36 protein-coding genes are annotated in these 41,163 nt (G+C 60.3%); 21 read left to right on the top strand and 15 right to left on the bottom strand.

The genetic code is table 11. The features are described 5' to 3' along the window. Positions 1 to 121 precede the first annotated feature (121 nt). Together guaB and HCK86_RS22985 are read right to left on the bottom strand one after the other, a co-directional pair. A complete protein-coding gene (guaB, locus tag HCK86_RS22990) occupies positions 122 to 1,627 on the bottom strand; it encodes an IMP dehydrogenase (protein ID WP_176086830.1) in 1,506 nt (501 codons plus the stop codon). A gap of 190 nt (positions 1,628 to 1,817) precedes the next feature. Continuing rightward, entirely contained in the window at positions 1,818 to 2,807 is a 990-nt protein-coding gene (locus tag HCK86_RS22985) for an MBL fold metallo-hydrolase (protein ID WP_176086829.1), read from the bottom strand. A 260-nt stretch (positions 2,808 to 3,067) separates the two neighbouring features. Between HCK86_RS22985 and HCK86_RS22980 the strand changes: the two genes are divergently transcribed. Next, on the top strand, positions 3,068 to 4,468 hold the full coding sequence (locus HCK86_RS22980; protein WP_176086828.1) for an MFS transporter: 1,401 nt from the start codon (positions 3,068 to 3,070) through the stop codon (positions 4,466 to 4,468). 8 nt (positions 4,469 to 4,476) lie between these two features. Here HCK86_RS22980 and HCK86_RS22975 read toward each other — a convergent pair whose 3' ends face one another. Both HCK86_RS22975 and HCK86_RS22970 read right to left on the bottom strand, forming a co-directional pair. Next, entirely contained in the window at positions 4,477 to 5,355 is an 879-nt protein-coding gene (locus HCK86_RS22975) for an alpha/beta hydrolase (RefSeq protein WP_176086827.1), read from the bottom strand. A gap of 242 nt (positions 5,356 to 5,597) precedes the next feature. Next, entirely contained in the window at positions 5,598 to 6,764 is a 1,167-nt protein-coding gene (locus HCK86_RS22970; RefSeq protein ID WP_176086826.1) for an alpha/beta fold hydrolase, read from the bottom strand. 400 nt (positions 6,765 to 7,164) lie between these two features. Between HCK86_RS22970 and glpD the strand changes: the two genes are divergently transcribed. Continuing rightward, complete coding sequence (gene glpD, locus HCK86_RS22965) at positions 7,165 to 8,697, top strand: glycerol-3-phosphate dehydrogenase (RefSeq protein ID WP_176086825.1); 1,533 nt, start codon at positions 7,165 to 7,167, stop codon at positions 8,695 to 8,697. A gap of 93 nt (positions 8,698 to 8,790) precedes the next feature. Further along, complete coding sequence (glpK, locus tag HCK86_RS22960) at positions 8,791 to 10,287, top strand: glycerol kinase GlpK (protein ID WP_176086824.1); 1,497 nt, start codon at positions 8,791 to 8,793, stop codon at positions 10,285 to 10,287. 109 nt (positions 10,288 to 10,396) lie between these two features. Here glpK and HCK86_RS22955 read toward each other — a convergent pair whose 3' ends face one another. The 6 genes from HCK86_RS22955 to HCK86_RS22930 all read right to left on the bottom strand — a co-directional run bounded on the left by HCK86_RS22955 (position 10,397) and on the right by HCK86_RS22930 (position 13,728). Beyond that, positions 10,397 to 11,041 (bottom strand): ThuA domain-containing protein, encoded by a 645-nt coding sequence (locus tag HCK86_RS22955; RefSeq protein WP_176086823.1) that lies wholly within the window; start codon positions 11,039 to 11,041, stop codon positions 10,397 to 10,399. Between the two features lie 8 nt (positions 11,042 to 11,049). Next, positions 11,050 to 11,541, bottom strand: coding sequence for a GNAT family N-acetyltransferase (locus tag HCK86_RS22950; RefSeq protein ID WP_176086822.1), 492 nt, complete (start codon positions 11,539 to 11,541; stop codon positions 11,050 to 11,052). A gap of 89 nt (positions 11,542 to 11,630) precedes the next feature. Beyond that, on the bottom strand, positions 11,631 to 12,143 hold the full coding sequence (locus HCK86_RS22945; RefSeq protein ID WP_176086821.1) for a lysozyme inhibitor LprI family protein: 513 nt from the start codon (positions 12,141 to 12,143) through the stop codon (positions 11,631 to 11,633). Between the two features lie 3 nt (positions 12,144 to 12,146). Continuing rightward, positions 12,147 to 12,821, bottom strand: coding sequence for a hemolysin III family protein (locus tag HCK86_RS22940; protein WP_176086820.1), 675 nt, complete (start codon positions 12,819 to 12,821; stop codon positions 12,147 to 12,149). A gap of 131 nt (positions 12,822 to 12,952) precedes the next feature. Further along, complete coding sequence (locus HCK86_RS22935) at positions 12,953 to 13,276, bottom strand: TraR/DksA C4-type zinc finger protein (RefSeq protein WP_176086836.1); 324 nt, start codon at positions 13,274 to 13,276, stop codon at positions 12,953 to 12,955. A gap of 41 nt (positions 13,277 to 13,317) precedes the next feature. Next, complete coding sequence (locus HCK86_RS22930) at positions 13,318 to 13,728, bottom strand: universal stress protein (protein WP_176086819.1); 411 nt, start codon at positions 13,726 to 13,728, stop codon at positions 13,318 to 13,320. Positions 13,729 to 14,136: 408 nt separating this feature from the next. On the opposite strand from HCK86_RS22930, the gene HCK86_RS22925 reads away from it, so the two are divergent. Further along, on the top strand, positions 14,137 to 15,423 hold the full coding sequence (locus tag HCK86_RS22925; protein ID WP_176086818.1) for an FAD/NAD(P)-binding oxidoreductase: 1,287 nt from the start codon (positions 14,137 to 14,139) through the stop codon (positions 15,421 to 15,423). Between the two features lie 63 nt (positions 15,424 to 15,486). Here the strand turns inward: HCK86_RS22925 and HCK86_RS22920 are convergent, their stop codons facing one another. Next, positions 15,487 to 15,879, bottom strand: a complete 393-nt coding sequence (locus HCK86_RS22920; RefSeq protein ID WP_176086817.1) for a DUF930 domain-containing protein — start codon at positions 15,877 to 15,879, stop codon at positions 15,487 to 15,489. Between the two features lie 161 nt (positions 15,880 to 16,040). Between HCK86_RS22920 and HCK86_RS22915 the strand changes: the two genes are divergently transcribed. The 3 genes from HCK86_RS22915 to HCK86_RS22905 are packed head-to-tail and all read left to right on the top strand — an operon-like array spanning position 16,041 to position 19,984. Beyond that, positions 16,041 to 18,155, top strand: coding sequence for a S9 family peptidase (locus HCK86_RS22915; protein WP_176086816.1), 2,115 nt, complete (start codon positions 16,041 to 16,043; stop codon positions 18,153 to 18,155). A gap of 18 nt (positions 18,156 to 18,173) precedes the next feature. Next, the gene (locus HCK86_RS22910) at positions 18,174 to 18,698 is read left to right on the top strand and encodes a DUF1697 domain-containing protein (RefSeq protein WP_176086815.1); all 525 of its coding nucleotides are present in this window, start codon (positions 18,174 to 18,176) and stop codon (positions 18,696 to 18,698) included. Beyond that, positions 18,695 to 19,984 carry a DUF2254 domain-containing protein gene (locus tag HCK86_RS22905; protein WP_176086814.1) on the top strand — a complete coding sequence of 430 codons (1,290 nt, stop codon included), beginning with the start codon at positions 18,695 to 18,697 and terminating at the stop codon, positions 19,982 to 19,984. The genes HCK86_RS22910 and HCK86_RS22905 overlap by 4 nt, the downstream gene beginning before the upstream one ends. Here HCK86_RS22905 and ugpC read toward each other — a convergent pair whose 3' ends face one another. The 3 genes from ugpC to HCK86_RS22890 all read right to left on the bottom strand — a co-directional run bounded on the left by ugpC (position 19,985) and on the right by HCK86_RS22890 (position 22,802). Further along, positions 19,985 to 21,136 carry a sn-glycerol-3-phosphate ABC transporter ATP-binding protein UgpC gene (gene ugpC, locus HCK86_RS22900; protein ID WP_176086813.1) on the bottom strand — a complete coding sequence of 384 codons (1,152 nt, stop codon included), beginning with the start codon at positions 21,134 to 21,136 and terminating at the stop codon, positions 19,985 to 19,987. A 70-nt stretch (positions 21,137 to 21,206) separates the two neighbouring features. Beyond that, positions 21,207 to 22,304 (bottom strand): LacI family DNA-binding transcriptional regulator, encoded by a 1,098-nt coding sequence (locus HCK86_RS22895; RefSeq protein ID WP_176086812.1) that lies wholly within the window; start codon positions 22,302 to 22,304, stop codon positions 21,207 to 21,209. Between the two features lie 306 nt (positions 22,305 to 22,610). After that, the gene (locus HCK86_RS22890; protein WP_176086811.1) at positions 22,611 to 22,802 is read right to left on the bottom strand and encodes a hypothetical protein; all 192 of its coding nucleotides are present in this window, start codon (positions 22,800 to 22,802) and stop codon (positions 22,611 to 22,613) included. A 20-nt stretch (positions 22,803 to 22,822) separates the two neighbouring features. On the opposite strand from HCK86_RS22890, the gene HCK86_RS22885 reads away from it, so the two are divergent. The 4 genes from HCK86_RS22885 to HCK86_RS22870 all read left to right on the top strand — a co-directional run bounded on the left by HCK86_RS22885 (position 22,823) and on the right by HCK86_RS22870 (position 27,651). Then, the gene (locus HCK86_RS22885; protein ID WP_176086810.1) at positions 22,823 to 24,088 is read left to right on the top strand and encodes an extracellular solute-binding protein; all 1,266 of its coding nucleotides are present in this window, start codon (positions 22,823 to 22,825) and stop codon (positions 24,086 to 24,088) included. Positions 24,089 to 24,246: 158 nt separating this feature from the next. Beyond that, positions 24,247 to 25,188, top strand: coding sequence for a sugar ABC transporter permease (locus HCK86_RS22880; protein ID WP_246739743.1), 942 nt, complete (start codon positions 24,247 to 24,249; stop codon positions 25,186 to 25,188). Continuing rightward, positions 25,185 to 26,021, top strand: coding sequence for a carbohydrate ABC transporter permease (locus tag HCK86_RS22875; RefSeq protein WP_176086809.1), 837 nt, complete (start codon positions 25,185 to 25,187; stop codon positions 26,019 to 26,021). Before HCK86_RS22880 ends, HCK86_RS22875 begins: the two co-directional genes overlap by 4 nt. Before the next feature lie 37 nt (positions 26,022 to 26,058). Next, complete coding sequence (locus HCK86_RS22870) at positions 26,059 to 27,651, top strand: glycoside hydrolase family 43 protein (protein WP_176086834.1); 1,593 nt, start codon at positions 26,059 to 26,061, stop codon at positions 27,649 to 27,651. A 302-nt stretch (positions 27,652 to 27,953) separates the two neighbouring features. Here the strand turns inward: HCK86_RS22870 and HCK86_RS22865 are convergent, their stop codons facing one another. Then, positions 27,954 to 29,153, bottom strand: coding sequence for an MFS transporter (locus tag HCK86_RS22865; RefSeq protein WP_176086808.1), 1,200 nt, complete (start codon positions 29,151 to 29,153; stop codon positions 27,954 to 27,956). A 376-nt stretch (positions 29,154 to 29,529) separates the two neighbouring features. Between HCK86_RS22865 and HCK86_RS22860 the strand changes: the two genes are divergently transcribed. The 10 genes from HCK86_RS22860 to HCK86_RS22815 all read left to right on the top strand — a co-directional run bounded on the left by HCK86_RS22860 (position 29,530) and on the right by HCK86_RS22815 (position 41,046). Then, on the top strand, positions 29,530 to 30,921 hold the full coding sequence (locus HCK86_RS22860; RefSeq protein WP_176086833.1) for a UbiD family decarboxylase: 1,392 nt from the start codon (positions 29,530 to 29,532) through the stop codon (positions 30,919 to 30,921). 67 nt (positions 30,922 to 30,988) lie between these two features. After that, positions 30,989 to 31,570 carry a UbiX family flavin prenyltransferase gene (locus HCK86_RS22855; RefSeq protein ID WP_176086807.1) on the top strand — a complete coding sequence of 194 codons (582 nt, stop codon included), beginning with the start codon at positions 30,989 to 30,991 and terminating at the stop codon, positions 31,568 to 31,570. 105 nt (positions 31,571 to 31,675) lie between these two features. After that, positions 31,676 to 33,298, top strand: coding sequence for an ABC transporter substrate-binding protein (locus HCK86_RS22850; protein ID WP_176086806.1), 1,623 nt, complete (start codon positions 31,676 to 31,678; stop codon positions 33,296 to 33,298). A 116-nt stretch (positions 33,299 to 33,414) separates the two neighbouring features. Continuing rightward, on the top strand, positions 33,415 to 34,347 hold the full coding sequence (locus HCK86_RS22845; RefSeq protein ID WP_176086805.1) for an isocitrate lyase/PEP mutase family protein: 933 nt from the start codon (positions 33,415 to 33,417) through the stop codon (positions 34,345 to 34,347). A 101-nt stretch (positions 34,348 to 34,448) separates the two neighbouring features. Beyond that, positions 34,449 to 35,414 carry an ABC transporter permease gene (locus tag HCK86_RS22840; protein ID WP_246739742.1) on the top strand — a complete coding sequence of 322 codons (966 nt, stop codon included), beginning with the start codon at positions 34,449 to 34,451 and terminating at the stop codon, positions 35,412 to 35,414. After that, positions 35,411 to 36,337 (top strand): ABC transporter permease, encoded by a 927-nt coding sequence (locus tag HCK86_RS22835; RefSeq protein WP_176086804.1) that lies wholly within the window; start codon positions 35,411 to 35,413, stop codon positions 36,335 to 36,337. The genes HCK86_RS22840 and HCK86_RS22835 overlap by 4 nt, the downstream gene beginning before the upstream one ends. Before the next feature lies 1 nt (position 36,338). After that, a complete protein-coding gene (locus HCK86_RS22830) occupies positions 36,339 to 37,373 on the top strand; it encodes an ABC transporter ATP-binding protein (protein ID WP_176086803.1) in 1,035 nt (344 codons plus the stop codon). Continuing rightward, positions 37,374 to 38,393 (top strand): ABC transporter ATP-binding protein, encoded by a 1,020-nt coding sequence (locus HCK86_RS22825; protein ID WP_246739741.1) that lies wholly within the window; start codon positions 37,374 to 37,376, stop codon positions 38,391 to 38,393. A gap of 29 nt (positions 38,394 to 38,422) precedes the next feature. Then, positions 38,423 to 39,799, top strand: a complete 1,377-nt coding sequence (locus HCK86_RS22820; protein WP_176086802.1) for an amidohydrolase family protein — start codon at positions 38,423 to 38,425, stop codon at positions 39,797 to 39,799. Further along, complete coding sequence (locus tag HCK86_RS22815) at positions 39,796 to 41,046, top strand: Zn-dependent hydrolase (protein WP_176086801.1); 1,251 nt, start codon at positions 39,796 to 39,798, stop codon at positions 41,044 to 41,046. The genes HCK86_RS22820 and HCK86_RS22815 overlap by 4 nt, the downstream gene beginning before the upstream one ends. The last annotated feature ends 117 nt before the right edge of the window (positions 41,047 to 41,163 follow it).

Genomic DNA, 41,163 nt, shown 5'->3' with positions numbered 1-41,163 from the left:
ATTCACGCACCGATCACGAAATCAGCGTTGACGATCACCGCCACGTGAACAGCGCCCGGCCATAGAAAAACCCCGGCGCCAGGCACCGGGGTTTCCAGAATTCGTGATGGAGCAGATCAGCTCAGCCGACGCTGCCGGGGTAATTCGGGCTTTCACGGGTGATCGTGACATCATGGGCATGGCTTTCGCGCAGCCCCGCATTGGAGATCTGCACGAAGGTGGCGCGTTCCTGGAAGGACGGGATATCCTTGCCGCCGACATAGCCCATGGCGGCCCGCAGGCCACCGGCGAGCTGATGCAGAACGCCACTGGTCGGCCCCTTGTAGGGTACCTGGCCTTCGATGCCTTCCGGCACCAGCTTCAGCGTGTCGCGGACCTCAGCCTGGAAATAGCGGTCAGCGGAACCGCGCGCCATGGCGCCAACCGAGCCCATGCCGCGATAGGCCTTGAAGGAGCGGCCCTGATAGAGGAAGACCTCGCCCGGGCTTTCATCGGTACCGGCAAGAAGCGAGCCGATCATGACGGCGGATGCGCCTGCGGCAATGGCCTTGGCCATGTCGCCGGAGAATTTGATACCGCCATCGGCGATCACCGGAATGCCGGCATCCTTTGCGGCACCGACTGCCCCCATGATCGCGGCAAGCTGCGGCACGCCGACACCGGCGACAATGCGCGTGGTGCAGATCGAACCGGGGCCGATACCGACCTTGACCGAATCCGCACCGGCATCAATCAGCGCCTTGGTGCCATCCGCAGTCGCGACATTGCCCGCCATGATGCGGACCGAATTCGACAGCTGCTTGACCCGGCCAACCGCATCAAGAACCTTCTGCGAGTGGCCATGGGCCGTATCGATGACAATCAGATCGACGCCGGCATCCACCAGCATTTCAGCGCGCTGGAAGCCGTCATCGCCGACGGAAATGGCGGCGGCGGCGCGAAGACGACCCTGCGCATCCTTGGAGGCATTGGGGTTCAGCTGCGATTTCTCGATATCCTTGACGGTGATGAGACCGACGCAATTGCCGTCGCCATCAACCACCAGCAGCTTTTCGATGCGATGACGGTGCAGCAGGCGCTTGGCCTCCTGCTGGTCGACATTTTCACGCACCGTGATCAGATTTTCACGGGTCATCAGCTCATAGATGCGCTGATCGGGATTGGAGGCGAAACGCACATCGCGGTTGGTGAGGATACCGACCAGACGGCCGGCGGTATACTCGTTGCTGGTGCCATGCTCGACCACCGGAATGCCGGAAATCTTGTGCGCCTTCATCAGCGCCAGCGCCTCGGCCAGCGTCGCGTCCGGGCCGATCGTCACGGGATTGACGACCATGCCGCTCTCGAACTTCTTGACCTGACGGACCTGCTCGGCCTGCTCATGCGGGGTCAGGTTACGGTGGATCACGCCGATACCGCCGGCCTGCGCCATGGCAATTGCCAGTCTGGCTTCGGTCACGGTGTCCATCGCGGAGGAAAGGATCGGGAGATTGAGGTCAATGTCGCGGGCAATCGTGGTCGAAACATCGACCTGTCCGGGCATGACTTCCGAGTGTCCCGGCTGCAGCAGCACGTCGTCAAATGTGAGTGCCAGCATGCCGGTCGCGGCTTGAATAAGTTGAGCCATGGCCAATTTCCTTTTCATAAACGAAATGGCCCGGGCGATCGATTTTCGCTCGTCCGGTCCCTTGCAAGAATATCTTGGAAGTTGGCGAGTGCTCGTAACACGATCATGACGACTTGAAAATAGCCGATCCGGATTTTCTCACCCGGATCGGTCAGCCACATCTTTGGAAATGGCTTTCCAGAGGCGCGGATCAGAGCTCGAACTGGTAGCTTGCCGGCACGAAACGATAGCCATCGCCCTGTTTTTCGGCATATCCGACCGCCGGGAACGGCATGTGGTACCCCAGGAAGGGAATGCCGTCGGCAGCGACCATATCGAAGATCCTGCGGCGGGTGGCCGATGCCATTACCGGATCGGTATCAAAGCGAACCTGCCAGTCCGGACGCTGCAGCGACAAGACATAGTGATTCGCTGTATCAGCTGTCAGCAGCAGCTGGCGACCGGCTGATTCGACCATGAAGACCATGTGGCCGGGCGTGTGGCCGGGCGCGTCCATGGCGGTGATCCCCGGCGCGATGCTTGCCCCGTCGGCGATGAAGCTTGCCTTTTCCGCCAGCGGCACGATCATTGTCTTGACCGCATTATGACCGCCCTCAGCCGGCGTGCCGATCCGGGCCGGATCTGTCCAGAAATCATATTCCGTCTGCCCGAAAACATAGCGCGCATTGGGGAAAGCCGGCGCACCGGCTTCCATCAGCCCGTTTATGTGGTCGCCATGCATGTGGGTGATTACCACGACATCGATATCTTCCGGCCCATAGCCTTCAGCGGCAAGACCTTTCAGCAATTGCCCCGCGCCCCAGGAGCGGCCGGCCTCGCCCATGCCGGTATCGAACAGCATCACCTGTGAACCGGTGTCGATCAGCGTCGGCGAGAACATGTTGACCGAAACATCGCTGGGCAGGAAATTTTGCCGGAGCAGCGCCGCCACCGTTTCCGGCGGCTGATCCGCACCGAAGATCGTGCCCGGATTGTCCATCTTGCGAATTCCGTCGCGCACGACAACGAATTTGAGTTCCCCCATCGAAAACCGTTTCGTCTCGGGCATGTCTTTCGGCATTTCAGTCATCTGGTCTTCCTGCGCATGGGCGACGCCCGCAAGCAGGGCGGGAGCCGCTAAAGTGGTCAAGCCAACACCCTTCATCAGGCCGCGGCGTCCGAGTTTACCTGTCGTCTTCATCTCGCACTTTCCTCGCTGTTTCCGGCAACAAGACTGGCTGCCCAATATCAACAGTCTGAAACTTGTCTCTCAAAGACCAGTTTCAACGGGCGAGCCGGACAAAGTGGCTGTCCGCCGATCAAGAGTTCGTGAAAGCGGCGACAGACAATGCTGACAGCTGGAACCCTGATCGGAGCAGATGCATTTTCCGGATTGGCAAGCACCGAGAAGGCGGATAAGACGTTTGCTCTTGTCACATAAATCTGGCCAGAATCCAACCGATGAATCCGATCGTTCCGCTCATCCTTGCCGTCGCCCTGTTCATGGAACAGATGGATTCGACCGTGATCGCCACGGCCCTGCCGGCAATTGCTGCCGATCTTCATGTCGGGCCGATCACGCTGAAACTGGCGCTGACGGCCTATATGGTGGCGCTGGCGATCTTCATTCCCATCTCCGGCTGGATGGCAGACCGTTTTGGTGCCAAGCTGGTGTTTCGTACGGCGATTGCGGTGTTTCTGACCGGGTCGGCCATGTGCGCCTTTTCCGGAAGCCTGAGTGAATTCGTCATCTCGCGCTTTCTGCAGGGCATGGGCGGTGCGATGATGACACCGGTCGGCCGCCTTGTCATCTTGCGCACGACATCACGGACCGAGCTGGTACGCGCCATGGCGCTTTTGACCATTCCGGGGCTGGTCGGGCCTCTGGCGGGGCCGCCGCTCGGCGGTTTCATTACCACCTATTTCACCTGGCACTGGATCTTTCTGATCAACATCCCGATTGGCCTGTTGGGGCTGATCCTGACCTCGATCTATCTGCCAAAGATCGAAGCGGAGCGCCCGCCACCGATCGACTGGACAGGCTTTTTCCTGCTGGCGACCGCAGCCTCGGGTGTCGTGTTCGGTCTCTCGGTGATCAGCATGCCGGCGCTGCCGCCGGCTGTCGGCATCGGCGCCACCGTGACCGGCTGCGCGGCGACACTCTGGTATATCCTGCATGCCCGCCGTTCCGAAAAGCCGCTTCTCGACCTCAAGCTGTTTGCCGTACCGACGTTCCGCACCGCCATTCTGGCTGGCACCTTCTTCCGTATCGCGGCCGGCGCCTTTCCGTTCCTGCTGCCGCTGATGCTGCAGATCGGCTTCGGCTTCACGCCGTTTCAGTCCGGCATGACCACCTTCATCAGCGCCATCGGTGCCATCGCCACCAAATTCATTGCCCCGCGCGTTCTGGCCTTTACCGGGTTCAAGCGCCTGCTGCTGACGACAGGGTCGCTCGGCGCGCTATTGATGTTCGCCATAGGCCTGATCGAGCCAACAACACCCACCGCCATCATTCTCGGCATATTGCTGATTTCCGGCTTCACGCGGTCCTTCTTCTTCACCAGCATCAATGTTCTGGCCTATGCCGATATCGACGCCCGCGCCGCCAGCCAGGCGACGGCGATGAGCTCGACGATCCAGCAGGTCAGTCTGGCGCTCGGCGTCGCCTTTGCCGCCCTCGTGCTGGAAATCTCCTCGCTCTTTGCCGGGGCGACGCTGTCGGTTGCCCAGTTTCATGTCGCCTTCCATGTGGTGGCGATCTGCTCGGCCCTTGCCGTGGTGCCGATCCTGACACTGACGCGCGAGTCCGGCGCCAGTGTTTCGGGTCAGGGCCGCCACGGTGCCGCCGAAGGCGGTCACTGAGAGAGCCGTCAGTCCAGCATGCCGATCTGCCGCAGCCAGCCGATGAAAAGACGCGACCAGTCTCGAACCGGAGCGCCCGGCACCGAAAATGTATGGCCGCCATCCCGGAAAACATGCAGCTCGGCCGGCACACCGGCCCGGCGCAGCGCGGCATAGAAGCCGAGACCATTTTCCGCTGGCACCGACTGATCATCATCAGCCAGCACGAGAAAGGTTTCCGGTGTGTCCGGCGTCACCTGGAGATCGGGCGAATAGGCCCGCCTTGTCGCCGCATCGTCCTTCGCGCCCAAAAGTGCCTCACGCGAACCAGCGTGCACAAAGGGGTCCGACATGGTGATGACCGGCACCATCAGCCCGAGAAAATCGGGTCTGGCAGAGACCGCGTCGGCATCATCCAGCGGCTCATAGACCTTTCGGCCATGGCCGGTTGCAACGGAGGCAGCCATATGCCCGGCAGCAGACGAACCGAGAAAGCCGATCCGGCCCGGATCGAGCCCCCAGTCAGCCGCGTTGCGGCGGATCAGGCGCACGGCACGCTGCGCATCCATCAATGGCACGTCGGCAGCATTGTCATGCCCCTCTCCCGGCAGACGATAGGTCATCATGAAGGTGGTGACACCAAGCGGCGCGAGCTGCTGTGCCAGCTTGTAGCCGGCCGCATCAAGCGAGATCCGACGATAGCCGCCGCCGGGTGCCGCAATCAGCGAGACGCCATTGGGCTTTTCCGGAACGATGGCCGTCAATGACGGCTCCACAACACCGGTGATCACACGGCTGGTGCGAAACAGGTTTTCCGAGCGCTCGGTAATGATCGGCTCAAGGTCGGCAGGCGTCCCCTTCGGCCGGCCGGGCCAGAGCGGAATAACCTGTTCGTGGGCAAGCGCCATGATATGCACTCCTCAATGCATGGCCTAGCGCACCGTTCTTTTCGAAAACCGGAATCGATATTCGAAAAATGGTGCTTAGATTCAATAAGATAGAGCGTCCAGGTGCGTCCAAGAGGACGCGCGGCGCTCTCTAGACGAGACCGGCGGAACGGCTGCATCGCAACCGCTCCGCCGGTAGAAAGAATGACGATTTCCGCAAGCCGGACAAGCGGAAACAGCCGTTTCAACATGGTGATGACCGATTATTTCAGCTGGCTGTCGAGCCAGTCGAACGCCGCCTTCTGCCGGTCTTCCGTGAAGATGTGGCCGCCATCGAAGAAATCGGTCTTCAGCTTGTCGTCGGCATTATAGGCATCCCAGACCACGCGCATCTTGGCATAGGCATCTTCCACGGACGCTTTGGGAAACAAAGGATCCTCAACACCTTCCATGAAATAGAGCGCCTTTGGAGCCGCAAGCGCGGCAACATCGGGATAATCCATCAGCCGGGCGATGCCGGGATGGTTCATGTACCAGGCGGACTGCCCCTTGAGCTGGTTATTGCCCGGCACCATCAGCCCGTCATAGGTCGCCATCCAGCAATCGGCAACCGTTGCCTTGACGACGGGGGAAAGCGCGGCGACCTGCCAGGCGCGGAATGCGCCCATGGAGAAGCCGACCACGCCGACCCTGTCGGGATCGACCTCCGGCAGACTGGCGACAAATTCAGAGGCGCGCACATCTTCCTGGGCCATGATACCGGCCAGCGATGAGCCGAGATTGGAGAGATTGGAGGCTAGCGCCTGCTGTGCCTCATAGCCATTGCCGGCACGATCCCCCCAGCCGAGCGCATCGGTGGCAACCACCACATAACCGCGCTTGGCCAGCTCCTCGCCCGGAAACAGGCCGGAGAAATATTTCTGCGACCACTGGGTCGTCGATTTCAGCCGTTCTTCGTCATACCAGGGGCGGATCCATTTTTCCTTGCCGATGTCGAAGCGGGCGCCATGGTCATGCAGCATCAGGACACCGGGAAACGGCCCGTCGCCCTTGGGCACCAGAACGATGGCGGCGATGCGGCTTTCATCGGTAACGTTGAAGGCGACGCGCATCGCGGTAAAATCGCCGCGATCGACCTTGTCGATCACTTCCGGCGCAAAATCCACCGTGTCCGTCGACGGCAGCATCAGCGCTTCGGCGGATGGCAGAACCCGGTCATGCCAGGCCTTTGGATCGCCGCCATCATAGGCGAGCGGGTAGGTCATCTTCGCCTTCAATTCGGAAAAGAAGGTCGGCAGATTGCCTTCGGTGATCGGATGGGTTTCGAAGAAGGTTCCCGTTTTCGGCTCCAGCGGCGTCTCGGCGGATTGGGCATAGACGGTGGTGGCCATGGCAAGTCCGATCAGAATGGTTGATGTCAGCAACTTCATGAATAGTCCTCCAGGATGGGATCGCCAAGGTGGCAGGAGAGCCGGGAGCGCCGCCTGCAGGACCTCAGGATCAGGGAAAGAGAAAACAATGCGCACGACGCCCGGACGCGATATCGCGCCATCCAGCCAAACCTCCCGAAGCCGTCCGGTTTCCTCCACCACAACTGGCATACTAGAAGATTCGTTACGCCGGGCAATTCGAAAATTCAAATTTGAATATTTAAATCAGCATTTTAACAAACGTCATCTCTGACGCAGCGTGCTGTCACCGCGAAAAATTACGCGCATGCAACCTCACTCAAACTGATAAAGCGAATAAAAACGAACCAGAAATTTGACAAAACGAAAATTTACGCGCATTTGTCGGTAAGCAACAGCCCCTTCTGAGGAGTGACGATCCATGCCTGGCGCAAGCACTGCTGACCCGCTTGATCTGTTTGTGATCGGTGGCGGCGTGAACGGAACAGCAATTGCCCGCGACGCCTGCGGCCGCGGATTGACGGTTGGACTGGCAGAGATGAACGACCTCGCCTCGGCGACGTCATCGGCCTCGACCAAGCTTTTCCACGGCGGCCTGCGCTATCTCGAATATTATGAGTTCAGGCTGGTGCGTGAAGCGCTGATCGAGCGTGAAGTCCTGCTGAAATCCATGCCGCATATTTCCTGGCCGATGCGCTTTGTCCTGCCTTACCACAAGGGCCTCCGTCCCTGGTGGATGCTGCGGCTCGGCCTGTTTCTCTATGATCATCTCGGCGGCCGCAAGATCCTCCCGGCGACGCAGGCCCTGAAACTGCCGGCAGACCCAGCCGGCAAGCCGCTGAAGGATGAGTATCGCCGCGCCTTCGAATATTCCGACTGCTGGATCCAGGATGCCCGCCTTGTCTCACTGATGGCACGCGACGCCTTCGAGCGCGGCGCGAACATCATGACGCGCACCCGCGTGACCGCTGCAGAACAGGTTGACGGCAATCGAGGCCCGCTGTGGAAAATTTCGCTTGCCTGTGCGGACAATGGCACGCTCGCTCCCGTCTATGCGCGTGCGCTGATCAATGCCGGCGGCCCCTGGGTCGCAAGCGTCATCACCGACACGCTCAACCTTTCTTCGCATGAAGGTGTGCGCCTGGTGCGCGGTTCGCATATCGTGGTGAAGAAGCTCTATGACCACGACCGCTGCTATTTCTTCCAGGGCAAGGATGGCCGGATCATCTTCGCAATTCCCTATGAGCAGGAATACACGCTGATCGGCACGACCGACAAGGATCACGAGGCCGAACCCGGCAAGGTGGAATGCACCCCCGAGGAAGCCGAATATCTCTGCACATTCGCATCCGACTACTTTAGAAAGCCGGTCACACCTTCCGATATCGTCTGGACCTATTCCGGCGTTCGCCCGCTTTACGACGATGGCGCGAAATCGGCGACCGCTGCCACCCGAGACTATGTCTTGTCACTGCGTGAAGAGGGAGCGCCCCTGCTTTCCGTTTTCGGCGGCAAGATCACGACCCACCGCAAGCTCGCGGAGCATGCCCTTGAAAAGCTGATGCCTTTCTTCCCTAACGCCCAGGGTGAATGGACGGCTGACAGTATCTTGCCGGGCGGTGAATTCGCTGTTTCCGAACGCGATCAGCTGATTGGCGAATTGCTGACGGATTATCCCTTCCTGACGACAAGCTGGGCTGTGCGTCTGTTTCGCAATTATGGCCGGGATTGCTGGCATATTCTCGGCGAGGCAACATCAGCTGCCGATCTCGGTCAGGACTTCGGCCATACGCTTTATGAAGCCGAAGTCAAATGGCTGGTGAACCGGGAATTTGCCGTGACTGCCGAAGATATTGTCTGGCGGCGCACCAAGCTGGGTCTGAAGATGACGCAGGAGGAGGTCATCGCCCTTGACGCATGGCTGGTCGGCAGGGCATCGAGGAGGACCGCCTGAGGCACTTGCTGCCCCGGGAGGATATCGTGCCGCATATTCTGATGCACATCCGGCCGCCGCGCCGGTTCCGCACCACGGCAATGGGAGGAATGAATGGGTTATATTCTGGCGATCGACCAGGGCACGACGTCCAGCCGGGCGATCCTGTTTGACAGGCAAATGCGGATCGTTGCCTCCGCACAGGAGGAGTTTCCGCAGTTCTACCCCTCTTCCGGCCTGGTGGAACATGACCCTGCCGATATCTGGTCAACCGTTGCAGGCACATGCCGCTCGGCGATTGAACGCGCGGAAATTTCCGCCGCGGAAATCGCGGCGATCGGCATTGCCAATCAGCGCGAAACCACGCTGATATGGGACAAGGAAACCGGCCGGCCGATCCATAACGCCATCGTCTGGCAGGACCGGCGCACGGCCGATACCTGTGCGCGGCTGCGCGAGGAGGGCCATGAGGGCTTCATCCGCTCGGCAACGGGGCTGATCCTCGATCCCTATTTCTCCGCCACCAAGATTGCCTGGCTGCTGGATCATGTCGAAGGGGCCCGTGCCGAGGCAAAGGCGGGAAAACTCGCTTTCGGCACCGTTGATACCTATCTGATCTGGCGCCTGACCGGAGGCAGGAGCCATGTGACGGACGCGACCAATGCCGCCCGGACCATGATCTACAACATCCGCGAGGGCCGCTGGGACGAGGATATCTGCGCCCTTCTCGACATCCCCATGGAAATCCTGCCGGAGGTCAAGGACTGCGCCGCCGATTTTGGCATGACCCGCGCCGATCTCTTCAGCCGCGAGATCCCGATTTTCGGTGTTGCGGGTGATCAGCAGGCGGCCACCGTCGGCCAGGCCTGCTTCGAGCCGGGCATGATCAAGTCCACCTATGGCACCGGCTGCTTCGCACTGCTGAATACCGGCGACAAGTTCGTCGCCAGCACGCATCGCATGCTGACCACGCTTGCCTATCAGCTGGATGGCAAGCCGACCTATGCGCTGGAAGGCTCGATCTTCATCGCTGGCGCTGTGGTGCAGTGGCTGCGCGACGGGCTGAAGGTGATCCGCCATGCCAGTGAGACCGACAAGCTTGCCAATGCCGCCGATCCCGAGCAGACGCTCTACATGGTGCCCGCCTTCACCGGTCTTGGCGCCCCATACTGGGATGCGGAATGCCGCGGCGCCGTCTTTGGCCTGACCCGAAATTCCGGACCGGCCGAATTTGCCCGGGCAGCACTACAGGCTGTCGGCTATCAGACCCGCGACCTGCTGGAGGCCATGCATGCCGACTGGGGCGGACAGGATTCGGCCAATATCCTGCGCGTCGATGGCGGCATGAGCGCCAATGACTGGACCATGCAGTTTCTGGCGGACATCCTCGGCGTTCCGGTCGACCGGCCAAAGGTCGTTGAAACCACCGCACTCGGAGCCGCATGGCTTGCCGGCAGCCGCGCCGGGCTCTATCCGGGCCTTGCCGAATTCTCGGAGAACTGGGCGCTTGAAAAGCAGTTCCAGCCCCGCCTTGACCGGGAAAAGCGGGAAAGCCTCTATCGCGGCTGGAAGGATGCCGTCAGCCGGACACTGGGGCCGCTCACGGACTGACCATCGCCTAGAGCGCCGTGCGTCCTTTTGGACGCACCAGGACGCTCTAACTTATTGAATCTGCGCATCGTTCTTTTCGAAAACCGATTCCGATTTTCGAGCCGATGCGCTAGCGCGCCGCCCAGGCAAAGCCACGGCGCAGGATGAGCTGCGCCTGCGGGTGGGCGAGCTCCGACGGCGAATGGCCGAGTGCGGAATAGAAGATCCGCCCGGCGCCGAAACGCCGCTTGATCACGACCGGCATGACCACCCCCTCCGTCGCCGCATCATGGGCGCCGGAAAAGCGTGTGGTCGCCAGAACGTCAACCGACGGATCATAGTGAAGATAATATTGCTCCGAGCGATAGCCGAAGCCTTCAATGCCTGCCATGACCGGATCATCCGGCCGGGTGATGTCGACGTGGTAGTCGATGATCCCGCCCGGATGGCCGGCAAAGGTGACGCCGGCCAGATAGCGAAATGCAGCCGATGCCTTGAAGCTGGCGGCAAGACCTGCATGAAAGCCGGCAACCCCCAGCCCGCCACGGACAGCCTCGGTCAATGCCCGAGCCTCGATATCGCCAAGGGCTTCGCCCGTCACGATCAGCACCAGCAGATCTGCGGCAAGCGTTTCACCGGCAGAAATCAGCGACAGATCGCCGGAGAGCGAAACAGCAAAGCCGTCATCTTCCAGCATGCCGGCGATCAGACGGGCGCAGGCCTTGGGCTCATGGCCCGGCCACCCGCCCCAGATGATCTGCGCTCGCCGTGCCATGTCGCACCTCAGTCAAACGTGTATTGCAGCGTCGCCAGATCGAGCCAGCGGCCGAATTTGGTGCCGACTTCGCGGTAAAGCCCGGTATGCTGGAAGCCAAGCTTTTCATGCAGGCGGATCGATGCAGTGTTGCTGGCATCAATGGCCGCGATCATGACATGAACCTTGCCGGCCCGAGCACGGATGAGCAGCTCCTCCATGAGCTTCAGACCAGTGCCTTTGCCACGGGCATCCTTGTGGACATAGACCGAATGCTCAACCGTATGCTTGTAGCCGTCAAAGGCGCGCCAGTCGCCATAGCTGGCATAGCCCAGAACCGCGCCCTCCTGCTCGGCAACCAGAACCGGAAAGCCGCGTTGGCGGCGCTGGTCGAGCCAGTACATGCGGTTTTCAAGATCGATCAGAACATCGTTCCAGATCGCGGTCGTATTGACCACGGCGTCGTTATAGATATCGACAATGACGGGCAGATCGCTTTCGCGGGCATCACGGATCAGCATGGGGTGGCTTTCTTTATCTGGTCTTTTGGCCCTTGATAGATCAGCTTTGCCGCCAAAGCCACGTCCCGTATCGGGAATTCTTCATCTCATCACTCGCCCGGCCAGGAGCTCGCCAGATAGATATACTGATCCGCTGTCATGCGCAGAAAGCAGGACGCACTGACCGGGCCCGAAATCGTGCCGCCCTGCCAGAGCGAATATTCATAGGTGCAGGTCTTGTCACGGAAGGAGATCCAGTCACGCTGCATGTCGCGCAACGTATCGCGGACCAGCATGGTCGCGCGCGGATCATCGGCATTGGCCTGATCCATGGCCGTCGCCTGCTTGAGCAGATCCTGATAGGTTTCGTTCAGAAGATCATCCCAGTATCCGGTTTCCAGCCGCAGGCATTCGATCATGCCATAGGTGGTGGCGCCGTCATCGGTTGCATCTTCGCAGGCTTTCGCTGACAAACCGGCGCAGTCACGACGTTCTGCCTCATCGCCCGCCCCTGCCAGACAGGCCGCCGTTGCCGCGTTGGAATAGCGGATATCATCGGCACGGGCCGGCAGTGCCGCCCATGTGCTCGACACAGAAATCAGCAAGGCAAGGCTCAGTTTCATCGCTCAGCTCCCGGTTCCCGTCAGACTGAAAAACACCAGCACGGCAGCATAATGCACAGCAGCAGCGGCGACGACAAATCCATGCCAGATTGCATTTTGAAACCGCAGCCGTTCCCAGACATGAAAGATCACCCCGGCCGAATAGATGATCCCGCCCGTGACGATCAGAATACTGGTCGCGAGCGGCAGCATGGGAAAGAGCGGCCGCGCCACGGCAACGCCGCTCCACCCCATTGCGAGATAGAGCAGGATCGCCAGACGATCGTAGCGTCCGGCAAAGAAGACCTTCAGCAGCACGCCAATCCCGGCCATGATCCAGATGCCGAAGAGCAGCGCACGGATCGCCGGGTCCCCGGCGCCCCCCTCGAGAAACGGAGTGTAGGTGGCGGCAATCAGCACAAAGATCGCCGAATGATCCAGCCGGCGGAATACCGCCTTGGTCCGCGGCACCGAGCCCGGCATCAGATTATAGGAACACGAAATCGCAAGAGCCAGAACCAGGCCGGCACTATAGATCCAGGCAGCCGCCAGTGCGCCCGGCGTCGACCACACGGTGGCATAGAAAATCAGCACCGTGGCGCCGATGAGTGCAAAAACAATGCCGATCCCATGCACCACACCGTCCGCAACAATCTCGCCGAAATCATATGTCGCTTTCACACGGAATATACGCGCCATAACCGTCCCTGCCAGTCCTTGCCTTTCAAAATTCTGGCCTTCTATCTGTCATATTTATGGCGATTGTCCGTGCTGACAAGACAAAGCCCCGGTCGCCAAGGGCCGGGGCCGTCGCTCGGACGCCGAAGGCCCTATTTCAGTTCGGCAGCACATTTCTTGCAGAATGGCGTGTAGGGAACTGCCTCCAGCCGTTCGCTCGAAATCGGCTTGCCGCAATTGACGCAGATGCCGAATGTGCCCTCTTCGATCCGCTCGAGCGCCGCATCAATGGCACGCATCTCGTCGGCGCCCACCTGACCGAACTCTTCGAGCACTTCGTCATTTTCCGCCTCGGTGGCCCGCTCGGCGCTGTCTGGATTCTTCATCCGGCCGAGATCACTGTCGATCTTGGTCAGACGTCCCAGAATTTCGTGCTTCCGCTGAAGAAGCCGATCTTTATAGACAGAGCTATCCATCATCGCAGTCCTCCCAAACTGACGCGTGGTTTCCGCGCCGCTCAGCGGCGCACGAGAACCGAACAGGTCGCGTGACGCACGACCCGATCAGCGGTCGATCCCAGAAGATAGTTCGACAGATCCGGCCGATGCGAGGCAATAATGATCAGATCCGCCTTGTGATCCTTGGCAGCCGAGAGAATCTCGCGCGAAGCCGGACCGGTTCTGAGCTCGATATGCGCATCCACCTTCAGCTCATCCTTGAGCTGTTTCAGCTTGTCCTTGGCATCATCCACGGCATTGTCGATCACATCAACAGGGATATCGATCGACAGATAGGCCGGAACTTCTTCAACGACATGCAGAAGCGTGATGCTGCCGCCCTCGTCCAGAAGCTCCGAAGCCTTGCGAAGAATGTCACCACCCTTTTCAAGCGCTGCAATATCAACGGGTACGAGTATCTGTTTGAACATGGCATCCTCCTTTGCCCAACTCCTGAACACCTGCCGGCTATGCCCTTAACAGAATGCCTTTCAGCATCGTGTCACCCTTGCTCTCTCCCGGGTCATCGATCAGGTCCGACGCCGACAGAAGGGGCTGGTGTTCCTGTAGACCAAGCTTGCCCTTGTTGCCCTGCGCCGCCATTGATCCGGATCAAGAACGCAATTGATCATCGTCAGCATCGGGCGAACCGTGGCACAGGCCCTGCCTGCCGGCAAGCCTGTTTTCCAACATGCCGGCAGCTTCAACCATACCACACTAATTCACTATTGCGTATGTTCATAAATACGAATATATATTCAGATCAAAATGCGATTTTCGGCGTGCGGGCCCGGCTTTCGGGCGCGACACCATCGCAAGCCGTTTGAGTGGAGGATAAAATGGCAAAAATCGTTGTTCTGGGCGCCGGCCTGGGCGGCACCATCATGGCATATGAGCTGAGAAACAAGCTTGGCCGTTCCCATGACATCACCGTCGTCAACAAGGGTTCGGTCTATTCATTCGTTCCCTCCAACCCCTGGGTGGCTGTTGGCTGGCGCGAACGCGAGGCGGTGGAGGTCGACCTGGTTCCCGCCTTCAAGAAGCGCAACATCGCGCTGCGCCCTGAAGGGGCGGCGAAGCTTCATCCGGCGGAAAACCGCATTGAACTGACCGACGGGTCCTCCGTCGACTATGATTATCTCGTCATTGCAACCGGGCCGGAACTGGCCTTTGACGAGATCGAGGGGCTTGGCCCGGCGGGCTTTACCCAGTCTGTCTGCCAGACCGACCACGCAGCGGACGCCAAGCAGGCTTTCGACGCATTGGTGAAAAAACCTGGCCCGGTGGTGATCGGTGCGGTTCAGGGGGCATCCTGTTTCGGCCCGGCCTATGAATTCGCCTTCATTCTCGACAAGGCGCTGCGCGACGCCAAGGTGCGTGACGCCGTTCCGATGACCTTCGTCACCCCGGAACCCTATATCGGCCATCTCGGCCTTGATGGCGTCGGCGACACCAAAGGGCTGATGGAAAGCGAACTGCGCGCCCGCCATATCAAATGGATCACCAATGCGAAGGTCGCGCGGATCGAAAGCGACAAAGTTGTCGCCGACGAGATCAATGACGACGGTTCCGTGAAACAACACCACGAGGTGCCGGCGGTGTTTTCCATGCTGCTGCCGGCATTCCGCGGCGTCTCCGCCATCAGGGGGATCGAGGGGCTGACCAATCCGCGCGGCTTCGTCATTGTTGACCGGCACCAGCAAAACCCGCAGTTCAACAATATCTTCGCCATCGGCGTCTGCGTTGCCATTGCCCCGACCGGCAAGACAGCGGTGCCTGTCGGCGTGCCGAAAACCGGCTTCATGATCGAATCCATGGTCACGGCGACCGCCGCCAATATCGAACGCATGATCGAAGGCGGAAAGCCGAATGTACAGGCAACCTGGAATGCGGTCTGCCTGGCCGATTTCGGCGACGGGGGGGTCGCCTTTGTCGCGCAGCCGCAGATTCCGCCACGCAATGTCAACTGGTCCTCGTCCGGGCGCTGGGTGCACACGGCCAAAGTCGGCTTTGAGAAATATTTCCTGCACAAGGTCCGCAATGGCCATTCAGAGCCGTTTTACGAAAAGCTCGCGCTTCAGGCGTTAAAGATCGACAAGCTCAAAGCGGTGACCTTCGACGACTGATCACGGACCACAATGGGGGCACCCGCAGTCATGCGCGGGCCCCCAATCATTGTGTCCGAACGGTTACGGATAGAGGTAGTAATGCTCCCACTTGGAGCGGGGCACTTCCGCACCGATCTTGAATGAGAATTTCTTCACATTGAGTTCTGTCGGATCGGTTTCACAGTGATAGCTCAACCGATACCAGTGTTCATGAGAGCGAAACACCGCTCCCTTTGCATCGATCATCGTGCCCTTCACCTTCGGCGCACCGAAAGTGTAGGCGATCACCTTGTCGGGTGACATGTCCTTGCGCGCTGCATCGATTCGGCTCAAGGCCTCGATGTCGCAACGCTGCTCGAGCCTTTCCTCCGGATCGAGCCTTTCGAGTTCATTATCGATGCGTTTGCTTTCGGCATAGGCGCTGTGGCAGGAGCCGGCCAGAATCAACAGGACGGCAGCGAGCCTTTTTTTCATCGTACTTTGTTTCCCTGTTTTCCTAGTTTTTGCAGTAACTTGTAATTGAAGCGACGGCACTATGCATAGAATTCCGTGTCAGCGCTAGCCTACATTGAACAGGGATCTTGATGCAAAAGTGGCAGCCACTTATCTTCCCGTCTAAACGGGAAAGGAAAATCATGCCCGAAAAACGCTTCAACAACCTGCCCAAAGCGCCACATGCACCCAAGCACCCGGCCACAGACACGCGCCACGGCATCACCCGCACGGACGAATATGCCTGGCTGCGCGCCGACAACTGGCAGGCCATGTTCAAGGACCCGGCCATTCTCGATCCGGACATCCGCGCTCATCTGGAGGCGGAAAATGCCTATATGAGCGCTGCCATGGCGGATACCGAAGCGCTGCAGAAGGCGCTTTTTGCCGAAATGCGCGGCCGCATCAAGGAAGATGACAGCTCGGTGCCGATGAAGGACGGGCCATTCGCCTATGGTACCGGCTTCGTTACCGGCGGCGAACAGCCGCATTTCTTTCGCATTCCGCGCGATGGCGATGTCAACGATGCGACAATCCGCGCGACATTGCTCAACGGCGACAGGGAAAGCGAAGGCAAGGCCTATTTCCGGCTTGGCGGGCTCTCCCACTCCAGCGACCATAAGCTTGGCATCTGGAGCTATGACGACAAGGGTTCGGAATTCTATACGCTGCGTGTCCGCGACCTTGCGACCGGTACGGATCTCGACGACCGGATCGAAAATACCGGCGGCGACGGGATCTGGGCACCGGACGGCAAAAGCTTCTTCTATACGGAGGTCGACGAAAACCACCGCCCCTCCAAGGTATTTCGTCATATTCTGGGAACTGCCCAGAGCACTGACGTCCTGGTTTACGAGGAAGAGGATCCCGGTTTCTTCGTCGGTGTCGGCGGTTCGCTGCTCGATGATTTCGTCTTCATCGACATTCACGACCACGAGACGTCGGAAACACATCTGCTCGCCGCAGACCGGCTGGACCAGGCCCCGGTGCTTGTCGCGCAACGCGAAACCCAGGTGGAATATGATCTGACGGAAGGTGGCGATGTCTTCTACATCCTCACCAATGCCGACGGCGCCAAGGACTTCAAGATCGTCGAAACACCCGTGACGGCGCCGGGCAAGGAAAACTGGCGCGAAGTCGTGCCGCATGTGGAAGGACGGCTGATCCTCAACCACATGGCCTTTGCCCGCCACCTCATCTGGCTCGAACGTTTCGGCGGCCTGCCGCGCATCATCATCCGCGACCGCAACAGCGGCGAGGAACATGCGATCGCCTTCGATGAAGAGGCCTATGCACTCGGTCTTCAGGGCGCTGCGGAATATGATACGGATGTCATCCGTTTTTCCTATTCGTCAATGACGACGCCGTCGCAGCTCTATGATTACAATATGGCGACGCGCGAGCGGACTCTGCTGAAAACGCAGGACGTGCCGTCGGGCCACGATCCGGACGACTATGTCACCCGCCGCATTCAGGCAAAAGCCGCAGATGGGCAGCTGGTACCGGTCTCGATCGTCTATCACAAGAACACGCCGCTGGATGGCTCCGCGCCCTGCCTTCTTTATGGCTACGGAGCCTATGGCATCACCATTCCCGCCTCCTTCTCGACCAATTGCCTGTCGCTGGTCGATCGCGGCTTCGTCTACGCCATCGCCCATATTCGCGGCGGCAAGGACAAGGGCTTTGGCTGGTATGAAGACGGCAAGATGTTTTCCAAGAAGAACACCTTCACAGACTTTCTTGCCAGTGCCGAAGCGCTGATCGCCGAAGGCTTCACCACGCGCGGACAGATCGTCGCCGAGGGCGGATCGGCCGGCGGCATGCTGATGGGCGCCGTTGCCAATATGGCACCGGAGCTGTTCTCCGGCATTATCGCCGCCGTGCCCTTTGTCGATGTGCTGAACACCATGCTGGACGATACATTACCGCTGACGCCGCCGGAATGGCCCGAATGGGGCAATCCGATCGATTCGAAGGCGTCCTACGTCTATATGGCGAGTTACAGCCCGTATGATAACGTCGCCGAAAAGCCCTATCCGGCGATCCTGGCGCTCGGCGGCCTCACTGATCCCAGGGTAACCTATTGGGAGCCTGCGAAATGGGTGGCGCGTCTGCGTGACAGGACAACGGGTGACGCACCGATCCTGCTGCGCACCAACATGGATGCGGGCCATGGCGGTGCATCCGGCCGGTTCCAGCGGCTGGAGGAAATCGCCCTTGAATATGCCTTCGCCATCAAGGCGGCGGGCAAGCTCTAGCAAAGCGAGGACACCGACATGACCGCATTCATAGCGCTCCTGCGTGCGGTCAATGTCGGCGGCCGGGGCAAGCTTGCCGCAACCGACCTCAAAGCGGCCTGCGAGGCGGCCGGGTTTTCAGGCGTCAGGACCTATATCCAGAGCGGCAACGCCGTCTTTGCAACGCAACTTCAGGAAGATGCCGCCCGTTCCAGGCTGAAGCAGGCCCTTCGGGCGATGACCGGACAGGACTTCGAGCTATTTCTGCGCGCGCATGCCGAACTCAGGCAAATGCTTGCCGCTGCCCCGCCTGGCGGCGACCCTGCCCGCTCGATCATCTATGTCTTTCAGGCACCACCGGACCATGCCATGCTGGAAACCATGGTTGCGCCGGATGGCGAGACGGTGAGCATTACCGGCCGCGCGATCCACGTCTACTATCCGACGGGTACTGGACGCTCGCGGCTGAAACTGAAGGGGCTGAATGAGGGAACCGGTCGCAACCTCAACACGTTGAGAAAGCTCAGCGTCATGGCAGCAGAATGCGAAGGGGACGAAACGTGAAACTGGGCATGTCGCTCTTTCAGATCCGCGAGGCGATGCGCCAGATCTGGTTCATGGCCGCGGCCTTCTGCCTTGCCGGCGTTTTCACCGCGCTTGCCGGTGCTGCTCTCGATCCCTACATCCCGGTCGCACTCGGTGACTTTGCCGGGATTGATGCCGTCGGATCGCTGCTGGAAATCATTGCCACCAGCATGCTGACCGTTACCGTTTTTTCGCTGAACACGCTCGTCTCCGCCACCTCCTCAGCCGCACAGAATGCGACACCGCGTGCGGTCTCCAACCTGCTGCAGGACCGCACGGCGCAAGGCGCGCTGGCAACCTTTCTCGGTGCCTTCCTGTTTTCTCTTGTCGGATTGATTGCCCTGAAATCGGGCCTTTACGGCGATGGCGGGCGCTTTGTTCTGTTTGCTGTCACGCTGATGCTGATCGTGCTGATCGTCGTCATGCTGCTGCGCTGGATCAATCATCTCGGCAGCCTTGGCCAGGTTTCCAATACGATCGCGCAGGTCGAACAGGCAGCTCACCTTGCCATGTGCACCTTTCGTGAGGAACCGCTTTTCCGCGCAAATCCGTTCCACGACGCCCCGGAAGACCTGACGCTGATCGAGCATAACCACATGGGCTATCTGCGCTTCATCGATCTTGCGGCGCTCAATGCTGCCGCTGAAGAGATCGATGCAGATATCTACATCCTTGAGCGCCCCGGCGTCTTCGTGACGCCCGGCCGCTTTGTTGCCGGGCTGAAAGGCGACGGCAAGAAACGGCCTGACGACGCGATGGTCGAGAAGATCCGCGCCTCCTTCGCACTGGGAGCCGAGCGCAGCTATGACCAGGATCCGCTTTACGGTCTGACGGTTCTGTCGCAGATCGCCATGCGCGCCATGTCGCCCGGCATCAACGACCCCGGCACCGCCATTGACGTCATCAACAATCTGGTGCGTGTTCTGGCTGCCGGGCGGGAAATCAAGGCCGAGACAGAACCGCTTCATCGCCGCCTCCACATCATGCCACTGGCGCCGAATGCCTTTTTCGATGCCGCCTTTACCGGCATTTCACGCGATGGCGCCGGGCTGATCGAGGTTGGCATTGCATTGCAGCGAGCGCTGAAATCGCTGGAGCATCTGCCCGGAGCAGGCTATGGCAAGGCCTCCCGCGCCTATGCCGAAATGGCACTGGAACGCGCGGGACGCATGCTTGAATATGAAAGCGAGCGCGAACGGCTTGCAGCCATCGCCAGCGAACAGGACCTGGCCCGCTACGCCCACCTCATCGCCGATAAGGGCTGATCACAGCGTCAGATTGGCACCCGTCTCGTCATCAAAGACATGCGCCTTTTCCATGACGAAGGAGAAGCTGAACGGCTTGCCGCGGGCACTCTCGTCAAGCATCCTTGCATCATCGACGGGAATGCGGGCAGCGAAGGGAAGTCCCTCGAGATCGAAATAGACATAGATCTCGTTGCCCATATGCTCCAGAAGCTTCACCGTGCCGGTAACATTGGCGGCCACCGCCTCCTCATGCCGGCGCAGCGCCATGCTTTCCGGTGTGCCGATATGTTCCGGGCGAATGCCGAAACGCACCTTGCGTCCGACATGGCCGGAAAGCTTTTCAGCGAATGCACCGGGCAGAGACACAAGGGTTTTCTCCCCCAGAAGCAGGTTCAGCGCGCCATCATTGGCAACCAGCGTTGCCGGGCGGATATTCATTTCTGGCGAACCGATGAAGCCCGCGACGAAGGCGTTGACCGGGCGCTCGTAAAGCGCGGTCGGCGCATCGACCTGCTGGATCGTGCCTTCCTTCAGCACGCAGATCCGCTCGCCCATGGTCATCGCCTCGACCTGATCATGGGTCACATAAATGGCTGTGGACGGCTGTCCGCTATTGCGCAGCTCGCGGTGAAGTTCCGTCAGGCGCACGCGCATCGAAGCACGCAGCTTGGCGTCAAGATTGGAAAGCGGTTCGTCAAACAGGAAAACCTCCGGGCGCTTGACGATGCAGCGGCCGACGGCGACTCGCTGGGCCTGTCCGCCAGACAATTGCTTGGGATAGCGATCCAAGAGATTGACCATTTCCAGAAGCTCGGCGGCATGCATGACGCGGCTCTTGATCTCGTCCTTCGGCACATGAGCAATCTTCAGCCCCAGCGCCATGTTGTCATAGACCTTCATATGCGGATAGAGCGCGTAGTTCTGGAAGACCATGCCGATGCCGCGCTGCTTCGGTGGCAGCTTGTTGACGACGGACGGACCGATCTTCAATTCACCATCGGAGATCTGCTCAAGGCCAGCGACCATGCGCAGTATGGTGCTTTTCGCGCAGCCCGAAGGCCCGACAAAGACCATGAACTCCCCGTCCCTGACATCGAGATCGATCCCATGCACCGCCTCGAAACCATTCGGATAGATCTTGCGGATATCGCGAAGACTGACATTCGCCATGAACTCACTCCCTTTACATTGCTGGGGGTCTGTCGCCGCTCCTCGTGGCTCCCCCTCCCTCGGAAGAGGGCTATTTTTCACCCGGTGGCGGCGCCACGGAATGACGCTCCACCAATTGCATGGTCATGCTGACGCGCCGTCTCGAGGTCAGCTTTCCCGCCGCCTGTTCTGCCAGCATGCGGATGGCAAGCCTGCCCATTTCGCCGCGCTCGATATGCATGGTCGAAAGCGGCACCTCGCAATGGGTACTGATCGGCAGATCGTCGAAGCCAATGACGGAAACATCTTCCGGCACCCGGATTCCGGCAGACAAAAGCGCCTGGGTCACGCCAATCGCCAGCATGTCGGAAGCGCAGACGATCGCCGAATAATCAAAACGCCCCTCCTCCAGCAGACGCGCGATTGCGTTGCTGGCATCAAGGCTCGAGAAATTGGCGCTGCCGGTATCCAGCACATTGCGGACCGGATCGAAGCCAATCCCGGCTTCGTCAAGCGCATGGCGCATGCCGTCAACACGCTGGGCCACCGTGTCGCGGAAGATGTGTGAAACGTGCAGGAAGCGCTTGTGGCCCTTTTCAATCAGATGCCGCGTGGCGGCATAGGAACCGTAATAGTGATCGGGCGAAATGCTCGACAGGCGCATCATCGGATCCATGCCGTTGACGATCACGGCAGGGCAGCCAAGGGCCGCAACCGCTTCGACAACCGGCGGCTGGTCGATGCCAAGCAGGACAACGCTTTCCGGTGTCGCCCGGCGAAACAGCGCTTCCGGCGACACTTTCGTGTAGCCATCGCCGATCAGCGCCAGATCCAGCGCCACATCCCAGCCGAGATGACGGGCCTCGTCGGTGAGACCGCGCATCGTATCGACGTAATAGTGGTCATTGGCGGCATAGCGATCAAAGGTGACGATGGTGACCGAACCGATCTCCGGCCCGGTTCGAAGCTTTGAATCCGGGCGTCGGTAGCCGAGTTCCTCGACCATTTGCAGCACACGGGCGCGATTATCCGGGCTGACGCCGGCGCGCTCGTTCAGAACCTTGGAAACCGTGCTGATCGAAACGCCGGAGGCTTCGGCAATATCATGCAGCGTCGCTGCGCTCGCCGCCTTCCGGCCTTTCGTCCTGACGATTTCATCGCTCACATGCATGTCGTCTTGTCCATCCATCCCAACACCCTCCCGACTTTTCACCCGGACAGGGCACCAGTTTATCGCCGCGCTTGCAAGCTGCGATCAGCCGCAGCCACAACTCGATTGACCAGAGCCTAACAACGAAAATGGAAAAAGAAAATATGCGATTTTATTTTTCTTTTTCCATCTTGATTTCCATCAGATTCAAAACGCTTCAATCGCCTCGACGGCACTAAAATCGCTATATTTATGGCTTTTATTGCAGATTTTCGCCCTTATGGACGCGACAAATGCACCAGACGGCAACTTGACTCGGTAAAACAGAATCGATAATTTTCCATTTCAGACGTCATGGCGATATTTTTCCGGTAATTTTCCATTTTCTCTATTTTTTCCGGAATAATCGCGGATGTCCGTTTCAAAGCCGGCCACATTGCCGGCGAGAAACGTGGAGGATCGCCGTGCCGGGAGTTCGCGGAGCCGGTTTCCGGCAGGGCATATGGGAAATGCGCCTGACCAGATGTTGAAGGTCATGCGCCACCGGAGGATCAAAAATGAAATTTTCGAGCAAGCTTGCTCTTGGAACCGCTGTCGCCGTTTTCAGCCTGATGGGCGTCGCGCAGGCGGAAACCACCGTCAGGATCATGGGTATTGAACCCAATGATGCCTTTGAGAAGACAATCAACCAGGAGGTCTTCGACGCCTATGAGGCCGACCATCCCGACACCAAGATCTCGATGGAATATCTGGAAAACTCCGCCTTCAAGTCGAAACTGCCGACTGTGCTTCAGTCCGACAAGCGCCCTGACCTCTACTGGTCCTGGGCCGGCGGCGTTCTCGACGAGCAGTTCCAGAGCGGCGTGACCCAGGACATCACGGCTTCGGTAAAGGACGATTTCGACGCCACCATCCCGCCCGGTCCGGTCCAGAGCTTCACGGTGAACAATGAGATCGTCGGCGGGCCGACCAAGGTCAGCCTGATCGTGCTCTGGTATAACAAGGCACTGGCAGAGAAAGCCGGTATTGATCCCGCGTCGATCAAGACCTGGGACGATTTCCTCGCCGCGGTGCAGAAGGCCAAGGATGCAGGCATCACGCCGATCGTCGCCGGCGGCAAGGACAAGTTCCCGCTGCATTATTATGTCGCCTATCTCGCAACCCGGATCATGGGTGTCGACGAACTGGCCGCCGCGCGCGCCGGCGAAAATGGCGGCTTCAACAATCCCGACTTCATCAAGGCGCTGACCGAATTCAAGCGTCTTGCCGATCTTCAGCCATTCCAGCAGGGCTTTGCCAGCGCCACCTTTGCCAAGGAAAGCGGCATGTTCGGCGATGGCGACGCCCTGTTCGAACTGGCTGGCCAGTGGAACTACTCGACCCAGAAGGGCAATTCGGCAAGCGGCCAGGGCCTGCCGGAAGAAGATCTCGGCATGATGACCTTCCCGACCTATCCGGGCGGCAAGGGTGAGCCAACCGATGTCGTCGGTGGGGTCAATGGCTGGGTTGTCACCAAGGATGCACCGCCTGAGGCCGTCGACTTCCTGAAATACTGGGTCTCCAAGCCGGTTGTGGAAAAATATGCCGCTGCCGGTCAGTGGATCCCGGTTGCCAAGGGTGCCGGCGAGGCACTGACCAACCCCTATTTCCAGACCGTCTCCAAGATGGCCGGTGATGCGGCCCACCTGCAGCTCTATCTTGATCAGGCCTTTGGCCCCAATCTTGGTGCCACGGTCAATGACATCGCCGCCGACCTCGCAATTGGCGCAGTTACGCCGGAAGAGGCCGCCCAGACGCTGGAAGACGAACGCGAAATGGAGTGATCCTCCCACCCCCGGCAGGCAGTTCCTGCCGGGGCTTTTTCCCTTCACAATTTCTCCCCGTGCCGGAAAGCTGATAACCGGCTCCGGCCCGGGCCTTTTCAGGAATGCATGCGCGCCGGCCCTGCCGAAAAACGCGTCATGCACGGCAGGAGGACAGGATGTCTATCCAGACGGGTGGCGGCACCCTCACTGAGACACAAGCCGGGGTCAAAAAGGTCCTCTGGCGCCCCTCGAATGCGCTGGTAACGCTCGTGATCTTCATGTTGCCCGCCTTCATTCTCTTCACCACTTTCGTCATGCTGCCGATGATCGATGCGGCGCATTTCTCGCTCTACAAGTGGAATGGCTACGGTTCGCCGACGGATTTCGTCGGCCTGCAGAATTTCGAGCGGCTGGCGGGAAACCGGATTTTTCTCCATTCCTTCGGCAATTCGCTGAAGATCATCGGCACCTCGCTGTTCATCCAGTTGCCGCTGGCGCTCGTCCTGGCGCTGCTGATTTACGAAAAGCACTGGTCGAACACGGTTTTCCGGCTGATCTTCTTCCTGCCCTATATTCTGGCCGAGGTGGCAAGCGGCCTGATCTGGAGCTTCATCTTTGACGGGGACTATGGTCTTGCGGCCGAGATCGCCCGCTGGCTGCATGTCGACAATTTCTACATCCTGGCCAATCGCGAATGGGCCTTCACCGCAATCATGACGGTGATCGTGTGGAAATATTTCGGCTTCCACATGATGATCTATATTGCTGGCCTGCAATCGATCCCGAAGGACCAGATCGAGGCCATCACCATCGATGGCGCCGGGCCCCTGCAGGTCATCCGCTATGTCAAGCTGCCTGCGCTGAAGCCGGCGCTGACCATGTCGGTGTTCTTCTCCGTCATCGGCGCCATGCAGGTCTTCGACATCATCATTCCCCTCACCAATGGCGGACCATCGAACCTGACGCATACTATTGTCAGCTTCCTCTACACCTTCGGCCTGCAGCGCATGAATATCGGCTTCGGTAGTGCCGTCGGCATTATCCTCTTCCTGTTCTGCGCAACATTCGCCTTCACCTATCGCTCGACCTTCCAGCGTGAGAAAGGAACGGCACGATGAACTCCGAGACCATGTTCAACTGGCGTGCAGCGCTGCGTGTCATCTTCCTACTGTTGATGACGACCGTCATTCTGCTGCCGCTCTCCATCACCGTCTTCGGCGGCTTCAAGAGCCTTGGCGAGCTGCGCATTTCGCCGATCGGCCTGCCGCATGAATGGGTGCTCAGCAATTATGCCGATATTCTGGGTTCCGGCGAATTCTGGGGCTACCTACGCAATTCGCTGACCATTTCGGTCTCCTGCGTGGTGCTGACGCTGATCATCTCCGGCATGGCGGCCTATTGCTTTGCGCAGCTGCATTTCTTTGGCAAGAAGATGCTGTTTGCCTATTTCACCGTCGGGATGATGTTTCCCTTCGCCACCGCCATTCTGCCGCTGTTCATCAAGATCCGCGATCTCGGCCTGCTTGACAGTCCGGCGGGCGTCATCTTTCCGCAGGTCGCCTTTGGCCTCGCCTTCTCGATGATGCTGTTTCGCGGCTTTTTCGAGCAGCTGCCGAAGGAACTGTTCGAGGCAGCTCAGATCGACGGCATCGGCTATATGGGCTTTTTCTTCCGCTTCACCCTGCCACTGTCCGTGCCGATCCTGTCGACGGTTGCCACCTTCGTCTTCGTGCAGAGCTGGAATAACTTCCTGCTGCCCCTGGTCGTTCTCAACGAACAGCCCGCCTACACCTGGACGCTCGGCATGATGCAGTATCGCGGTGCCTATATGACCGACTGGAGCCGCGTGCTCGCCTTCGTGACGCTGACCATGGTGCCGGCGGTCGTGTTTTTCTTCGCTGCCCAGAAATACATCGTCGCAGGTCTGACCGGCGGCGCCGTGAAGGGCTGAGCGGACGTCCATTTCCAAAAAGGAATTCATCATGGCAATGATTGCCAATCCCATCCTCCGTGGTTTCAATGCCGACCCCTGCATCTGCCGGGTCGGGGAGGACTACTACATCGCCACCTCGACCTTCGAATGGTATCCGGGCGTGCAGCTGCATCACTCGCAAGATCTGAAGAACTGGCGGGTGGTCAAGCGGCCGCTGGAGCGCGCCTCCCAGCTAGATATGCGCGGCGAGCAGGATTCCGGCGGCGTCTGGGCGCCCTGCCTCACCTATGCCGATGGCCTGTTCTGGCTGATATACACCGACATGAAGCGCGCCGAGGGCGACTTCAAAGACAGCTTCAACTATCTGGTCACCGCCCCTGCCATAGAAGGTCCATGGTCGGATCCCGTCTATCTCAATGCCTCCGGCTTCGACCCTTCACTGTTCCATGACGAAGACGGACGGAAATATCTGATCAACCAGCTCTGGGACTATCGCCGCAAGCCAACCGCCTTTGCCGGAATCGTGCTGCAGGAATATTCCCATGACGAGAAGAAGCTGATCGGCGAACCGAAGGTCGTCTATCACGGCACCTCCGCCGGCATTACCGAGGGACCGCATCTCTACCGCTTCAATGGCTGGTATTACATGGTAACCGCCGAGGGCGGCACGGGCTATACGCACACGGTCTCGGTCGCCCGCTCGAAAAATCTCGAAGGCCCTTATGAGGACCATCCCGATCTGCATCTGCTGACCAGCCGCGACGATCCGCAATCGCCGATCCAGCGCTCCGGCCATGGCTCGATCATCGAGACGCCGGAGGGTGAATTCTACATGGTACACCTGATGAGCCGGCCGATGCCGGGCGTCAGACGCAGCGTGCTCGGCCGCGAGACCTCGATCCAGAAGGTTGTTTTTGATGCTGAAGGCTGGCCGCGCCTTGCCCATGGCGGCATGGCACCGGCACTTGAGGTCGAGACACCCAAGGGCGTGACAGCCGGCGAAACAATTGCCGATGTCACCGATACCGATTTCGACAGCCCGGATCTGCCGATCGACTTCCAGTGGCTGCGAAGCCCGCAGCCGGAACGTCTGTTCAGCCTGTCGGCCCGTCCGGGCCATCTGCGCCTTTATGGCCGTCAATCGATCGGCAGCTGGTTCGAACAGGCGCTCGTTGCCCGCCGCCAGACTGAATTTGCCTGCCGGGCCGAAACTGTGACCGATGCTCAGCCGAAAAGCTTCCAGCATCTGGCCGGACTGATTGCCTATTACAACCGCTCGAAATTCCACTATCTGGCGATTTCCGGCGACGGTCAGGGCGGCCGGGAACTCTCGATCATATCCTGTGCCGGATCATGGCCGGAATCATCGCTGAACTTCGCGCTGCGACAGCCGGTTGTGCTGCCGGGCGAAGGCAAAGTCCGGCTCGGCCTCGCGATTGACGGTGTCGTGCTGCAGTTCCGCTACGCCATTGATGACGGTGACTGGCAGCCGGTCGGTCCGACGCTCGATGCCTCGGTGCTGTCCGATGAAGGCGGACGTGGCGTCAATGGCAGCTTCACCGGCAATTTCATCGGCATGGCCGCCTATGACCTCGCCGGAGGCACATTTTCCGCCGATTTCGACAGCTTCCGCTACGAAAACGCCTGAAAGCACCGGCCAGCCGAACAAAGGCCTCCCGGCAGCAACCGGGAGGCCTCAGGCTGCTGACAAAGCGATTCAGATTGCTTGTTTGGGATGGAATAGCCGCCTCCCCTCTTTCGTCATCCCCGTGCTCGTCACGGGGATCCAGGCTCTTCAGGGCATTGGATTAAAAGAGTCTTTCGCCGCGCAGACGCGCGTCGGCTGGATGCCTGTGACAAGCACAGGCATGACGTCAGCGAAAAGGGTGCGTTTTTCAGCAATCTGAGGCCTCCCGGCAGCAACCGGGAGGCCTTTTGCTTGTCAGCTGTTCAGCGCTGCCGCTTCGGTCCGTCAAGCGCCAGGACAAGAATGCAGCCGATGAGACCAGCGGCGGCCGAAAGGACGGCCGTGCCGGAATAGTCGGTGAAACGGGTTCCAAGCGCAAACAGGCCTGCACCAAGTCCGGCGCTTGCAAACATGTTGACCGAAATCAGGGAACTGCCGACCCCGGGACGATCTTCAATCAGATTCTGCAGATAGGTGATCGGCACGGAGATGATCGCGGCGGCGCCAAGGCCTGCGACCGGCGTCAGCGCATAGGCCTGCCAGGGCTCGCTGACATGGCCGAGCAGATAGAGATAGACGACATAGACCGCCGCGCCGATCACCAGCGTGACCACATGCGGCAAGACCCGCTCGACATAGGACCAGAAGATGATGAAAACGATCTCCAGGCCCGCAACAATGCCAACCAGCAGGCCGACATCCGAGACCGTGCCGCCCGCCTGACCGGTAATGATCAGCGGCAGCACCGTGCCGCACATATGCATCATCGCCGTGATCAGCGAGATCGCCAGCAGGCGGATCCACAGTCCCGCCCCAGCAAAGGCAGCAAAAGCCTTCAGAAACGGCTCGCTGCGGCGATTGGCAACCACGGCTTCCGGCTCATGGCCCGAAAGCGAGAACAGCGACACACAGACAAGTGACGCAAGACCGGCGAACAGAAAGGACGGCAGCATGCTGGAACTGCCCGCCAGCAGGGCGCCGACCACGCCCGGAACCAGCACCCAGGACAGGGACAGCACGGCGCGGACGGCCGAGTTCACCGACACCATTTCCTGATAGGGCCGGCCGACGATCTGCACCCGGACATTGGCGAAGATCAGCGGATTGAGGGCCGTGAAAAAGGGAATGAACAGTATTTTGGCGATCGTGAAAGACGATTGCGACGGCAGCAGATAGACCCAGAGAAACCCGATGACACCAGTGAGGCTGGTGACCATCAGCGAAACCCTGAAACTGCCGATCCGATCGGCGAGCGAGCCGATCAGGATACTCGCCACCACTGAGACTAGGGCGCCGAGAAGGATCACCATCGCATAAGCGCGGTCCGTCATGCCCAGCTCCTGAATGCCGATGATCGACAGATAGGGCGAGGTCGCAGCACCGGCAAAGCCAAAGAAAAAAAGCCCCGCGGCAGACAATCTGAGCACGGGATTCGAATAGACGAGCGACAGGGTCTTGGGCATGAGGACCAGCACAAAACAGAAATGAAAGGAAAGGTACCGGCAGGAGCGCTGCCCTGTGCAATCGATACATCACTTAAGCACCGGAGAATAGTGGTTTTCCACAGCCCAGACAGCAAAAATGCGACGAGTCGGCCACAGGGTACCGGCTGCCCGCACCAAGGTCCGCCGCCAAAGGTCGCGACCCGAAATTCTACCCTGCCGATATCCGAAGATATAAACACAACCCAGAGGGGCTTCAGTTCAATTTCTCCTATGGGCCGCTTCGGTTTCAGACCGCTACCAAGGCCGGAACCCGTCTCTCATAATCATTTTCATAATTTGAATGTGATGAAGGACTGCCTGCGTGACGTCTGTTGCTGAAAAGACCATTTCCCCGATCCCCGCAGCGGAAAACACCCGCACGGATGATCAGTCATGCAGAAGCATTCTCAATGCTCTTGAGGGCAAGGGCGAACTGCTCGTTGTCGACAAGCCGGTCAGTGCGAAGTTCGATGTATCGGCGATGCTGTCGCTCGCCGACCACCGCGCTGCCGTGCGCTTCGACAAAATCGAAGGCTCCGACATACGGCTCTTCGGCAACCTTCTGACCAGCCGCGAACGCATTGCAATGGCACTTGGTGTTTCTGTCGATCAGATCCAGAAGACACTGACGGACGCCGTGCGCAATCCGATCAAGCCGGAAATCATCGACAACGCTCCGGTCCAGGAGGTTGTCGTCCGCGAGAATGTTCTCGCCGGCCTGCCGGTTCCGCATTTTTTCCAGCGTGAGACCGGCCCTTACATCTCCGCCGGCATGATCATCGCGAAGGATCCCGAAACCGGTCTCGGCAATGCCTCCTATGCCCGGCTGAAAGTGCTGAATGAAAACGAGGCGATGATCGGCATTGCCCCGAACCACCACCTCGCCATCATGGCCCGCAAGGCGGCCGCCATGGGCAAGCCGCTGCCCTTCGCCGTCGTGCTCGGCGCCCACCCTGCCATCCAGCTGGCCGCCTGCCTCTATCTCGGCCTCGGCGATGACGAGATGGAGAATGCCGGCGCCCTGCTCGGCGCACCGGTACGCATGGCCAAAACCGTGAGCTCCGACCTGCTCGTTCCGGCCGAAGCCGAGGTTGTCCTCGAAGGTCTGATCCATTCCGACCGGCCGCTGGTCGAAGGACCGGTTTCCGAATATCACGGCATGTATGAGGATTACGGCAGTGGCCTGATCTGCACCTTCCAGGCTCGCACCAACCGGGCAGACGCCATGTTCCAGGTGATCGAACCGGGTTATCACGCCGAACATATCTTCATCGCCGCCGTGCCGATTGCAGCCTCGCTGAAGGCCCAGCTTTCCCGCGCGCTGCAAAATGTCGGTGATGTCGCGGTAACCGCCACCGGTTCCGGCCGCAACGATGTGATCGTCCAGCTGAAGGATCCCCGCCCCGGCCAGGCGCGCCGCGCCATGGCAATCTGCTGGGGGGCCGTCAGCATCATCAAGAATGTCACCATTATCGATGCCGATGTCGATCCGTGGGATCTGGCGGCCGTCGAACTTGCCAAGATGACCCGCATGCGCGCCGAACGTGACGTTCTGATCATCAGCGACCTGCCGGCCGACCGCTCGGAAGCCCAGGAAGACGGCGGCGTTGTCGCCAAGATCGGCTACGACGCGACGATGAAGGCAGGCGACCGTTCACAGGGCTATGACAAGGCCCTGCCGCCCGAGGATGCCTATGCCCGCATGCGCAGCCTTCTCTCAACCATCCGTCCGGACCTTCTGCCATGACAGTTCTCCCCTTCGCTAGCGGAAGCAACGGACAAAGCGCGCGGAGCGCCGGAAACAGGAGACGACAATGCGCCGTATGATCGTCGCCATCACCGGAGCATCCGGGACCTGCTACGGCATCCGCGCGCTCGAAATGTTGCGCGCGATCGAAGATGTCGAGACCCATCTGGTGATCTCGCCATCGGCGATCCGCACCGCACAGGAAGAGGGCATCGACATGAGCGCGGACGAAATCCGCGCGCTCGCCGACGTCAATTACAGCCATAAGGATATCGGTGCGGCGATTGCTTCCGGCTCATTCCGCTCCGCCGGCATGCTGGTCGCGCCCTGCTCGGTGAAAACGCTCAGCGGCATCGCCCATTGCTACGCCGAAGACCTGATTACACGGGCAGCCGATGTCTGCCTCAAGGAACGTCGCCGGCTCGTGCTGATGCTGCGCGAGACACCGTTTCATGCCGGACATATCGCATTGATGGATCAGGCGACCCGCAGCGGCGCGATCATCATGCCCCCCGTTCCGGGCTTTTACACAAAGCCCAAGACGATCGACGACATCATCAATCAGAGTGTCGGCCGGGCACTCGACCTGTTTGATATCAGCCATCCGGCCGTCAGGAGATGGAGGGACACGGATCAGGCGGACCACTAGCAGGCGGTTCGTATCGGGGCATGCAACCCATGCCGCATAGAAATCACAATCGGGAACATGTATCCGTCCGCTCATAGAGGGACGGAGAGATTGGAGAAACAGGCAATGCCATTCACTTCGAAGCGCCGTTCCGGCACTTTTCTCACCTCTGGTCGCGCGCTGATGATGGCGCTGGCGCTTGCAGCAGCCGGCCCCGTCGTCTCGGGCGCGATCGCCACCAAGGCCGTTGCTGACGACCAGCAGCCGATCGCCGGCGGCGAGATGACCATCATTAACGGCTCGGATATCACCAGCTGGGATCCGGCGCTGACCAACGGCACCTATCCGGGTGGCCCGATGGACGTTCGTGACGCCATTTACGGCGTGCTCGTCTATATCGACGTCAACGGCAAGATCCAGGGCGGCATGGCCGAAAGCCTGACCAGTGAAGACGCCCAGACCTGGACGCTGAAGCTGCGCCCCGGCATCACCTTTTCCGATGGCGAAGCCTATGACGCCGAAGCCGTGAAGTATAACTGGGATCGCATGGCCGACCCGGAAACCATGGCTCCGACCCAGGCTTTCGTTTCGTCCTGGGACAAGAGCATCAAGATCATCGATCCGCTGACCCTGACGATCACGCTCGACCAGCCGAACCGCAACTTCGGTTCGCAGCTTGCCCAGCAGGCCCCTTTCATCGGTTCGCCGAAGGAACTGGCCGCTGCCAAGCAGAAGTCCGACATCAAGCCTGTCGGCGCCGGCCCGTTCATCTTTGACAGCTGGGACCAGGGCGTTTCCATGACGCTGAAGCGCAACCCCAACTACTGGGATCAGCCGCGTCCCTATCTCGACACGCTGAACTTCAAGATCATCCCGGAAACCAACAGCCGTATCGCAACCGTTGTTCAGGGCGGCGCGACCATGATGGCCGGCTATCCCTACCAGTTCGGTTCCAATGCTGAGGCGCCCGGTGTTGCCACCCATGAGATCCCGATCCCGGGCCTCTACCGCGCCTTCTTCAACCAGACGTCCGGCCCCTTCACCGATGTGCGTGCCCGCAAGGCTTTCTATGAGGCGATCGACCGTTCGCGCCTGATGCAGGCCTATACGCAGACCGGTGGCTATGTCACGCCGAACAACTACTTCACTCAGGTCTCGCCTTACTACCAGACGGAATACAATCTGCCGGAATACAATCCGGAAGATGCGCAGAAGATTTTCAATGAGCTGGCCGATGAAGGCAAGCCGTTCGAAATGAAGCTGGTCACCTATTCCAACTCCGACCTGAAGCGTCTGGCGTCCTACGTTCAGCAGGTCATGAGCGCCTACAAGAACGTCAAGGTCGACGTCGACATCGTCGATCAGGCCATGCTGACCACCACCTGCAAGGACCAGCTGAACTTCGACCTTTGCGTCGACGGCGGCGTTCTGGTTGCCAACGGCGCCGAGCCGACCATTTCCGGTCATCTGGCATCCGACGGCATCTACAACTGGGGCCAGTACAGCAACCCGAAGATGGACGAAGAGCTGAAGGCCGCCAGCGCCACCATGGACGACGCCGAGGTCAAGGCTGACTATCTCGACGTCCAGAAGATGGTCGCAGAGGACCTGCCGCTCTATATCTTCGGTTCGGAAACGCGCTTCCTGCTGCTGCGCGACAACACCGGCGGCATCGTCCCGTCTGACGGCGGCATGCTGCAGAAGCAGTATCTCTATGTTTGCGACGACGCCTGCCAGGCGAAGAAGTAAACCAGAATGTGACGACTGCGATCCGCCTCAGGGCGGATCGCAACCCGGGCCGGCCGATATTTCAGTGTCCCGCCCCGGCGGAAGAACAACCATCCCTTAAAAAAAGGCCATCACACATGTTCGACAAGCGACCCAGAACCACTTTCCGCGAGCTTTTCGCCCGCGAACAGGTCTTCACCCCTTGCGTCTGGGACTGCTATTCCGCCAAGGCCGCCGAAATGGCCGGCTTCAAGGCCACACTTTTGAGCGGCGCATCGGTCGGTTTCTCCATGTCCGGCGTTCCCGATATGGGACTGCACAATCAGGAAGAACTGATCTGGGCCACCGACCGGATTGCCGATTACTCCCCGTTGCCGCTGATCATCGATGCCGATGACGGCTTTGGCGACGTCGCCCAGGCCTATCGTACCTGCAAGCGCCTGGCCAAGGCCGGTGCCGCTGCCATCCTGATCGAGGATACGCCGAACGAACGCGGCTATGCCCGCTTCGGCCGCGCCATGGAAGAGGCAACGCTCGCCGGCAAGGTCGACGGCAATGTTACCCATGAAGTCGTATCCGCCGAACTCTGGCTCGCCAAGATCAAGGCCGGCATCGAAGCCTGCGAAGGCACCGACTGCGTGATCATCGCCCGCTCGGAATCGAAGCTCGAAAAGGGCCTCGACGATGCGATCGAGCGCTGTGTCCGCGCTGCCGAACTCGGCGCCGAAATGACCTATGTCCACGGGCTGCGCACGCTTGACGAGTGCAAGAAGGTCGCCAAGGTTCTGCCCGGCTGGAAGATGTTCGGCGATGTCGCCACCATTGACGGCAAGCCCTTCGTCACCCTCGACGAGATCGCCGAACTCGGCTTCAACCTCGTCACCATGCATTATCTGGAAAAGGCTTCGATGTTCGGCATGATGGATTACGGCCGTCACGTTTTCGCCGACCAGTCGACCCGCTATGCCGATGAGCATGACATGGGCGGCTATACCAAGGCCGAGCAGAAGCAGCTGCTTGAACGCGACAGCGGCTGGCTCGATGCCGAAGCTGAATGGAAGAAGGTCTGAGGCGGTCACCTCGCCCTGAAAAAGGCGGGGACCGGATCAACGGATAACCCCGTCCCCGCCTGAAATTCGGGCGCGAAGACAAGAACAGAAGGAGCGGTGCCTTGAGAAACGGCGTCCTGCTTTATGGAAAAGCGATCGGAATGCGGCTGCTGGCTGGTATACCGGTATTTTTCCTGGTCACATTTGCAGCCACGGCGCTTGCAAATCTGTCGCCAGGTTCGCCGGCCCAGCTGATCCTCGGCGATAATGCCACCCAGGAACAGATTGCCAAGCTCAATGCTGAATATGGCTATAACCTGCCGATCTTCCAGCGCTATCTGCACTGGCTCGGCGGCGTGATCCATGGCGATTTCGGCGTTACGCTGTTTTCCCAGCAGCCGGTGTCCCAGCTTCTGATCGACCGTGCATCCGTGACCTTCGAAATCGCGCTTCTCGCCCAGCTGGTCTCCTTCCTGATCGGCGTGCCGCTTGCCATGTATACGGCAAGCCATCCGGGCAAATTCGCCGACACGGCGATGCGGTCCGTCTCGTCGCTGCTTCTGGCGGTGCCGACCTTCGTCATCGTGGTGCTGCTGTCCTATCTTTTCTCGCTGATCCTGCGCTGGCTGCCGGCAACCGGCTGGGCCTCCTTCTCCGACGATCCGCTCGCCAATCTCTGGTATGTCTGTCTTCCCGTCATGTGTCTTGCGGCCCATCAGTGCGCCTATCTCTACCGCGTTGCCCGCAATGAGTTTGTTACGGCCCTGCAGGAAGATTTCGTTCAGGTTGCCCGCGTCAAGGGCCTGTCGCTCAGCTATATCCTGTTCCGCCATGTGCTGCGGCCGGCGCTGCCACAGATCATCACGGTCATGGGCATGTCGATGACCTATCTGCTGGCTGGTTCCTTTGTCGTCGAGGCCTATTTCGCCGTGCCCGGCATCGGCTGGACCGTGCTCTCGGCGGTCAAGAACCATGATCTGGCGGTCGTTCAGGGCATCCTCTCGCTGACAGTTGTCATCTTCGTCGCGATCTTCATTCTCGTTGATCTCTGCTACGCCATCATTGATCCCAGGGTAGATGTCGCATGAGCCAGTCATCCCACATTCCGACCGGCTTGCCCGAAGAAAGCGACAAGGCGACCCTTGCGGCGATCGTCGAGGCAGCCCTGCCCAGGACCCGGCGCCTGCGCTTCCCCGAGGCATCGGCCTTCGAAGTCCTTTCTGCGGTGTTCCTGATCGTTCTGGTTCTCGCCGCTGCCTTCGTGAATTTCATTCCCGGCCTTGTCAGCCCGATCTTTCCCTATGGCGACTTTTCCCAGCCGCCAAGCCTGACGCTGAACGGACTGCTTGGCACCGACGAGATCGGCCGCAGCATTTTGTCCCGCGTCATCTGGGGCGCTCGCGCCTCGCTGACCATCGTGCTGTTTGCAACGCTGCTTTCGGCCTGCTGCGGCCTGATGCTCGGTCTTCTGGCCGGCTATTACCGCGGTATCGTCGAGCGCATCGTCGATCTTTATGCCAACACCATGTCGTCGCTGCCGTCGATCCTCGTCGTGCTGGCCTTCGTTGCAGTCACCGGTTCGTCTGTGATGACGATCACCCTGGTGCTCGGCATTCTCGACATCGGCACCTATGCCCGCGTCGCCAAGGGCGGTGTGATTTCGCAGTCTAGCCGTGATTATGTGCTGGCCGCCCGCGCCATGGGCGCTTCCGACCGCCGCATTCTCCTAAAGGAGATCCTGCCGAACCTGGTGCCCGCCCTGACCGCCATCATGCCGACGCTGATGGCCGGCCTGATCGTGACGGAAGGTTCACTCTCCTTCCTTGGCTACGGCATCCCGGCCCCCGCGCCCTCCTGGGGCGGCATGATCGCCGCCTCGACTGACCTGATCAGCCGTTTTCCGCTTCTGATCCTCGGCCCGATCCTCGCCATCGTGCTGACGGTCTATGCGCTGAACACGGTGGGCGACTATTTCGCCAGACGGCTCAACAGCCGCGACCGGAGTGCATGACATGGCTGAGACAGAAAAAGACAATCCGCTGCTGAAGGTCGACACCATCGCCTGCACACTGGAAACCGACAGCGGCCCTGTGCGCGTGCTCGAAGATATCGTCTTCCGCCTGAACGCAAAAACCGCACTCGGCATTGTCGGCGAAAGCGGTGCCGGCAAATCCATGCTGATCAAGGCGATCATGGGCATCACGCCCAACGGCATGCGCGTTGACGGCCGCATCTTCTTCGATGGTGAGGATCTGTTGAGCCTGCCGCGCCAGAAGCGCGCCGAACTCACCGGCCGCCGCGTCGGCATGGTGTTCCAGAACCCGATGACCTCGCTCAACCCGTTTGTGCGCATAGGCCGCCAGATCGAGGAAGCCGCCCGCGCCCATCTCGGCCTCACCAAGAAGGACGCCCGCGCCCGCGCCATCGAACTGCTCGGCGTTGTCGGCATTCCCGATCCCGAAGACTGCTACGGCTATTTCCCGCATCATTTCTCCGGTGGCATGAAGCAGCGCATCATGATTGCCGCAGCCCTTGCCTGCAAGCCGGAGCTTCTGATTGCCGACGAAGCGACAACGGCGCTTGATGTGACGGTGCAGAAGGAAGTGCTCGACCTGCTGCAGGCGCTGCAGCGCGAACGCGAAATGTCGATGATCATCGTCTCGCACAATCTCGCCATCGTTGCCGGGCGGACCGATGAACTGCTGGTGCTCTATGGCGGCCATATCGTCGAATACGGCAAGACCGATGTCGTGTTCCGCAATCCGCGCCATCGCTACACGCAAGCCCTGCTTTCAGCCATGCCGAAGATGGACCAGCCGGCCCATGCCAAGCTCACCACCATTCCGGGCTCGCCGCCCTCGCTTGCGGTTGGCCGCAAGGGCTGCCCCTTTGCCCCGCGCTGCACGGCAGCCGAGGCCATCTGCCACGAGACGATGCCGCACATGACCGTGAACCGCGATGGCAACCACCGCTTCGCCTGCCATTTCCCGGTCGGCCAGCCCGACGGGCCCGTGATCAGCCACGCCGAAACGGAAAGGGCCGAATAGATGAACAATCAGACCCCTGCCCCGACCATGCGCGATGCCGCCCTGCTGACGGTTGAAAATCTTTCGGTGCGCTTCACCCGTTCCGGCAAGACCATGCTGGCGGTCGATGATGTCTCGATCGATGTCGCCGCCGGCGAAACCCTCGGACTGGTCGGCGAAAGCGGCTCGGGCAAGACCACGATCGGCCGCGCGGTCCTGCGCCTTCTCGGCGCCGCCAACACCGAGACCGAAGGCACGATCACCTTCGAGGAAAAGGACATCAACAGCCTGTCGGCCGGCGACATGCGCCGCATGCGCCAGCATCTGCAGATGATCTTCCAGGATCCGGTTTCCTCCTTCAATCCGCGCCGCAAGGTGGAGGATATCGTCGCCGAGGGCCTCGAGATCCAGGGCGTCTCCCGCGCCGAGCGTGACAAGCGCGTCGATGCAGCGCTCGCCGCCGTCGGCTTTACCCGCGAACAGGTTGCCGGTCGCAAGCCGCACCAGTTTTCCGGCGGTCAGTGCCAGCGCCTCGCCATTGCCCGCGCGCTTGCCGTCGAGCCGCAGCTGATTGTCTGCGACGAGCCGGTCGCCTCGCTCGATGTCTCGGTGCAGGCCCATATCATCAATCTGCTGCAGGACATTCGCGAGCAGCGCAAGCTGGCGCTGATCTTCATCTCGCACGATCTCGCCGTGGTGAAGAATGTCTCGGACCGTGTCTGTGTGCTCTATATGGGCCGGATCGTCGAGATTGGCGATGCCAAGGCAATCTATGACCGCCCCGCCCATCCCTACACACGCACCTTGCTCGAGGCCGTGCCGGTGATCGATCTCGATCAGTCGACCGCACCGGCCGCGCCCCGCAGCGCCGTTCCCTCGCGCATCCGCCCGCCGGAAGGCTGTGCCTTCCGGCTGCGCTGCCCGCGGGCGCAAGACAAATGCGCCAGCGTGACGCCGACGCTTGCCGAGGCCCCGGGCGGACAGTTCGCGGCCTGCCATTTTCCCCATGACGAGCCCGCGCCGGGCATGAAACCGGCCTGAGGACAGAAGGGGACAGAAAGGAAGACGAAATGAGTGACTTCGATACGGTGATCCGTGGCACGCTTGTTACGGAAGACGGCGTGAGCGAAGGCGGATTTGTCGCCGTTCGCGATGGAAAGATTGCAGGCCTCGGTACCGGCACGCCGCCCGCTGCCCGCGAAACCCATGATTTCGGGTCCGCGCTCATTCTTCCCGGCGCCATCGATCCGCAGGTTCATTCGCGTTCGCAGAAGGACCAGGAAGACTTTGTCTGGTCGACCCGTTCGGCAGCCGCCGGCGGCGTCACCACCATCGTCGACATGCCCTATGATGCCGGCAAGCTGATTTCCACCGCCGACATGATCGCTGAAAAGGCCGCAAGTGCGGGCGAGCAGGCCCGCGTCGACTTCGCCCTCTACGGCACGATCAACCCGCTGCATGGCGCCGCCCATATCGCCGAAATGGCGGAAGCCGGGGCTGCGGCATTCAAGTTCTCCACCTTCGAGACCGATCCCAACCGCTTCCCGCGCATCACCACGCCGATGCTGCATGATGCCTTTGCCGAAGTGGCCAAGACCGGCCTTGCCGCCGGTGTTCACAATGAGAATGACGAATGCGTCAAGACCTGGCTGAAGGCGATGAAGGATGCCGGGCGCACCGACTATGCCGCCCATTCCGCGTCACGCCCGATCGTTGCCGAAATGCTGGCAACGGCCGAGGTCTATGAGCTCGGTGCTGCCACCGGCTGCCCTGCCCATATCGTCCATTGCTCGGCAAGCCGTGGGTATGACATGGCAGCAGCCTACCGCGCACAGGGCTTTGAATCGACCATCGAGGCCTGCATTCACTATCTCGTTCTCTCCGAAGAGGAAGACGTCTCCCGTCTGCTCGGCCGTGCCAAGTGCAACCCGCCGATCCGGACGATGAAGGAGCGCGAGGCCCTGTGGCAGCAGGTTGCCGCTGGCAATGTCACGGTGATCTCCACCGACCATGTTTCCTGGAGCCTCAAGGCCAAATCCTCCGACAACATGCTGGAAAATGCCTCGGGCATGCCGGGCCTTGAAGTCATGGCGAGCCTGTTCCTCGACGGACTGACCAAACGCGGCCTGCCGCTGACCATTGCCGCGCGGCTGATGGCCGGCAATCCGGCACGTCTGTTCCGCATCGCCGATCAGAAGGGCGGGCTGAAGCTCGGTCTTGATGCCGATATCGCCGTCTTTGCAGAGCGCCCGCGCATTTACGATGCGTCGGCCAGTGGCCACAATGTCGTCGGCTGGAGCCCCTATGAGGGCATGAATATCCGCCACGCGACGGTCGCGACCTTCCAGCGCGGCAAGGCGATCTTTGACGGCACCGATGTTCTGGCAGAACCGGGCGCGGGACGCTTTGTGCGACCCTCCCGTCCGCTTCCGGGTCATGCAGCATGAGTGAGCGCATCAACCTCGCCGCCGTCGAAATCCAGCCGCTGCAGGCCGATTTCGATCAGCTGGCGGCAATCACCGAACCCGACAAACCCTGGACGCGGCGTTCCTTCACACCGATGTTCCTGAAGGGCCGCGATTACCTCAAGACCCGTTTCGAGGCGGAAGGACTGAGCGTTCGCCTTGATGCCGCCGGCAATCTGATTGGCCGTCTGGAGGGATCCGAGCCCGGCGTGATCATGACCGGCTCGCATTCCGACACCGTTCCCTCCGGGGGCCGGTTCGACGGCATTGCCGGCATTGCCTGTGGTCTTGCCGCCATCCGCGCGCTGAAGACCAGTGGCTACACGCCGCGTCACACGATCGAACTGGTTGATTTCCTTGCGGAAGAGCCGAGCGAATGGGGCCTTTCCTGTGTCGGCAGCCGCGGTATGGCCGGCGCGCTCGGGCCGAAGGAATTTTCCCTCATCGGCCCGGATGAGGAACTGCTCGACGCAGCAATCAACCGGATCGGCGGCGACACCGCCGCCCTTGGCAAGCCGCTGCGCGATGACATCCGCTCCTTTGTCGAGATCCATATCGAACAGGGACCGGTGCTGGAAGCCGAAGGCCTGCCGATCGGCATCGTCACCGGCATTGCCGGGATCGGGCGGCTGAAGGTCCGCTTCGAAGGTATCGCCGCCCATGCCGGCACCGCACCGATGACCATGCGTCAGGATGCGGGCCTTGCGGCTGCCCGCTTCATGCTGGCAATCCGTGATGGCGCGTGCGATCTCGCCGGCCAGGGCCGTGGCCATTTCACCGCCACGACCGGGGTTGCCCATCTGGAACCGAACGGCGCCAATGTCGTGCCGGGCGGGGCGGAAGTCATCGTCGACATCCGCGCCGAAGACGACAGCGCCATGGATGAATTCCTGGCTTCGGCCGAAACCATGGCCGGCGAAGCCGCCAGGGCAGAAGGCTGCACGGCCTTAGTTTCGCGACTGAGCCGCACCTTTGCGGTGCCCTGCGACCAGCATCTTCAGGAAACCATCGCCAACGCTGCAGAAAATCTTGGCCTCAGGACCCGTCCGCTTGCCTCGGGCGCCGGTCATGATGCCGCCTTTGTCGCCCGGCTGGCGCCGGCCGCCATGATCTTCGTGCCGTCCAGGGACGGCCGCAGCCATTGCCCGGAGGAATGGACCGATACGGCCGATTTCGTCTCCGCCGCAAACCTTCTCGCCGAAACGCTGATGCGTCTCGACCAAGAGTAAACGAAGCAGCCGGGAAACCGGCCCTCATCCCCCATCTCAAAGGACTACACATGAGCACTATCATTCTGGACGGCGACAATCTGACGATCGAGCAGGTTGTTGCGGTTGCCCGCGAAG

The organism is Martelella sp. HB161492 (genome assembly GCF_013184775.1).
Taxonomy (GTDB): domain Bacteria; phylum Pseudomonadota; class Alphaproteobacteria; order Rhizobiales; family Rhizobiaceae; genus Martelella.
Note: the sequence above shows the minus strand (reverse complement) of the source record. Positions and strands in the feature narration are given on the sequence as shown.

Coding starts and splice junctions, on each gene's coding strand:
- guaB (WP_176086830.1), bottom strand. CDS start 1,627: ATGGCTCAACTTATTCAAGCCGCGACCGGCATGCTGGCACTCACATTT.
- HCK86_RS22985 (WP_176086829.1), bottom strand. CDS start 2,807: ATGAAGACGACAGGTAAACTCGGACGCCGCGGCCTGATGAAGGGTGTT.
- HCK86_RS22980 (WP_176086828.1), top strand. CDS start 3,068: ATGAATCCGATCGTTCCGCTCATCCTTGCCGTCGCCCTGTTCATGGAA.
- HCK86_RS22975 (WP_176086827.1), bottom strand. CDS start 5,355: ATGGCGCTTGCCCACGAACAGGTTATTCCGCTCTGGCCCGGCCGGCCG.
- HCK86_RS22970 (WP_176086826.1), bottom strand. CDS start 6,764: ATGAAGTTGCTGACATCAACCATTCTGATCGGACTTGCCATGGCCACC.
- glpD (WP_176086825.1), top strand. CDS start 7,165: ATGCCTGGCGCAAGCACTGCTGACCCGCTTGATCTGTTTGTGATCGGT.
- glpK (WP_176086824.1), top strand. CDS start 8,791: ATGGGTTATATTCTGGCGATCGACCAGGGCACGACGTCCAGCCGGGCG.
- HCK86_RS22955 (WP_176086823.1), bottom strand. CDS start 11,041: ATGGCACGGCGAGCGCAGATCATCTGGGGCGGGTGGCCGGGCCATGAG.
- HCK86_RS22950 (WP_176086822.1), bottom strand. CDS start 11,541: ATGCTGATCCGTGATGCCCGCGAAAGCGATCTGCCCGTCATTGTCGAT.
- HCK86_RS22945 (WP_176086821.1), bottom strand. CDS start 12,143: ATGAAACTGAGCCTTGCCTTGCTGATTTCTGTGTCGAGCACATGGGCG.
- HCK86_RS22940 (WP_176086820.1), bottom strand. CDS start 12,821: ATGGCGCGTATATTCCGTGTGAAAGCGACATATGATTTCGGCGAGATT.
- HCK86_RS22935 (WP_176086836.1), bottom strand. CDS start 13,276: ATGGATAGCTCTGTCTATAAAGATCGGCTTCTTCAGCGGAAGCACGAA.
- HCK86_RS22930 (WP_176086819.1), bottom strand. CDS start 13,728: ATGTTCAAACAGATACTCGTACCCGTTGATATTGCAGCGCTTGAAAAG.
- HCK86_RS22925 (WP_176086818.1), top strand. CDS start 14,137: ATGGCAAAAATCGTTGTTCTGGGCGCCGGCCTGGGCGGCACCATCATG.
- HCK86_RS22920 (WP_176086817.1), bottom strand. CDS start 15,879: ATGAAAAAAAGGCTCGCTGCCGTCCTGTTGATTCTGGCCGGCTCCTGC.
- HCK86_RS22915 (WP_176086816.1), top strand. CDS start 16,041: ATGCCCGAAAAACGCTTCAACAACCTGCCCAAAGCGCCACATGCACCC.
- HCK86_RS22910 (WP_176086815.1), top strand. CDS start 18,174: ATGACCGCATTCATAGCGCTCCTGCGTGCGGTCAATGTCGGCGGCCGG.
- ugpC (WP_176086813.1), bottom strand. CDS start 21,136: ATGGCGAATGTCAGTCTTCGCGATATCCGCAAGATCTATCCGAATGGT.
- HCK86_RS22895 (WP_176086812.1), bottom strand. CDS start 22,304: ATGGATGGACAAGACGACATGCATGTGAGCGATGAAATCGTCAGGACG.
- HCK86_RS22890 (WP_176086811.1), bottom strand. CDS start 22,802: ATGACCTTCAACATCTGGTCAGGCGCATTTCCCATATGCCCTGCCGGA.
- HCK86_RS22885 (WP_176086810.1), top strand. CDS start 22,823: ATGAAATTTTCGAGCAAGCTTGCTCTTGGAACCGCTGTCGCCGTTTTC.
- HCK86_RS22880 (WP_246739743.1), top strand. CDS start 24,247: ATGTCTATCCAGACGGGTGGCGGCACCCTCACTGAGACACAAGCCGGG.
- HCK86_RS22875 (WP_176086809.1), top strand. CDS start 25,185: ATGAACTCCGAGACCATGTTCAACTGGCGTGCAGCGCTGCGTGTCATC.
- HCK86_RS22870 (WP_176086834.1), top strand. CDS start 26,059: ATGATTGCCAATCCCATCCTCCGTGGTTTCAATGCCGACCCCTGCATC.
- HCK86_RS22865 (WP_176086808.1), bottom strand. CDS start 29,153: ATGCCCAAGACCCTGTCGCTCGTCTATTCGAATCCCGTGCTCAGATTG.
- HCK86_RS22855 (WP_176086807.1), top strand. CDS start 30,989: ATGCGCCGTATGATCGTCGCCATCACCGGAGCATCCGGGACCTGCTAC.
- HCK86_RS22850 (WP_176086806.1), top strand. CDS start 31,676: ATGCCATTCACTTCGAAGCGCCGTTCCGGCACTTTTCTCACCTCTGGT.
- HCK86_RS22845 (WP_176086805.1), top strand. CDS start 33,415: ATGTTCGACAAGCGACCCAGAACCACTTTCCGCGAGCTTTTCGCCCGC.
- HCK86_RS22835 (WP_176086804.1), top strand. CDS start 35,411: ATGAGCCAGTCATCCCACATTCCGACCGGCTTGCCCGAAGAAAGCGAC.
- HCK86_RS22830 (WP_176086803.1), top strand. CDS start 36,339: ATGGCTGAGACAGAAAAAGACAATCCGCTGCTGAAGGTCGACACCATC.
- HCK86_RS22825 (WP_246739741.1), top strand. CDS start 37,374: ATGAACAATCAGACCCCTGCCCCGACCATGCGCGATGCCGCCCTGCTG.
- HCK86_RS22820 (WP_176086802.1), top strand. CDS start 38,423: ATGAGTGACTTCGATACGGTGATCCGTGGCACGCTTGTTACGGAAGAC.
- HCK86_RS22815 (WP_176086801.1), top strand. CDS start 39,796: ATGAGTGAGCGCATCAACCTCGCCGCCGTCGAAATCCAGCCGCTGCAG.